The sequence below is a fragment of the Escherichia sp. R1 genome, from assembly GCF_003000935.1.
Taxonomy (GTDB): Bacteria; Pseudomonadota; Gammaproteobacteria; order Enterobacterales; family Enterobacteriaceae; genus Escherichia; species Escherichia coli.
This window is the reverse complement of record NZ_PSRU01000001.1, coordinates 57394-114381: the sequence shown is the minus strand read 5'-3', so window position 1 is coordinate 114381 and position 56988 is coordinate 57394. Positions and strand designations below refer to the sequence as shown.

General features: G+C 49.6%; 58 protein-coding genes and 1 tRNA gene (2 of these 59 cut by a window edge). 27 read left to right on the top strand and 32 right to left on the bottom strand.

Annotated elements, in window-relative coordinates:
• Nucleotides 1-433, bottom strand: partial view of an NAD(P)H:quinone oxidoreductase gene (gene wrbA, locus C4F37_RS00630; RefSeq protein WP_001151437.1) — the 5' portion only. The gene continues 164 nt to the left of window position 1, outside the view; only the first 433 of its 597 coding nucleotides appear in the window; its start codon is at nt 431-433; the stop codon falls past the left edge of the window.
• A gap of 372 nt (nt 434-805) precedes the next feature.
• On the opposite strand from wrbA, the gene C4F37_RS00620 reads away from it, so the two are divergent.
• A complete protein-coding gene (locus C4F37_RS00620; RefSeq protein ID WP_001273658.1) occupies nt 806-979 on the top strand; it encodes a general stress protein in 174 nt (57 codons plus the stop codon).
• A gap of 82 nt (nt 980-1061) precedes the next feature.
• On the opposite strand, the gene rutG is transcribed toward C4F37_RS00620, so the two are convergent.
• Genes rutG through rutA form a run of 7 tightly spaced genes read right to left on the bottom strand, consistent with a single transcriptional unit; the run spans nt 1062 to nt 6505 of the window.
• Nucleotides 1062-2390: a pyrimidine utilization transport protein G gene (rutG, locus tag C4F37_RS00615; RefSeq protein ID WP_001298362.1), complete on the bottom strand. Its 1329-nt coding sequence runs from the start codon at nt 2388-2390 to the stop codon at nt 1062-1064.
• Between the two features lie 20 nt (nt 2391-2410).
• Nucleotides 2411-2905: an NADH-dependent FMN reductase RutF gene (gene rutF / locus C4F37_RS00610; protein ID WP_001028102.1), complete on the bottom strand. Its 495-nt coding sequence runs from the start codon at nt 2903-2905 to the stop codon at nt 2411-2413.
• Between the two features lie 10 nt (nt 2906-2915).
• Nucleotides 2916-3506, bottom strand: coding sequence for a malonic semialdehyde reductase (locus C4F37_RS00605; RefSeq protein ID WP_001001162.1), 591 nt, complete (start codon nt 3504-3506; stop codon nt 2916-2918).
• Nucleotides 3507-3515: 9 nt separating this feature from the next.
• Nucleotides 3516-4316, bottom strand: coding sequence for a pyrimidine utilization protein D (rutD, locus tag C4F37_RS00600; protein ID WP_001337722.1), 801 nt, complete (start codon nt 4314-4316; stop codon nt 3516-3518).
• 7 nt (nt 4317-4323) lie between these two features.
• Nucleotides 4324-4710 carry a 3-aminoacrylate deaminase gene (rutC, locus tag C4F37_RS00595; RefSeq protein ID WP_001126780.1) on the bottom strand — a complete coding sequence of 129 codons (387 nt, stop codon included), beginning with the start codon at nt 4708-4710 and terminating at the stop codon, nt 4324-4326.
• An 11-nt stretch (nt 4711-4721) separates the two neighbouring features.
• Nucleotides 4722-5414 carry a peroxyureidoacrylate/ureidoacrylate amidohydrolase RutB gene (gene rutB, locus C4F37_RS00590; protein WP_024186820.1) on the bottom strand — a complete coding sequence of 231 codons (693 nt, stop codon included), beginning with the start codon at nt 5412-5414 and terminating at the stop codon, nt 4722-4724.
• Nucleotides 5414-6505, bottom strand: a complete 1092-nt coding sequence (gene rutA / locus C4F37_RS00585; protein ID WP_001538538.1) for a pyrimidine utilization protein A — start codon at nt 6503-6505, stop codon at nt 5414-5416. The genes rutB and rutA overlap by 1 nt, the downstream gene beginning before the upstream one ends.
• Nucleotides 6506-6792: 287 nt before the next feature.
• Between rutA and rutR the strand changes: the two genes are divergently transcribed.
• Complete coding sequence (gene rutR / locus C4F37_RS00580; RefSeq protein WP_000191701.1) at nt 6793-7431, top strand: HTH-type transcriptional regulator RutR; 639 nt, start codon at nt 6793-6795, stop codon at nt 7429-7431.
• A 39-nt stretch (nt 7432-7470) separates the two neighbouring features.
• Here the strand turns inward: rutR and putA are convergent, their stop codons facing one another.
• Complete coding sequence (gene putA / locus C4F37_RS00575; RefSeq protein WP_001538539.1) at nt 7471-11433, bottom strand: trifunctional transcriptional regulator/proline dehydrogenase/L-glutamate gamma-semialdehyde dehydrogenase; 3963 nt, start codon at nt 11431-11433, stop codon at nt 7471-7473.
• Between the two features lie 54 nt (nt 11434-11487).
• Between putA and C4F37_RS00570 the strand changes: the two genes are divergently transcribed.
• From C4F37_RS00570 to phoH, 6 genes are all read left to right on the top strand, one after another.
• Nucleotides 11488-11697 carry a hypothetical protein gene (locus C4F37_RS00570; protein WP_000979523.1) on the top strand — a complete coding sequence of 70 codons (210 nt, stop codon included), beginning with the start codon at nt 11488-11490 and terminating at the stop codon, nt 11695-11697.
• 158 nt (nt 11698-11855) lie between these two features.
• The gene (putP, locus tag C4F37_RS00560) at nt 11856-13364 is read left to right on the top strand and encodes a sodium/proline symporter PutP (protein WP_001018494.1); all 1509 of its coding nucleotides are present in this window, start codon (nt 11856-11858) and stop codon (nt 13362-13364) included.
• Between the two features lie 219 nt (nt 13365-13583).
• On the top strand, nt 13584-14414 hold the full coding sequence (efeU, locus tag C4F37_RS00555) for an iron uptake transporter permease EfeU (RefSeq protein ID WP_000497947.1): 831 nt from the start codon (nt 13584-13586) through the stop codon (nt 14412-14414).
• Nucleotides 14415-14471: 57 nt separating this feature from the next.
• The gene (gene efeO / locus C4F37_RS00550) at nt 14472-15599 is read left to right on the top strand and encodes an iron uptake system protein EfeO (protein WP_000154386.1); all 1128 of its coding nucleotides are present in this window, start codon (nt 14472-14474) and stop codon (nt 15597-15599) included.
• A 5-nt stretch (nt 15600-15604) separates the two neighbouring features.
• Nucleotides 15605-16876, top strand: a complete 1272-nt coding sequence (efeB, locus tag C4F37_RS00545; protein WP_001199132.1) for an iron uptake transporter deferrochelatase/peroxidase subunit — start codon at nt 15605-15607, stop codon at nt 16874-16876.
• A gap of 626 nt (nt 16877-17502) precedes the next feature.
• Nucleotides 17503-18291, top strand: a complete 789-nt coding sequence (phoH, locus tag C4F37_RS00535) for a phosphate starvation-inducible protein PhoH (RefSeq protein ID WP_000533536.1) — start codon at nt 17503-17505, stop codon at nt 18289-18291.
• A 49-nt stretch (nt 18292-18340) separates the two neighbouring features.
• Here phoH and pgaD read toward each other — a convergent pair whose 3' ends face one another.
• The 4 genes from pgaD to pgaA are packed head-to-tail and all read right to left on the bottom strand — an operon-like array spanning nt 18341 to nt 24524.
• Nucleotides 18341-18754, bottom strand: coding sequence for a poly-beta-1,6-N-acetyl-D-glucosamine biosynthesis protein PgaD (pgaD, locus tag C4F37_RS00530; RefSeq protein ID WP_001061090.1), 414 nt, complete (start codon nt 18752-18754; stop codon nt 18341-18343).
• Between the two features lies 1 nt (nt 18755).
• Nucleotides 18756-20081, bottom strand: a complete 1326-nt coding sequence (gene pgaC / locus C4F37_RS00525; protein WP_000610438.1) for a poly-beta-1,6-N-acetyl-D-glucosamine synthase — start codon at nt 20079-20081, stop codon at nt 18756-18758.
• A complete protein-coding gene (pgaB, locus tag C4F37_RS00520; RefSeq protein ID WP_000945532.1) occupies nt 20074-22092 on the bottom strand; it encodes a poly-beta-1,6-N-acetyl-D-glucosamine N-deacetylase PgaB in 2019 nt (672 codons plus the stop codon). Before pgaB ends, pgaC begins: the two co-directional genes overlap by 8 nt.
• 8 nt (nt 22093-22100) lie before the next feature.
• Nucleotides 22101-24524 (bottom strand): poly-beta-1,6 N-acetyl-D-glucosamine export porin PgaA, encoded by a 2424-nt coding sequence (gene pgaA, locus C4F37_RS00515; RefSeq protein ID WP_001538541.1) that lies wholly within the window; start codon nt 24522-24524, stop codon nt 22101-22103.
• 586 nt (nt 24525-25110) lie between these two features.
• On the opposite strand from pgaA, the gene C4F37_RS00510 reads away from it, so the two are divergent.
• Entirely contained in the window at nt 25111-26478 is a 1368-nt protein-coding gene (locus tag C4F37_RS00510; protein ID WP_001556883.1) for a GGDEF domain-containing protein, read from the top strand.
• Between the two features lie 104 nt (nt 26479-26582).
• Here the strand turns inward: C4F37_RS00510 and C4F37_RS00505 are convergent.
• Nucleotides 26583-26670: transfer RNA gene (locus C4F37_RS00505), tRNA-Ser, on the bottom strand.
• Between the two features lie 233 nt (nt 26671-26903).
• On the opposite strand from C4F37_RS00505, the gene ghrA reads away from it, so the two are divergent.
• The 4 genes from ghrA (at nt 26904) to C4F37_RS00485 (ending at nt 29805) form a co-directional block, all read left to right on the top strand.
• Nucleotides 26904-27842 carry a glyoxylate/hydroxypyruvate reductase GhrA gene (ghrA, locus tag C4F37_RS00500; protein WP_001357083.1) on the top strand — a complete coding sequence of 313 codons (939 nt, stop codon included), beginning with the start codon at nt 26904-26906 and terminating at the stop codon, nt 27840-27842.
• Between the two features lie 54 nt (nt 27843-27896).
• Nucleotides 27897-28634 carry a zinc-binding phosphatase gene (ycdX, locus tag C4F37_RS00495; protein WP_000283664.1) on the top strand — a complete coding sequence of 246 codons (738 nt, stop codon included), beginning with the start codon at nt 27897-27899 and terminating at the stop codon, nt 28632-28634.
• A 23-nt stretch (nt 28635-28657) separates the two neighbouring features.
• Nucleotides 28658-29212, top strand: a complete 555-nt coding sequence (ycdY, locus tag C4F37_RS00490; RefSeq protein WP_001001921.1) for a molecular chaperone YcdY — start codon at nt 28658-28660, stop codon at nt 29210-29212.
• Between the two features lie 101 nt (nt 29213-29313).
• Nucleotides 29314-29805: a DUF1097 domain-containing protein gene (locus C4F37_RS00485; protein ID WP_001340063.1), complete on the top strand. Its 492-nt coding sequence runs from the start codon at nt 29314-29316 to the stop codon at nt 29803-29805.
• 63 nt (nt 29806-29868) lie between these two features.
• Here C4F37_RS00485 and csgG read toward each other — a convergent pair whose 3' ends face one another.
• Genes csgG through csgD form a run of 4 tightly spaced genes read right to left on the bottom strand, consistent with a single transcriptional unit; the run spans nt 29869 to nt 32214 of the window.
• On the bottom strand, nt 29869-30702 hold the full coding sequence (csgG, locus tag C4F37_RS00480; protein ID WP_001189321.1) for a curli production assembly/transport protein CsgG: 834 nt from the start codon (nt 30700-30702) through the stop codon (nt 29869-29871).
• 26 nt (nt 30703-30728) lie between these two features.
• On the bottom strand, nt 30729-31145 hold the full coding sequence (gene csgF, locus C4F37_RS00475) for a curli production assembly/transport protein CsgF (RefSeq protein WP_001538544.1): 417 nt from the start codon (nt 31143-31145) through the stop codon (nt 30729-30731).
• 24 nt (nt 31146-31169) lie between these two features.
• Entirely contained in the window at nt 31170-31559 is a 390-nt protein-coding gene (gene csgE / locus C4F37_RS00470) for a curli production assembly/transport protein CsgE (RefSeq protein WP_000833288.1), read from the bottom strand.
• Nucleotides 31560-31563: 4 nt separating this feature from the next.
• On the bottom strand, nt 31564-32214 hold the full coding sequence (csgD, locus tag C4F37_RS00465) for a biofilm master transcriptional regulator CsgD (RefSeq protein WP_001538545.1): 651 nt from the start codon (nt 32212-32214) through the stop codon (nt 31564-31566).
• Between the two features lie 752 nt (nt 32215-32966).
• Between csgD and csgB the strand changes: the two genes are divergently transcribed.
• The 6 genes from csgB (at nt 32967) to clsC (ending at nt 36795) form a co-directional block, all read left to right on the top strand.
• Nucleotides 32967-33422, top strand: a complete 456-nt coding sequence (gene csgB / locus C4F37_RS00450) for a curli minor subunit CsgB (protein ID WP_000791650.1) — start codon at nt 32967-32969, stop codon at nt 33420-33422.
• Nucleotides 33423-33462: 40 nt separating this feature from the next.
• Complete coding sequence (gene csgA / locus C4F37_RS00445; protein ID WP_000771429.1) at nt 33463-33921, top strand: curli major subunit CsgA; 459 nt, start codon at nt 33463-33465, stop codon at nt 33919-33921.
• A 58-nt stretch (nt 33922-33979) separates the two neighbouring features.
• Nucleotides 33980-34312, top strand: coding sequence for a curli assembly chaperone CsgC (gene csgC, locus C4F37_RS00440; RefSeq protein WP_001538546.1), 333 nt, complete (start codon nt 33980-33982; stop codon nt 34310-34312).
• Nucleotides 34313-34432: 120 nt separating this feature from the next.
• Nucleotides 34433-34744: a protein YmdA gene (gene ymdA, locus C4F37_RS00435; RefSeq protein WP_001538547.1), complete on the top strand. Its 312-nt coding sequence runs from the start codon at nt 34433-34435 to the stop codon at nt 34742-34744.
• Between the two features lie 94 nt (nt 34745-34838).
• The gene (gene ymdB, locus C4F37_RS00430) at nt 34839-35372 is read left to right on the top strand and encodes an O-acetyl-ADP-ribose deacetylase (protein WP_000857405.1); all 534 of its coding nucleotides are present in this window, start codon (nt 34839-34841) and stop codon (nt 35370-35372) included.
• Nucleotides 35314-36795, top strand: a complete 1482-nt coding sequence (gene clsC, locus C4F37_RS00425) for a cardiolipin synthase ClsC (RefSeq protein WP_001538548.1) — start codon at nt 35314-35316, stop codon at nt 36793-36795. The genes ymdB and clsC overlap by 59 nt, the downstream gene beginning before the upstream one ends.
• A gap of 7 nt (nt 36796-36802) precedes the next feature.
• Here clsC and mdoC read toward each other — a convergent pair whose 3' ends face one another.
• Nucleotides 36803-37960 carry a glucans biosynthesis protein MdoC gene (gene mdoC, locus C4F37_RS00420; protein ID WP_001070362.1) on the bottom strand — a complete coding sequence of 386 codons (1158 nt, stop codon included), beginning with the start codon at nt 37958-37960 and terminating at the stop codon, nt 36803-36805.
• 393 nt (nt 37961-38353) lie between these two features.
• Between mdoC and mdoG the strand changes: the two genes are divergently transcribed.
• From mdoG to C4F37_RS00395, 3 genes are all read left to right on the top strand, one after another.
• A complete protein-coding gene (gene mdoG, locus C4F37_RS00405; protein WP_001300662.1) occupies nt 38354-39889 on the top strand; it encodes a glucans biosynthesis protein MdoG in 1536 nt (511 codons plus the stop codon).
• Nucleotides 39882-42425, top strand: coding sequence for a glucans biosynthesis glucosyltransferase MdoH (gene mdoH, locus C4F37_RS00400; protein ID WP_071590415.1), 2544 nt, complete (start codon nt 39882-39884; stop codon nt 42423-42425). The genes mdoG and mdoH overlap by 8 nt, the downstream gene beginning before the upstream one ends.
• 171 nt (nt 42426-42596) lie before the next feature.
• Entirely contained in the window at nt 42597-42824 is a 228-nt protein-coding gene (locus C4F37_RS00395) for a YceK/YidQ family lipoprotein (RefSeq protein ID WP_001237186.1), read from the top strand.
• Here the strand turns inward: C4F37_RS00395 and C4F37_RS00390 are convergent, their stop codons facing one another.
• The 3 genes from C4F37_RS00390 to lpxL form a co-directional block, all read right to left on the bottom strand.
• Entirely contained in the window at nt 42825-43199 is a 375-nt protein-coding gene (locus tag C4F37_RS00390; protein ID WP_001295957.1) for a MysB family protein, read from the bottom strand.
• Nucleotides 43200-43281: 82 nt separating this feature from the next.
• Nucleotides 43282-44508 carry a multidrug efflux MFS transporter MdtG gene (gene mdtG / locus C4F37_RS00385; protein ID WP_000074171.1) on the bottom strand — a complete coding sequence of 409 codons (1227 nt, stop codon included), beginning with the start codon at nt 44506-44508 and terminating at the stop codon, nt 43282-43284.
• 171 nt (nt 44509-44679) lie between these two features.
• On the bottom strand, nt 44680-45600 hold the full coding sequence (gene lpxL / locus C4F37_RS00380) for a kdo(2)-lipid IV(A) lauroyltransferase (protein WP_001295958.1): 921 nt from the start codon (nt 45598-45600) through the stop codon (nt 44680-44682).
• A gap of 224 nt (nt 45601-45824) precedes the next feature.
• Between lpxL and trhO the strand changes: the two genes are divergently transcribed.
• Complete coding sequence (trhO, locus tag C4F37_RS00375) at nt 45825-46877, top strand: oxygen-dependent tRNA uridine(34) hydroxylase TrhO (protein ID WP_001346454.1); 1053 nt, start codon at nt 45825-45827, stop codon at nt 46875-46877.
• 41 nt (nt 46878-46918) lie between these two features.
• On the opposite strand, the gene C4F37_RS00370 is transcribed toward trhO, so the two are convergent.
• The 10 genes from C4F37_RS00370 to mdtH all read right to left on the bottom strand — a co-directional run bounded on the left by C4F37_RS00370 (nt 46919) and on the right by mdtH (nt 54347).
• Entirely contained in the window at nt 46919-47494 is a 576-nt protein-coding gene (locus C4F37_RS00370) for a YceI family protein (RefSeq protein WP_000749261.1), read from the bottom strand.
• 3 nt (nt 47495-47497) lie between these two features.
• A complete protein-coding gene (locus tag C4F37_RS00365; protein ID WP_001538549.1) occupies nt 47498-48064 on the bottom strand; it encodes a cytochrome b in 567 nt (188 codons plus the stop codon).
• Nucleotides 48065-48324: 260 nt separating this feature from the next.
• Nucleotides 48325-48438 carry a YceO family protein gene (locus tag C4F37_RS00360; RefSeq protein ID WP_001538550.1) on the bottom strand — a complete coding sequence of 38 codons (114 nt, stop codon included), beginning with the start codon at nt 48436-48438 and terminating at the stop codon, nt 48325-48327.
• A 47-nt stretch (nt 48439-48485) separates the two neighbouring features.
• Nucleotides 48486-49604 (bottom strand): N-methyl-L-tryptophan oxidase, encoded by a 1119-nt coding sequence (gene solA / locus C4F37_RS00355; RefSeq protein WP_001538551.1) that lies wholly within the window; start codon nt 49602-49604, stop codon nt 48486-48488.
• A 114-nt stretch (nt 49605-49718) separates the two neighbouring features.
• Nucleotides 49719-49973, bottom strand: coding sequence for a biofilm formation regulator BssS (gene bssS / locus C4F37_RS00350; RefSeq protein ID WP_000414438.1), 255 nt, complete (start codon nt 49971-49973; stop codon nt 49719-49721).
• A 289-nt stretch (nt 49974-50262) separates the two neighbouring features.
• The gene (gene dinI, locus C4F37_RS00340; protein WP_001217754.1) at nt 50263-50508 is read right to left on the bottom strand and encodes a DNA damage-inducible protein I; all 246 of its coding nucleotides are present in this window, start codon (nt 50506-50508) and stop codon (nt 50263-50265) included.
• Between the two features lie 73 nt (nt 50509-50581).
• A complete protein-coding gene (pyrC, locus tag C4F37_RS00335; protein WP_000126543.1) occupies nt 50582-51628 on the bottom strand; it encodes a dihydroorotase in 1047 nt (348 codons plus the stop codon).
• 105 nt (nt 51629-51733) lie between these two features.
• Nucleotides 51734-52294 (bottom strand): lipoprotein, encoded by a 561-nt coding sequence (locus C4F37_RS00330; protein ID WP_001295443.1) that lies wholly within the window; start codon nt 52292-52294, stop codon nt 51734-51736.
• A 133-nt stretch (nt 52295-52427) separates the two neighbouring features.
• Nucleotides 52428-53075 (bottom strand): glutaredoxin 2, encoded by a 648-nt coding sequence (gene grxB / locus C4F37_RS00325; protein WP_000780912.1) that lies wholly within the window; start codon nt 53073-53075, stop codon nt 52428-52430.
• Nucleotides 53076-53138: 63 nt separating this feature from the next.
• Nucleotides 53139-54347 (bottom strand): multidrug efflux MFS transporter MdtH, encoded by a 1209-nt coding sequence (gene mdtH, locus C4F37_RS00320; protein ID WP_001538552.1) that lies wholly within the window; start codon nt 54345-54347, stop codon nt 53139-53141.
• 235 nt (nt 54348-54582) lie between these two features.
• Here mdtH and rimJ point away from each other — a divergent pair, with 235 nt between their 5' ends.
• The 4 genes from rimJ to murJ form a co-directional block, all read left to right on the top strand.
• Nucleotides 54583-55167 (top strand): ribosomal protein S5-alanine N-acetyltransferase, encoded by a 585-nt coding sequence (gene rimJ / locus C4F37_RS00315; protein ID WP_000468196.1) that lies wholly within the window; start codon nt 54583-54585, stop codon nt 55165-55167.
• Between the two features lie 10 nt (nt 55168-55177).
• Nucleotides 55178-55825: a YceH family protein gene (locus C4F37_RS00310; RefSeq protein ID WP_000877136.1), complete on the top strand. Its 648-nt coding sequence runs from the start codon at nt 55178-55180 to the stop codon at nt 55823-55825.
• 1 nt (nt 55826) lies between these two features.
• Nucleotides 55827-56750, top strand: a complete 924-nt coding sequence (locus C4F37_RS00305; RefSeq protein ID WP_001538553.1) for a Gfo/Idh/MocA family protein — start codon at nt 55827-55829, stop codon at nt 56748-56750.
• A 109-nt stretch (nt 56751-56859) separates the two neighbouring features.
• Nucleotides 56860-56988 carry the 5' end (the start) of a murein biosynthesis integral membrane protein MurJ gene (gene murJ / locus C4F37_RS00300; protein WP_001050672.1) on the top strand. It continues 1407 nt past the right edge of the window, so the window shows 129 of its 1536 coding nt (coding positions 1-129); the start codon lies at nt 56860-56862; the stop codon falls past the right edge of the window.

Genomic DNA, 56988 nt, shown 5'->3' with positions numbered 1-56988 from the left:
CTGCGTAGCCAATGGGGACAATCACCATGCCGTGATGCGCAAGGGTCGTCCAGGTGGATGTGATGGTTTGTTCCTGACCGCCGCCAGTACCGGTGGAACTAAAGACGCTCGCCAGTTTTCCGTATAGTGCGCCGGAAGCCCACAGGCCGCCCGTCTGGTCGAGGAAGGTACGCATTTGACCGGACATGTTACCAAAGCGGGTAGGTGTACCAAAAATAATGGCGTCGTAATCGGCCAGTTCTTGCGGGGTTGCAACCGGTGCAGTTTGCGTTTTACCGCCTGCTTTTTCAAATAATTGCGGCGGCATGGTTTCCGGTACACGCTTAACGACAACTTCTGCGCCATCCACTTTGCTTGCACCCTCAGCAACTGCGCGTGCCATCGTTTCAATATGTCCGTACATGGAATAATAAAGCACCAGAACTTTAGCCATTTCTAACCACTCCTCGTGTTATCTCTATTCCGTAGCGATTCGCTACCACTTATTTAAAGATAAGACGTCCTTTTCAGAGTGCAAATTTCACAACCACTTATTTGATTTATAACAACTTTCACAAGCACGTAATTTTGTCGCAAAATGACACATTTTTATCTCATCGCGTTTTTTTAATCATAAGAGCGGCTTATGGATAATTATTGGAGATGATATCTATTCTCGCTAAGAAGCTGTTGCAGGATATTACCAAACGCGGGTCTGCCCGCGTCAGTTCACTAAGCTTAGTCCCACGTAGCGAAAATATGGCAGCCGCCATACGCCGCGTTAATTCTATGCAATATGATGTCTATACCCAGACGGAGGTCAGTAATGGCAAACCATCGAGGCGGTTCCGGCAATTTTGCAGAAGACCGCGAAAGAGCATCAGAAGCAGGTAAAAAAGGTGGACAGCACAGCGGGGGTAATTTCAAAAATGACCCGCAGCGCGCATCAGAAGCAGGTAAAAAAGGTGGCAAGAGCAGTCACGGTAAAAGCGACAACTAGCCGGGCTAATCAATGACGCATGCATTTTTGTCTGTAGCTCGTCAAAACGCCATCACCGCCGGTTACCCCGGCGGTTTTCTGTTTATGGCTCCTGATGAACAACTTCTGGCGGTGGAACGTCAACCAACCTTCTGCTTAACAACGCATTGAGTAAAATCGCGCCAAAGGTGGCTGTACCGATCCCTCCCAACGTAAAACCGCCCAGTGTGAGAGCAAAATCACCCGCACCCAGCACTAAGGTTACTGCGACCATAATCAAATTACCGTTCTGGCTTAAATCCACACTGTTTTGTACCCAGATCCGTGCGCCTGCGACGGCAATCAGCCCGAACACAACAATTGATGCACCACCAATCACCGCAGCCGGAATAGTATGGATCAGCGCGCCAAATTTCGGCGAAAAGCCCAACAGCATGGCGATGACGGCAGCGGCAACAAACACCAGCGTCGAGTAGACTTTTGTCACGGCCATCACACCGATATTCTCGGCGTAGGTGGTTACGCCGCTACCGCCGACAGAGCCAGAAAGCATCGTCGCCAGCCCATCGCCTACGAATGCCCGCCCCATATACGGGTCCATATTGCGTCCGGTCATCCCGGCGACCGCCTTGAGATGACCTAAGTTTTCCGCCACCAGAATCACCGCCACGGGCGCAATCAGCATCATTGCCTGACCATTAAAAGCAGGAGTGGAAAAATGTGGCAGACCGAACCAGGCAGCATGGCTGACGAGAGTAAAATCGACGGCTTTTCCCAGCCCTAAAACGTTGGTCATCACGCCATACAGCAGACAGGCGACAATTAATCCTACGAGAATCAATAATCGCTGGATCATGCCACGGGTAAATACGGCCACCAGCCCAATACATAGCACCGTCATTACCGCCATCCAGCTATCAAAGGCCGAAGCCGATACATTTTTCACTGCGATAGGCGCTAAGTTCAGGCCAATCGCCATCACTACCGCACCCGTCACAACCGGCGGCATTAGTCGTTCAATCCAGCGCGTACCGATTTTCATCACCACCAGGCCAATGACGGTATAAACCAGCCCACAGGCGATAATCCCGCCCAGCGCGATGCTGATATTCGGATTAATTCCCTGACCATTAAAGCCCGTCGCGGCAATCACCACGCCGACAAAAGCCGCGCTGGAACCGAGATAACTGGGCACGCGCCCGCCGGTAATAAAGAAAAACAGTAACGTGCCGATCCCCGACATTAAAATGGAAAGATTGGGATCCAGCCCCATCAGAATTGGCATTAACACCGTCGCGCCAAACATCGCCACCGCGTGTTGAACGCCCATTACTGCCGTTTGAGCAAACGGCAATCGTTCATCCGGCGCGACCACGCCGCTCTCTGTAGAGGTCGATTTTAACTGCCAGTGAGGAAAACCGAACATTGCCATCAGCTGTCTCCTTAAGGAGGTTAACAAGCAGGGCGCATCAGCGCGTGATAACTGCGATCGAACCACACCAGCCCGTAGGGTGTGGCGTGACGATGAATCGCTTCGATGGCGCAAAACAAAATGTCGTGGGTGCCGACGCTCACCACCTGGCTGATACGGCAGTCAAACGAAACCAGTGCCTCTTCCAGTTGCGGGCATCCGGTCACACCAGTCTGCCAGCGGGCGGCGGCAAAGCGGTGTTCCATGGGCGTTTTGCCGCCAAAAAGGTTTGAAAGCGACTCCTGCCCGGCGCTAAGTGTATTTACACACAGCGTTCGATTTTCATTGAATACCGGCCAGACGGACGCCCCACGATTCAGGCACACCAGTAATGTGGGCGGCGTGTCGGTCACGCTGCAGACGGCGCTGGCGGTGAACCCGGCGCGCCCGGCTGGACCGTCCGTAGTGATGATATTGACCGCCGCACCCATACAGGACATCGCATCGCGAAAGGTTTGTTGATCGACAATGTTCATTGTTTGCTCCTTACAACAGCCCGCAGGCTTCTTCAAAGGACAGACGTGGCAGGCGCGCAAAAAGTTTGCTGGAATCGCCATAGCCGATATTAATCAGCAGATTGCTCTTCAGCGTGCTGCCCGCAAAAAAGGCATCGTCAACGTATTGACGGTCAAAGCCCGACATCGGGCCGGTATCCAGCCCCAGCGCACGGCAGGCGACGATCAGATAGGCCGCCTGCATGGAACTGTTGCGAAACGCTGTTTCTTCGGCAAGTTGTGGACTGGAGGTAAACCAACTGCGGGCATCGCCGTGAGGAAACAGCTGTGGTAACCGTTCATAAAATTCACTGTCCCAGGCGACGATAGCGGTGACGGGCGCGGTCAGGGTTTTTTGCAGATTGCCGCTGGAAAGCGCCGGGCGCAGACGTTCTTTTCCTTCTGCAGTGCGGATAAACACGATCCGTGCCGGAGAACAGTTAGCAGATGTCGGCCCCCATTTCATCAGGGCATAAATCTCCCGTAACGTCTCATCGCTGACGGGGGGCTCCCGCCAGCCGTTGTGAGTGCGGGCATCGGTGAACAGGGTGCTAAGCGCACCTGGGCTAACGGCTTCGTTCATAGCAATTCCTTACAGAGCGGCTTCACGGTGATGTAACAGGCTGGCAAGCCCGTTGAGTAACAGAGCATTAAACGTTTCGGGATCGGTCACGTTGCAAGCGTGTCCGCCATAGCGCATCACCATTTTCTGGCTATCGGGCAGGGCGGCATGAAGTTCACTGGAACATGCTGTTGGCACCAGCAGATCATCACTGGCGCAGATGATTTGCACCGGGCAGCGGATACGATCCGCATGGTGACTAAAGTCAGCGCGTTTGAGGGCGTTAAGTCGACGCAGTAAATTATTTTTGCCTTGAAAATGCGCCAGTGCCAGCGCGTCTTCTGCCTCAAGGCGAGGTGCGCGGGCCGCCATCCAGTCGGCGGGATAGAGGAACAACGGCTGCGCTTCCACCCATGCCTGCGCGCCGCCGCTATGTAGTAACTGTTCGCGAACCTGAAAACAGCGGCGCGTATGGGCGTTTATTCGTAGCCAGCCGTTAACGCTGACCAGCACAGTTACCGACGCGGGATAATCCAGCGCCAGCTGCATTCCCACCAGCGCACCGAGCGCATGGCCGACCACCGCGTAACGCTCAATCCCTGCGGCTACCAGCGCCTGATGCAGTTCCGCTGCCATCTGGGCGATACTGTAATCTTCTGCCAGCGTGTCGGGATTATTGCCGGTGCCGCGCTGGTCGTAACAGACTACCTGATACTCCTGATCCAGCACCGCCAGTTGCGGTAACCAGTAACTGCCGCTACCGCCAAGACCCGAAATCAACACCACTACGGGCGCATCAGCATAAGGGGGAGGTGAGAGTGAAAGTTTCATCGCGGCCTCACTTGGCGATATGCGCAATTGTGGCGATTTCCACCAGCGCGTCAGGTTTTACCAGTCCGCACTGAATGCAGAATCGCGCCGGTTTGTCACCCGGGAAAAACTCGGCGTAGATTTCGTTAATCGCGGCGTAATTTTTCCAGTCGGTAATAAAGATGCTGTTGAAGGTCACATCCGCCATCGTGCCACCCGCCGTCTCGATGACCTTGCGGATGGTTTCCAGAACGTGGCGGGTTTGCGCCTTTGGGTCATCGGCAAACAGCACGTTGTTATGTTGATCAAAAGCCAGCGTACCGGAGACATACACCACGCCATCAGCCAGCGTGCCGGGAACGAAGGGGGCCAGCGGTGCGCTGCTGCCAGCAGGAATAATTACGGATTTTGGCATCGTTAAACTCCTTAAGCGATACGAGCAAAGGACGTGGAAGAAAGCGCGTCGCAGAACGTTTCGACGTCGCTGACCCAGCCAAAAAAGGTTTCGATATTGAACAACGCGGCTTTCTGTGCAAATTCCGGCCCCGCCTGGTGTGTTGCGTCTTCCAGCACCACGCCGAAATACTCCAGAAAAAAGCCGTCGCGTAGCGTCGATTCGACGCAGACGTTGGTAGCGATACCGGTGAAAACCAGATGGCGTATTCCACGGCTGCGCAAAATGCTGTCCAGCGGCGTATTGAAGAAACCGCTGTAGCGCGGCTTCGGCAGCACAATATCGCCAGGCTGCGGCATCAGTTCATCCACCAGTTGATAATCCCAGGAGCCTTTCGCCAGCAATTTCCCCTGCAGCTGCGGCTGATTACGCATGGTTTTCAGGGCGTTCGATTTATGAAAATTTGGTGAGCCGGGGCCGCCAGCCTCGACATACTGTTCATCCCAGCCATTTTGAAACCAGATGATCAGCATCCCTGCCGTTCGCGCTGCGGTCACGGCGGTTTGAATGTTGGCAATGACCGGGCGAGTGGTTGAGACATCAAACCCGGCGAGATCTAAGTAGCCGCCTGGCGTGGCATAGGCATTTTGCATATCCACCACGATCAGCGCAGTTTGCTGCGGATCGAAGGTAATGGCTTCCGGTCGTGCGGTTAAGGTCGTCATCATGCCACCTCCTGAGTCAGCGCAGGGAGATGGGCGCGGCACTGCATCAGTGGTTGAATGCGCTCGCCGAAGTTTTCGATTCCCGACAGAAAATCATCGAAGGTCAACAGCACGCCTTCGGCACCAGGCACGCTTGCGACTTCATCTAACATGCGCGCGACACTGGCGTAAGAACCGACTAACGTCCCCATATTGATGTTTACCGCCGAAGTGGGATCGGCCATCTGACGGACGTTGGTGTCTGTACCGGAGCGGGTATCTTTCTGACTTTGTTCGGTTAGCCAGCTTAACGCCTCTTCATCCGCGCCCGCTTTGTAGTGTTCCCATTTGGCGCGAGCGGCATTGTCGGTTTCGTCGGCAATCACCATAAACAACACATAAGAGCCAACGTCGCGTCCGGTTTGCTCTGCGGCCTGTTTCATCCGCGCAGCGGTCGGGGCGAAAGCCGTGGGTGTATTTACGCCTTTGCCGAAACAGAAGTTAAAATCGGCATACCGGGCGGAGAACGCCATGCCAGCGTCGCTTTGCCCGGCGCAGATCACTTTCATGGGGACACTCGGTTGCGGACTGACGCGACAATCATCCATAGTGAAAAAATCGCCTTTAAAATCGCTTTTCCCCGAGCCCCACAGGTCGCGCAGCACCTGAACATATTCGGTGAGATAGTCGTAACGACGGGAGAAATAGTCATCGCCAGGCCAGATCCCCATCTGCTCATACTCGGGCTTCTGCCAGCCAGTCACGAGGTTGACGCCAAAACGCCCGCCAGAGATGGAGTCGATGGTTGCGGCCATACGGGCGACGATTGCCGGAGGTAACGTTAAGGTGGCAGCTGTCGCGTATATCTGAATGCGTGAGGTGACGGCTGCCAGCCCCGCCATCAAGGTGAACGACTCAAGGTTGTGATCCCAGAACTCAGTTTTGCCGCCAAAGCCACGCAGTTTGATCATCGACAGGGCGAAATCGAAATGGTAGTGCTCCGCTTTTTGCACAATGGCTTTATTCAGTTCAAATGTCGGCATGTACTGCGGCGCGTGGGTCGAAATGAGCCAGCCGTTGTTGCCAATAGGTACGAATACGCCAATTTTCATCATCAACCTCTCTTCGTCTCGTAAAGTGAAAGTCAGACGGGGCGCTGCATCCTGCATATCCTTTTCAGCCGCGTAATGGCTTGTTTGCAAAGCGGATGCCAGTTTTTAAAAAGTGAATGTTATTAATGTGTTAATGTTAAGTTGTCTAAAATGCCTAAAAAAAAGTGGACTAAACGGTCAAAACAGTTGCACATAAAACATGCATTCGTGCGCGATGAGAGTGCAGAAGGTCGAGGCCGGGCGGGGGTTTTGCTATCCTGTTGCCAATCAACAAGAGGGGAGAGCGCATGACGCAAGGCGCAGTGAAAACAACGGGTAAGCGTTCGCGCGCAGTAAGCGCGAAGAAAAAAGCGATTCTTAGCGCAGCACTGGACACTTTTTCACAATTCGGTTTTCACGGCACAAGGCTGGAGCAGATCGCGGAGTTGGCGGGTGTTTCAAAAACCAATCTGCTGTATTACTTTCCGTCAAAAGAGGCGCTGTATATAGCCGTACTGCGGCAGATTCTCGATATCTGGCTGGCACCGTTAAAAGCGTTTCGAGAAGATTTCGCCCCGCTGGCGGCGATCAAAGAATACATCCGTCTGAAGCTGGAAGTTTCCCGCGATTATCCGCAGGCTTCGCGCCTGTTCTGTATGGAGATGCTGGCAGGTGCACCGCTGTTAATGGATGAACTGACGGGCGATTTGAAGGCATTAATTGATGAGAAATCGGCGCTCATTGCCGGTTGGGTTAAAAGCGGCAAACTCGCGCCGATTGACCCGCAGCATTTGATTTTTATGATTTGGGCTTCCACTCAACATTACGCCGATTTTGCCCCTCAGGTGGAGGCGGTGACAGGCGCGACGTTGCGCGATGAGGTGTTTTTCAATCAAACGGTTGAAAACGTGCAGCGGATTATTATTGAGGGGATTCGACCACGTTAAAGATGCCGGAGGAGGTTGTAACATCCTCCGGCTACCTGTTTAACCGATCGTCATTAAACTGGCGTTACCGCCAGCAGCAGCGGTATTCACACTCAGCGAACGCTCGATATACAGCCGTTCCAGAAGGATATTGCTTTCGCCACGGGCAAAACCCTGCACCGAAACAATTGCACCATCCCGTGCGGCAACGGCTTCACACAATGCGCGAAGCTGATCCGAATCACCGTGGAAGATCACCGCATCAAATGGTTGAGCGGTTATATTTTCCGCTTTCGCCAGTTGAATACGTTCGCTGACTGCCGATGGCAATGCCTTCACTAACTGACGATGCAGCGCATCATCCGGCCACAGCACCTGGCTACCCACCGCCAGCACGGCGGCGAGCTGAGTCAGCGCATCCTGTTCATCATCCGCAATACACAACACGCGCTCACGCGGCAGCAGCGTCCAGGTGTTGCGTTCACCCGTCGGCCCTGGCAACAATCGTTGTGTTCCTGCCTGCGCCAACTCGCCATATTGCGTACATAACGCCTGCAATTCTGGACGGTTTGCCGCCCATTCCCGCAGTGCATTTAGCGGCTGAGTCAATGCGGCTTTCAACTGCGCATCGACCGGATACTCCGCATCCTGACGCGCGAGCGTCACCGCCAGCGCACTTTCCGGGCGATTCGCCAGCAGACGGTAGAGATAGAGCGGACCGCCTGCTTTCGGCCCGGTACCGGACAACCCTTCGCCGCCGAACGGTTGCACCCCAACCACCGCGCCCACCATATTACGGTTAACGTACAGATTACCGACCTGGGCCGAGCCAGTGACCTGGGCAATGGTTTCATCAATACGCGTATGAACGCCAAGCGTCAGACCATAGCCGGAAGCGTTAATCTGCTCGATCAGCTCTGGGAGCTGGTTACGGTTGTAACGCACCACATGCAGCACCGGACCAAAGACCTCTTTTTGTAATTCGGCAAAGTCATCCAGTTCGATCAGCGTCGGAGCGACAAAGGTGCCGCTTTGCCATTCACGGGCATCTTCGCTGTTTTCCCGCACCGCCTGGAACACCTGGCGGCCTTTACTACGCATGGTCTGAATATGACGCTCGATATTGGCTTTCGCTTCGCTATCAATCACCGGACCGATATCGGTGGTCAGGCGACCCGGATTACCCATCCGGCATTCGGCCATTGCGCCGCGCAGCATTTTCAGCGTGTGGTCGGCAATCTCATCTTGCAGGCACAGCACGCGCAGTGCCGAACAACGCTGACCTGCACTGTCGAACGCCGAGGCCAGCACATCTATTACGACTTGTTCGGTCAGTGCTGAAGAATCGACAATCATCGCGTTCATGCCGCCGGTTTCCGCAATGAGCGGAATTGGGCGACCCTGAGCGTCCAGGCGGCTGGCGATATTGCGTTGCAGTAACGTAGCGACTTCGGTTGAACCGGTAAACATCACCCCGCGCACGCGTTCATCACCCGTCAGTTGCGCGCCCACGGTTTCACCCCGACCTGGCAGCAATTGCACCACGCCTGGCGGTACACCCGCTTCCAGCAAAATGGCGATCCCTTGCGCGGCAATCAGCGGCGTTTGTTCTGCCGGTTTTGCCAGCACGCTGTTACCTGCCGCCAGTGCGGCAGCGATCTGCCCGGTGAAAATAGCCAGCGGGAAGTTCCACGGACTGATACATACCACAGGCCCTAATGGACGGTGGGTTTCGTTAGCGAAATCATCCCGCACCTGTCCGGCATAGTAGTGGAGAAAATCGACCGCTTCGCGCACTTCGGCAATGGCGTTACTGAAGGTTTTTCCGGCTTCACGCACCAGAATACCAATCAGTTGCTGCATCTGGCTTTCCATTAGCACGGCAGCGCGATGCAAAATCGCCGCGCGTTCAGCCGGAGGAGTGGCAAACCAGATTGGCGCGTTATTAACCGCACTTTCCAGCGCCTGTTCTACTTCACGCGGCGTGGCTTCACGCACATAGCCCACAATATCTTTCGGTTCCGCAGGGTTAATAACGGGCGACATCTCACCAGCCGCGACCGATTGTTCCAGCATTGGCAAGGCCTGCCATTTTTGCAGTGCACTATTGAGCAGGGCAGAGGAGAGCGAGGCCAGACGGTGTTCGTTAGCGAGATCCAGCCCTGCCGAGTTGTCGCGCCCGTGACCGTAAAGATCGCGCGGCAGGGGAATTTTCGGATGCGGTAATCCAGTTTGCCCTTCCTGTTGCGCCAGTTTTTCTACAGCAGTGACTGGATCGGCGACCAGTTCATCCAGTGGCAAAGAGGTGTCGGCAATACGGTTAACAAACGAGGTGTTAGCACCGTTTTCCAGCAGGCGGCGCACCAGATATGCCAGCAGCGTTTCATGTGTACCGACCGGAGCATAAATACGACACGGACGGTTAAGTTTGCCGTCGGCAACTTTCCCGGTGACCTGCTCATACAGTGGCTCGCCCATACCATGCAGGCACTGGAACTCGTACTGACCCGGGTAGTAGTTTTGACCCGCCAGTTGATAAATTGCCGCCAGCGTATGGGCGTTGTGCGTCGCGAACTGCGGGTAGATTAGATTTGGCACCGCCAGCAGTTTTTTCGCACAGGCAAGATAAGAAACGTCGGTATACACCTTGCGGGTATAAACCGGATAACCTTCAAGGCCGTCCATCTGTGCACGCTTGATTTCACTATCCCAGTACGCGCCTTTCACCAGGCGAATCATCAGACGGCGACGGCTGCGGGTGGCGAGATCAATCAGGTAATCGATCACCAACGGGCAGCGTTTTTGATAAGCCTGAATAACAAAACCGATGCCGTTCCAGCCTGCCAGTTCAGGCTCGAAACAGAGTTTTTCCAGCAGATCGAGGGAGATCTCCAGACGATCGGCCTCTTCGGCATCGATGTTAATACCAATATCGTACTGACGCGCCAGCAGGGTGAGTGATTTCAGACGCGGGTAAAGCTCTTCCATTACCCGGTCATACTGGGCGCGGCTATAACGCGGATGTAGCGCCGACAGCTTGATTGAAATGCCCGGACCTTCATAGATGCCACGACCGTTAGACGCTTTACCAATGGCGTGAATCGCCTGCTGATAGGAAACCATATACGCTTGTGCATCTGCGGCAGTCAGTGCGGCTTCGCCCAGCATATCGTAAGAGTAACGGAAACCTTTCTCTTCCAGTTTGCGGGCATTGGCTAACGCTTCCGCGATGGTTTCGCCCGTGACGAACTGCTCGCCCATCAGGCGCATCGCCATATCCACACCTTTGCGGATCAGCGGTTCACCGCTCTTACCGATAATGCGGTTCAGCGAGCGGGAGAGGCTGGCTTCGTTATGGGTGGAAACCAGTTTGCCGGTAAACAGCAGCCCCCAGGTAGCGGCATTAACAAACAGGGACGGGCTACGACCAATGTGTGACTGCCAGTTACCGTTACTGATTTTGTCGCGAATTAACGCGTCACGGGTGGCTTTGTCGGGAATACGCAACAACGCTTCCGCCAGACACATCAGCGCCACGCCTTCCTGCGATGACAACGAAAACTCCTGCAATAACCCCTGAACCATACCTGCGCGACCACTGGCGTTTTTTTGATTACGCAGTTTATCGGCCAGTTGATACGCCAGTTTGTGCGCCTGTTCAGCTACTGGCTGCGGCAGGCGAGCTTGTTCCAGCAGCATAGAAACCGCTTCGGTTTCCGGGCGGCGATAGGCGGCGGTGATGGCGGCGCGGGAAACCGACTGGGGCAATATTTGCTCGGCAAAGTCGAGGAAAGGCTGGTGTGGTTCCTCTGCCGGAGTCGGTGCTTCATCGCTCTCATTGGCCGCGCCAGAAAGCAGCGCTGGTAGCTCCGGGAGAGTATCGCTGTTTTCCAGTTGTTCAAGATAAGAAAAAATCGCCTGTTTAATTAACCAGTGTGGTGTGCGATCGATACGTGTCGCGGCAGACTTAATACGCTCACGCGTCGCGTCGTCCAGCTTAACCCCCATGGTGGTGGTTCCCATGCCATTACTCCTGTTGTTCTGAAAGGTGCAACTTAACGTTATCGTGAAATATCCATGATGTTGCAACTTTGTGCAACCGTGTTAAATGTGACCTGCGTAGCAAGCTTAAAAATGAATGAAATGTTAATAAACGAAATCGATATGACAGGGATTAAAAAAATAACTCAGACTTTTTCTCTGCGGCAGTTAACATTTTTGAAAGGTGCAACCGCAAAAAATGTGAGAGAGTGCAACCTGATGAAAAATAGTGTCGCTGAGCACTAAAATTTAATGTAAATGGTGTGTTAAATCGATTGTGAATAACCAGCGCTTCCGGCAGGATACGGTCGCCCTGGTAAAACATAAACTCTGTTACCCCGTTCCGGTGGCAGATATAACGGCAAGTTTCGACATTGCCGATAATAATTTTTTGGAGACTTTAGATGGCTATTAGCACACCGATGTTGGTGACATTTTGTGTCTATATCTTTGGCATGATATTGATTGGGTTTATCGCCTGGCGATCAACGAAAAACTTCGACGACTATATTCTGGGCGGTCGTAGTCTTGGGCCATTCGTGACGGCATTATCGGCGGGTGCGTCGGATATGAGCGGCTGGCTGTTAATGGGGTTGCCAGGCGCTGTTTTTCTTTCCGGGATTTCCGAAAGCTGGATCGCCATTGGTCTGACATTAGGCGCGTGGATCAACTGGAAGCTGGTGGCCGGGCGGTTGCGTGTGCATACCGAATACAACAATAACGCCTTAACATTGCCGGATTATTTCACCGGGCGCTTTGAAGATAAAAGCCGCATTTTGCGCATTATCTCCGCGCTGGTTATTTTGCTGTTCTTCACCATTTATTGCGCTTCGGGCATTGTGGCAGGCGCGCGTCTGTTTGAAAGTACCTTTGGCATGAGCTACGAAACGGCTCTGTGGGCGGGGGCTGCGGCGACGATCCTTTACACCTTTATTGGCGGTTTCCTCGCGGTGAGCTGGACTGACACTGTACAGGCCAGCCTGATGATTTTTGCCCTGATCCTGACGCCGGTTATCGTGATCATTAGCGTCGGTGGGTTTGGCGACTCGCTGGAAGTAATCAAACAAAAGAGCATCGAAAACGTGGATATGCTCAAAGGGTTGAATTTTGTCGCCATTATCTCGCTGATGGGGTGGGGGCTGGGTTACTTCGGGCAGCCGCACATCCTGGCGCGTTTTATGGCGGCAGATTCTCACCACAGCATTGTCCATGCGCGTCGTATCAGTATGACCTGGATGATCCTCTGCCTGGCAGGGGCGGTGGCTGTCGGCTTCTTTGGTATCGCTTACTTTAACGAGCACCCGGCGGTAGCAGGTGCGGTAAACCAGAACGCTGAACGCGTGTTTATTGAACTGGCGCAAATTCTGTTTAACCCGTGGATTGCCGGGATTTTGCTGTCGGCGATTCTGGCGGCGGTAATGTCAACGTTAAGTTGCCAGCTGCTGGTATGTTCCAGTGCGATTACCGAAGATTTATACAAAGCGTTTCTGCGTAAACAGGCCAGCCAGAAAGAGCTGGTGTGGGTAGGGCGAGTGATGGTGCTGGTGGTGGCGCTGGTGGCGATTGCGCTGGCGGCAAACCCGGAAAACCGCGTGCTGGGCTTAGTGAGCTACGCGTGGGCAGGCTTTGGCGCAGCGTTTGGTCCGGTGGTGCTGTTCTCGGTGATGTGGTCACGCATGACGCGCAACGGTGCGCTGGCGGGGATGATCATCGGTGCGCTGACGGTTATCGTCTGGAAACAGTTCGGTTGGCTGGGTCTGTACGAAATTATTCCGGGCTTTATCTTCGGCAGTATCGGGATTGTAGTGTTTAGTTTGCTGGGTAAAGCGCCGTCAGCGGCGATGCAAAAACGCTTTGCCGAGGCCGATGCGCACTATCATTCGGCTCCGCCGTCACGGTTGCAGGAAGGGTAAGGGAAGGCGTTTTACCGGAAATTTCACGTCATAACAGGAAGCAGGCAGAGGGCAATCAGTGATTGCCCTCTGCGTTTTTTCTCAAAATATTTTTACATCTTCTCATCATTATCACTACATTCCACTTGTATTTTTCTTCATCGTAATGATAATCGCTATCACTGCGATTTACTTTTCTTTGCATAGATTGACTCAGAAAAACGTTTAAGGGTGGGTGGCATGTTTGTTCCGTTTCTCATTATGTTGCGCGAAGGACTTGAAGCCGCGCTGATTGTCAGTTTGATTGCCAGCTATCTTAAGCGTACCCAGCGAGGCCGATGGATTGGTGTAATGTGGATTGGCGTGTTGCTTGCCGCTGCGTTGTGCCTGGGCTTGGGTATCTTCATTAACGAAACCACCGGCGAATTTCCGCAAAAAGAACAGGAACTGTTTGAAGGTATCGTGGCGGTGATCGCCGTGGTGATCCTTACCTGGATGGTTTTCTGGATGCGCAAAGTGTCGCGCAACGTCAAAGTACAACTGGAGCAGGCAGTCGATAGCGCATTGCAGCGTGGAAATCATCATGGCTGGGCGCTGGTGATGATGGTCTTTTTTGCCGTTGCAAGGGAGGGGCTGGAGTCGGTCTTTTTCCTGCTGGCGGCGTTTCAACAAGATGTCGGGATCTGGCCGCCGCTGGGTGCAATGCTCGGTCTTGCTACAGCCGTGGTGCTCGGCTTCCTGCTCTACTGGGGCGGTATTCGCCTCAATCTTGGTGCATTTTTTAAATGGACCAGCCTGTTTATTCTCTTCGTCGCCGCAGGGCTGGCAGCTGGTGCTATTCGCGCATTTCATGAAGCCGGATTGTGGAACCACTTTCAGGAAATCGCCTTCGATATGAGCGCGGTGCTCTCAACTCACTCGCTGTTTGGCACACTGATGGAAGGGATTTTTGGCTATCAGGAAGCACCGAGCGTCAGCGAAGTCGCCGTCTGGTTTATTTATCTCATCCCGGCGCTGGTGGCATTTGTTCTGCCACCACGCGCAGGGGCGACTGCGTCCCGCTCCGTGTAGCAAATACGACGCAAACTCTTGCTTAGTTACAACATACTTTAAAGGGATAGTCTCGTCATGACCATTAACTTCCGCCGTAACGCATTGCAGTTGAGCGTGGCTGCGCTGTTCTCTTCTGCTTTTATGGCTAACGCCGCTGATATTCCGCAAGTCAAAGTGACCGTGACGGATAAGCAGTGCGAGCCGATGACCATTACGGTTAACGCCGGGAAAACACAGTTCATTATTCAGAACCACAGCCAGAAGGCGCTGGAGTGGGAGATCCTCAAAGGCGTGATGGTGGTGGAAGAGCGGGAAAATATCGCCCCTGGTTTTAGCCAGAAAATGACGGCGAATTTACAGCCTGGCGAATACGATATGACCTGCGGTCTGCTGACTAACCCGAAAGGGAAGTTGATCGTCAAAGGTGAAGCAACGGCGGATGCGGCGCAAAGTGATGCGCTGTTAAGTCTTGGTGGTGCAATTACTGCATATAAAGCGTATGTCATGGCGGAAACCACGCAACTGGTGACCGACACCAAAGCCTTTACCGACGCTATTAAAGCAGGCGATATCGAAAAAGCGAAAGCACTGTATGCGCCGACGCGCCAGCACTATGAGCGCATCGAACCGATTGCTGAACTGTTCTCCGATCTGGATGGCAGCATTGACGCCCGTGAAGATGATTACGAGCAAAAATCCGCCGATCCGAAATTCACCGGTTTCCACCGTCTGGAAAAAGCATTGTTTGGCGATAACACCACCAAAGGGATGGATAAGTATGCTGACCAGCTTTATACCGATGTGGTCGATTTGCAAAAACGCATCAGTGAACTGGCTTTCCCTCCTTCAAAAGTGGTCGGCGGTGCAGCCGGACTGATTGAGGAAGTGGCAGCCAGCAAAATCAGCGGTGAAGAAGATCGCTACAGCCACACCGATCTGTGGGATTTCCAGGCTAACGTTGAAGGCTCGCAGAAAATTGTCGATCTGCTGCGTCCACAACTACAAAAAGCGAATCCGGAACTGTTGGCAAAAGTCGATGCCAACTTCAAAAAGGTCGATACCATTCTGGCGAAATACCGTACTAAAGACGGTTTTGAAAATTACGACAAACTGACCGATGCTGACCGGAATGCACTGAAAGGACCGATTACTGCGCTGGCGGAAGATCTGGCGCAACTTCGCGGTGTGCTGGGGCTGGACTAAGCGTTATGCAGTATGAAGATGAAAACGGCGTGAATGAACCGTCACGCCGACGTTTACTGAAAGGGATTGGTGCGCTGGCGCTGGCGGGAAGTTGTCCGGTCGCTCATGCACAAAAAACGCAAAGTGCGCCGGGGACGCTTTCACCGGATGCACGCAATGAGAAACAGCCGTTTTATGGTGAGCATCAGGCAGGGATCCTGACACCACAACAGGCTGCAATGATGCTGGTGGCGTTTGATGTGCTTGCCAGCGATAAAGCCGATCTTGAACGGTTGTTTCGCTTGTTGACTCAGCGTTTTGCTTTTCTGACTCAGGGCGGAGCGGCACCAGAAACGCCAAATCCGCGCCTGCCACCACTCGATTCCGGCATTCTTGGCGGCTACATTGCGCCCGATAATCTCACCATCACGTTATCGGTGGGTCACTCATTGTTTGATGAGCGCTTTGGCCTTGCGCCACAGATGCCAAAAAAGTTGCAGAAGATGACGCGTTTCCCTAACGACTCGCTGGATGCGGCGTTATGTCATGGTGATGTGTTGCTACAAATTTGCGCCAACACCCAGGACACGGTGATCCATGCGCTGCGCGATATCATCAAACACACGCCGGATTTGCTCAGCGTGCGCTGGAAGCGGGAAGGGTTTATTTCCGACCACGCAGCGCGTAGTAAAGGCAAAGAGACGCCGATAAATTTGCTGGGCTTTAAAGACGGCACCGCCAATCCCGATAGCCAGAATGCGAAGTTGATGCAAAAAGTGGTGTGGGTGACGGCAGATCAGCAGGAGCCTGCGTGGACAATCGGTGGCAGCTATCAGGCAGTACGCTTGATTCAGTTTCGAGTGGAATTTTGGGACAGAACGCCGCTGAAAGAGCAGCAGACGATATTTGGTCGTGATAAGCAAACCGGTGCGCCGCTGGGCATGCTGCATGAGCATGATGTTCCCGATTACGCTAGCGATCCGGAAGGGAAGGTGATTGCGCTGGACAGCCATATCCGGCTGGCGAATCCCCGCACGGCGGAGAGCGAGTCCAGCCTGATGCTGCGTCGTGGCTACAGTTATTCGTTGGGCGTCACCAATTCCGGGCAACTCGATATGGGGCTACTGTTTGTCTGCTACCAACACGATCTGGAAAAGGGCTTCCTGACAGTACAAAAAAGGTTGAATGGCGAGGCGCTGGAGGAATATGTCAAACCTATCGGTGGCGGCTATTTCTTTGCGCTGCCGGGTGTGAAGGACGCGAACGATTATCTCGGAAGCGCATTATTGCGGGTTTAATGTTTTTAGGCGGATAAGGCGTTTACGCCGCACCAGGCGTTCGTACACTGATGCGACGCTTGCGCGTCTTATCATGCCTACAATCGGTGCGGGTCGGTAGGCCGGATAAGGCGTTCACGCCGCATCCGGCAAGCTTTTACCAGTACTGCGAATCCTGCTGAAAGCACACAGCTTTTTTCATCACTGTCATCACTCTGTCATCTTTCCAGTAGAAACTAATGTCACTGAAATGGTGTTTTATAGTTAAATATAAGTGAATATATTGTTGCAATGAATGCGAAATCTGTTGTACTTATTAAGTAGCAGCGGAAGTTCCCGGCAGTGATAGTCAGTCACTATGGAGATCGCGGATGGTAACGTCCTGTACTGGACATGTTTTAGATAATCAGCGCGCCACCACTCGCGGAGATTTCTCCTCCGGTAGTCATCTCGTCACTTTGTATTTTCAACCTCATCCTTTCTTTTCATGTGTTACCGACGCCGTAAACGGTGCGCGTAGCCGTTTTTCGGCATTTTATCCAAAAGCAAACTATGGCTTACAAGGAAGCCAACCCTCTGATGTTCGTGCGCATAATCGCGCTGCCAACGGCGCGTGTGATGAATACAAACAACTCAAGGTGCTCTCCATGGGAAGACAAAAAGCAGTGATCAAAGCTCGTCGCGAGGCAAAACGTGTGCTGAGACGGGATTCGCGCAGCCATAAGCAGCGTGAAGAAGAATCGGTCACCTCGCTTGTGCAGATGAGCGGCGTAGAAGCCATTGGTATGGCCCGCGACAGTCGCGATACCTCGCCCATCCTCGCGCGAAATGAAGCGCAATTGCACTATCTGAAGGCTATTGAGAGTAAGCAGCTGATATTTGCCACGGGCGAAGCCGGGTGCGGAAAAACCTGGATCAGCGCAGCAAAAGCGGCAGAGGCCCTGATACATAAGGATGTCGACAGGATTATCGTTACCCGTCCAGTTCTGCAAGCCGATGAAGATCTTGGTTTCTTACCTGGTGATATCGCAGAAAAGTTTGCTCCCTATTTTCGCCCGGTCTACGACGTGCTGGTCCGTCGCTTAGGGGCTTCCTTTATGCAGTACTGCCTGCGACCGGAAATAGGGAAGGTGGAAATTGCGCCGTTCGCCTATATGCGTGGACGTACCTTTGAAAATGCAGTCGTCATTCTTGACGAGGCGCAGAATGTGACTGCCGCGCAAATGAAAATGTTTTTAACCCGCCTCGGGGAGAACGTGACGGTTATCGTCAACGGTGATATCACGCAATGCGATTTGCCTCGCGGCGTGCGCTCCGGATTAAGTGACGCGCTGGAACGTTTCGAAGAGGATGAAATGGTCGGGATCGTCCGATTCGGTAAAGAGGATTGCGTACGTTCGGCACTTTGCCAACGTACGCTACATGCATACAGTTAAGTGTATTATCGGTGCAGAGCCCGGGCGAACCGGGCTTTGTTTTGGGTGTTTATACCCGGACTAGCGTTTTTTCTGAAACCACCATTTTTATTTGTCCCTGACTGGTGAAGTGTACGCTCATCCTGTGGCTTTTTTGTAGTTGCTGATAAAGCTCATCAGGTATTGCTAAGCTCTCTGCATATTCTTGCGGCGTATATTGGTATGCTGCATGATGCTGCTGTTTTTTAAAACGCAGCTTATTGTACAATGCCCAGACGATTAACACGACGGCATTCGCCACTGCCAGCAAAAAATAGAACTGAAGTCGGCTTCTGGCCTCGCTTTGCCAGTAATAACCCGTCAGCAGATCAATGGCGAATAAGAATATGAACAAAGCAAATAATGTCCACAAGATGGTTGTGGCAACATAATCAACCAGTAAACGTACTGGCGATTGTCGGGTCGTAATAATTAGATTGTTCATATTAACCTCTCAGAATCCCACGATCGGGACTTACCCAACGAGCGCGTTGTTTTTTAGGCATCAACATGACACGTGTAAATGATACCAATGTCGTTGCCAGGCTTAGCATCCAGAAAATAACCGGAAACCAAATAATCCAGAAAAGCGATGAAGCCAGATTGTGCTCATAGCGATTCTCAATTACCAGACTGACAATAAATTGCAGTAAACATAACGTGCACAATAATATTCCGGCAGTATGTGTCGCTGCGATATGTGTCAATTCAATATTTAACGGTACACCTGCAAGTTGGACTGCGTAAATAATGAAACCGACCAGGCAGGTAAAGGCCCATATTGTCGTCAGGCAGTATTCAAAAAACAGTGGCCACATTCGAAAGTTTTCTTTTCGCCACAACCTTGTCATATTTTTGAGGAATACTTCTGCACCGCCCTGAGCCCAGCGCAGGCGCTGTTTCCACAGCCCTTTTAACGTTTCAGGCATTAATATCCAGCACAGCGCCCGTGGCTCGTAAAAAATCGTCCACTGATTCAACTGCAGCTTCCAGCTAATATCAATATCTTCGGTGATCATATCGTCACTCCAGTAACCCACTTCTGCCAGGGCGCTGCGACGAAATGCGGCAATAACACCGGAAACGGTAAATACGTTTCCATAGATACGCTGGGTCCGCTTGATCAAACCAATAATTGAGGAATACTCGCCAACCTGAATTTTACCCACCAGGGTAGAACGTGTGCGAATACGAGGATTACCGGTTACGGCACCCACACGTGGGTTGTACAACATCGGTTCCACAATATATGCCGCTGCATCGCGGTCTAATAACGCGTCGCCATCAATGCACACCAGATATTCACTTTTCGCCGCGGCAGCTCCGGTTTTAAGCGCAATGGCTTTCCCCTGGTTTTGCGCCAGATGAATGACCCGCAGACGGGGAATTTGTGCAGCCATGTGATCCAGGATGGCACGGGTTTTGTCTGTTGAACCATCATTTACGGCAATAACTTCAATGTTCTCATAACGCTGTGCTAAAGCGGCATGTATAGTTTCCTCAACGTTTTTCTCCTCATTAAAACAGGGAATGATAATGGAGATAGATGGATTATCTTTCAACTGGGGGGCTGGTGCGTTTTCTCCCCACGGCCAGTGGCGTTCACGATAGACCCAGAAATAGACGCCGCCAATAATCCACATAATGGACATAAAAAACGGCCAGAAGAAAACGAACCTCATCATCAGTTCACCAGAGTGAAAGTACGCTACGCATAGAGGTATGCATAACACCAGACATAATATAAAAAACGATACGATGCGATTAATCATTTTTCGGATACCAGGCTGTTGAAAACTCAGGACGAATAACGTCTATTTCAGGTTGGTTATGCAGAAAATTGTCGGGATAATAACCATAATTTTTCACTCCATTCAGTTGTAATAGGCTCATCCAGTGAGCGAGTTGTTGTGAAGAAATAGCCTGATGCTGACCATTTTTCTGCCAGTTTTGTGCCTGTAATTCTAAAATTGATTTGTCTTTAGCCTGCGGGATGCTTTTCATCTGATTGGTCAATTGTGTTAACCATTGATCAGCCGATTTTTCTGTGACGCCTTCCATATAAGGCATAGCCATAATAGCGGTCCAGTCATAGCTTTTTAGGAAATCAGCATAATTCTGTGCAAACCAGGCTTCACTTTCAGGTTGTATTACCGGAAGTGCAAAAATATTTCGTGCAGTTTTAACATGTGGACCACGAATGGCTTTTACGCGCGCACTAAGTTCTAAAGTGAAGTCAGTTAACGCACGACTTTTAAAGCGGGTCCACTGTTTAAATTGCTCCGGGTTTTGTCGAATTTCGCTCAGACTCCCGCTAAAGCCAGCTTGCTGATAAGCCGCGATAGCCGCTGCACTGGCATCTTCATAATCTGAAAGCAAAGCATCATCGTGGAACAATATGCCATCAAAAGCAGCATGTCCGGCAAGATCATCATATAACATGCCAACTTGTGCTCTGACCCTGTCATCGAAAGGAGAGAGACGGCGGTATTGTTCAGGATGAATTTGTGCTTTTTTCTCCCCAGTTGGTAAGTATTTTACTCGCGTTAATGTGGGATCTAAATCCCAGCTTAATACCGGCATCCACGCATAGATGTTTACACCTGAGCGGGTACGCAATTGCCAGGCAACCCGACTAAAAATATCTGCTTTCATTGGTAGCAAACGATTTGGAAACCAGACCTCTTTAACCAGCCCATCACCATCGGGATCAGCAAATGCTTGTAAATACACGGTAGATATTTGCATATCTTTTACCCGCTGAATTAGCACATCAATATTGCGATCCATTTGCTGGCGGTTTTCGTCATAAATGTAATCAAGATCGATATGCATTACCCGTTGTAGTGGTTTTTCCTGTACGGTAATAATTTGCTGGGCAAACTCTTTTAATGAGGGATTATTGGCGATTAATACTCGCGGAATGGAATCTAATTGCGACGCATTTGCCAAACCTGATTCAAGGGTGAAGAACATGTCATAACCGAGTTTTTTTAATTCCGCGATTGCTATGCCATTCGCTTCGCCATAAGGCCAAACAAAAACGTGTGGATTTACCTCAGCCTTTGTACGCAGGTATTCCGTCATTTTTACAGCATCCAGACGAATTCTTTCCCGGTATTCTGCTGCGGTTTCATACCGTGCATGGTCAGTAAAATATGCACGATTTACATATGCAGGTAATAAGCTGCCGGTGGCATTAGCCTGAATACCGTAGTGAGAATCCCATGTATGAGAAGCGACCGCAACGAGCCGGGAACGCGCAACTTCTCGCACTTGTTGCCACGTGGCAAAATATTCTCGACTGACCATCTCATCACCAAATTTCACTTGTTTATCCGCTGGAGTATCGACCCAACTGCCGACGGGAGCCCATACAGCCGGCCACTGGAAGGCCTGAAGAATTGGGAAGACACGGGTATAAAAACTCTGGTAGCCGTCATCAAAAGTCAGCACTACTGCTTTTTCCGGTAGCGGTTTTCCTCCTTGATGTGCTTCACGAATTTGAGCAATACTGACCGGTTGATAACCGTTCTCGCGCAGCCAGGCAAATTGTTCACGCAGTGCTGATGTCCGCACTGACATAAAACGCTGGTCGGCAGCTTCGTCTTCAACGTTATGCCATGAAATCGCCACAAAACCATTATGCGGCCACGGTTGCTCGGCGAGTAAAGATTCGCGATCCTGTGGCGGTATAAATGATGTTCTTGACTGGCTAATGCACGCAGTGAGCATAATTATACTCACCAGCATCAGGATATATTTATTTCCATTACGTAACATATTTATCCTTAAAATCTGAATGTCATATCGAATTCAACGTATAAGTTGTGTTCTCTGTCACCGTCATAAGGTCGTTTTTCCCAGCGTAGCGTTGCGCCAGCATCAATCACGTCATTCCAGCTAATACGTTGCCCGTAGCCGAGTTGGGTGACGACATCCGTGCCATAATGTTTTTGCCAGGAGGCACCAACACCTGCGCTGAAGATTTGCTCCCAGCTATTTTCATAGCTTCGCCATAACAAATGACTTGCCTCAAATGCCGGAACAATATCGAACGTTTTTATAGGGTTGTAGTATGGAGTGTCGTGTTCTGTATTTTGTTCGTAATACAGATTGGGTAGGAAATCGACAATCAAATATGGTGAAGACCAGATGCGTTCCTGACCCTCAAGTGAGACTTCCTGACGCTGGTTACTGTCGGAAAAATCAGTGAAAGCCCAGGAGACACCGTACTTACGCCGCTCATTTTGATACCAGCGAACATAAGCCTGAGCACTGTTGCCTGTAACACCATTTTTCATTGCCCGTAATGGAACGCGGTGAGAGAGGCGTTCCAGTTGCGAACCAATACGCCAGTTATCATTAAAATCATACCAGCCAGACAGGCGCGCGCCGGGTTTATGCTCATGATTGAAAACGCGTTCAGCGTACTCCGCCTCGAGCCAGATATTACGTGACCGCCACTCAACACCCGCCAGCCAGTCGCGAACAATCCCTTTTCCTTCGCTAAATTGTCCATCGGCATAACCGAATCCAGCAAAACCGCGCCAGTTATCCTTCAGCGGTGGTGAATAAACGATGGTGGTTAAGTCGACATCATGTTTACCACTATCCGGGCCTTCGGCATCAATTCCTGTTGAACCAGCTATACGAAGCTCTGCAAGATTATGTACATCAACCGCACGTTTTAAACGTACAACGCCGGGATCTTGCGGTTCACGTTCGACAACATCGTGCGTTAAGACAGCTGTCTGCTGCCATTCTTGTAACGTTAATGCTGTCCATGCTTGTTCAACCTCCAGATTAATATTACGTGGCTCGATCACTTCTGCTTTTTTTAATTCATTTTCTGCTGCACGAGGCCAACCGCGGGCTTGTAACACACTCGCGTAATCAATGCGCAGTCCCTGATTTCCTGGTGCGTTATAAGCAAGCTCTCTGGCTATCATTTCAGCCTGAGGAAGATCATTACTATATTTTGCTACGGTTGAGAGAAACGAATGCCCCTGTAACCAGGTATCATTCGGGATGCTCGTAGGCGTGCCCATTAACCGAAGGAAAGGCGGCGAAGTATTAATGGTATGTTGGGTGACAGTTAGCGCGCCGGGATAATTTTCACTCTCCAGGTGGCTGTAAAAGAGATCCGCAAGTTCTTCATCGGATAAATCCGGGGCAATGGTCTCCTTGTGATAAAAGAGCTCTGTCATTATTGACTGTGCTTTTTTTGGCTGCTGTTCTTTGAGATAAGCCGACGCAACCCAATATTGCGCCCAGGGCGGAATAATTTGCCTCGTATTTTTTAAACGCTGATAGTGAGAAATAACGTCTTTATAACGATCGCGAGTTAATAACGCGCCAAGATGATCAACCTGAATACGCTGGTACTGGGCAGTGCGGTCTGAGTTATCGTGCCACAGAATTTCTAATGCAGCGTATTGGGCGAGGGCGCGATCGGCAATGGCATAACGTTCACTTTCACTGCGCGTAGGCATAAACGACAGTCTGATCAGTTCGGCATGAATATCAGCGCGAATATCTGGCGTTAAATTGGCATCGTCAATCGCGGCAGCTAGTTGATTATTACGTAATGCCTGCACGTATTCTGTGGGATATTGTTGCTTAGATGCATTTTCAGGTAATGACTCTGTCATCGCCCGTAATTCATCCTGATGACGCCCCGTCAGTTTATAGATATAGGCTTCTGCGAGTAAATTGGCTTTGTCCGGCGCTCCAGATTTAAGCTGCTTAAGTTTAACCAGCGCAGTATCATAGTGACCCGCATCTGCCAGGGTTAAAATTTGTCCCCGTTGATAATCCTTATTTTGCGGCTCCAGAGAGAGCGCCTTTTGCCACAGTGTAAGCGAGTTTTGCCATTGTTGCAGGTTACGATAAGCGACGGCGACAGCTGCATAACCACGCGCTGGTAATTGCTGATGACGGTAGCGGCTGTAAACGGTAATAACCTGTTTATCTTGCCCGGCCCATAAGGCAATTTGTAACCAGTCAGCAATTTGGTTATTACTGAGTGTTGATTTTTGTGCAAACCATGACAAAGCTGGCTGAGTATTTCCTTTGCGAGCTTCAATAATCAATGCATCATAGGCGTTATTAACAGCACTCTTCGCCGCGGGACTCGCTGCTAAAAATGCGGCAGTAAGAAGTTTCAAAGCCCATTTGGTTTTCGGGCACCTTTTTCTGCTACTTGAATACATCCTGTATTACTCCATGTATTGCCAAAATCTCTCTCTATATCTAATTACAGGTAACTGAAAAGAAAGATATTTTTGCATCTCATAATCCGTTATTAAACGCGGAAGAGACACGTGAATTGTTGATGATGAGAAGAAGAAATGATGAGCAGATTGTCCATATAAAATCCTTTTCTCGCCCGAAAATCCATTCCAATGATGAGGATCTTCAGGAATACGGCATAAATCCCAATGCCTTTTTCAAAATAAATTAGGATTAAAATAATTAAATCAGTAAATTCCGATGCATGATATCGGATTTTTCGAAAGTCCTGATGAAATGCAGCGTTACTGTACTCACGGATTCAATTGTTATTCCTAATATATCTATGAATTAATGTTTTATAAGGATTTCCTTATAACCATTTATATGTATTTGCAAGCCTGTCTTGTCGCGAAGAATGTATAAAGCACTAAGGTAATAATAATTGCGGTCTGCAACTATCATCATTGGTATTGTTTGTGGTGGATTTTTATATTGACAACAGTACAGTTCTTATATCTATTAATGACAGAAAGGGATCTACAACCTACAGATTGGTGTAGCTTTATGGAAAAAGACTATTTGGGAATTAGTAGTACTGTATTAGTGAGTTTATTGTTTGGGCTTGCGTTGGTTTTGGTGAATAGTTGGTTCAATCAGCCAACCGTTGAGGAAGTTGTTCCACGATCAACCTATCTGATGGTTATGATTGCTTTATTTTTTATCGATACTGTTTCATTTATTTTTATGCAGTTGTATTTCATTTATGACCGTAGGCAATTTTCAAACTGTATACTTAGTTTGGCTTTTTTAAGTTGTTTGATTTACTTTATTAAAACCGTCATTATCATTCAGCAAATTATTGAGGGGCGTTTGACAAGCAGTGTTGTTCAAAATGACATTGCAATTTATTATTTGTTTCGTCAGATGAGTTTGTGCGTATTAATATTTCTGGCATTGGTAAATAAAGTTAGTGAAAACACAAAACAGCGAAATTTGTTTTCCAAAAAAGTGACTTTGTGCATAACTTTGTTTTTTGTTCTTGGGGGGCCGATAGTTGCTCACATATTTTCTAGCCATTATGAGAGCTACGATTTACACATTGCCGAGTTAACCAATGAAAATGGTCAGGTGGTTTGGAAAGCCTCATATGTTACCATAATGATTTTCATGTGGTTAACCTTGCTTTCGGTTAATCTATACTTTAATGGTTTACGCTGTGATATCTGGAACGGTGTGTCGGTGATTGCTTTTTGTGCCGTGCTGTACAATATCTCTCTGTTATTTATGAGCAGGTATAGCGTGTCCATTTGGTATATTAGTCGCACTATTGAAGTAGTCAGTAAGTTAACCGTTTTGGTAATTTTTATGTGCCATATATTCAGTGCGCTACGAGTAACAAAGGACATTGCACATCGCGATCCCTTAACCAATATATTTAACAGAAATTATTTTTTTAATGAACTGACGGTTCAATCAGCATCGGCCAAAAAAACACCTTATTGCGTCATGATTATGGATATTGACCACTTCAAAAAAGTCAACGACACCTGGGGACATCCGGTTGGCGATCAAGTGATAAAGACAGTGGTGAATATCATTGGGAAAAGCATACGACCAGATGACCTTTTAGCGCGCGTTGGCGGCGAAGAGTTTGGCGTCTTGCTGACGGAGATCGATACTGAATGTGCGAAAGCTTTAGCGGAAAGGATTCGGGAAAATGTTGAACGTTTAACTGGCGATAATCCTGAATACGCCATACCACAAAAAGTGACGATTAGTATTGGCGCTGTTGTAACGCAGAAAAATGAGTTAAACCCTAAGGAGATCTATCAACTGGCTGATAACGCACTTTACGAGGCGAAAGAGACCGGGCGTAATAAGGTGGTAGTAAAAGAGGCAGAAATTCTTATCAACCGCAAGGATGATGAATGAGTCTGTCGCCAGTTGTCGAACCCCGATCGGGGCTTCTCATCCCCCCGGTGTGTGCAATATACGAAAAAAAAGCCCGTACTTTCGTACGAGCTCTTCTTTAAATATGGCGGTGAGGGGGGGATTCGAACCCCCGATACGTTGCCGTATACACACTTTCCAGGCGTGCTCCTTCAGCCACTCGGACACCTCACCAAATTGTCGTTCCTGTCTTGCTGGAACGGGCGCTAATTTAGGGAAATCATGACCTGAGGTCAACAAACTTTTTTAAAAAATCGCTCGATTATTCAAACTTCAATCAATATGCAGTTTTAATAAGCGAAATTTGCTTTTTTTGCCACCGACCACGGATTTGTTATGCTGGTGGCTTTTGTAGATCATAACGATAAGTGCGAATAAATTTCGCGCAACGCTTTTCGGGAGTCAGTATGGATATCATCTTTTATCACCCAACGTTCGATACCCAATGGTGGATTGAGGCACTGCGCAAAGCTATTCCTCAGGCAAGAGTCAGAGCATGGAAAAGCGGAGATAATGACTCTGCTGATTATGCTTTAGTCTGGCATCCTCCAGTTGAAATGCTGGCTGGGCGCGATCTTAAAGCGGTGTTTGCACTTGGGGCAGGTGTTGATTCTATTTTGAGCAAGCTACAGGCTCACCCTGAAATGCTGAAGCCTTCTGTTCCACTTTTTCGCCTGGAAGATACCGGTATGGGCGAGCAAATGCAGGAATATGCTGTCAGTCAGGTGCTGCATTGGTTTCGACGTTTTGACGATTACCGCATCCAGCAAAATAGTTCGCATTGGCAACCGCTGCCTGAATATCATCGGGAAGATTTTACCATCGGCATTTTGGGTGCAGGCGTACTGGGCAGTAAAGTTGCACAGAGTCTGCAAACCTGGCGCTTCCCGCTGCGTTGCTGGAGTCGAACCCGTAAATCGTGGCCTGGCGTGCAAAGCTTTGCCGGACGGGAAGAACTCTCTGCATTTCTGAGCCAATGTCGGGTATTGATTAATTTGTTACCGAATACACCTGAAACCGTCGGCATTATTAATCAACAATTACTCGAAAAATTACCGGATGGCGCGTATCTCCTCAACCTGGCGCGTGGTGTTCATGTCGTGGAAGATGACCTGCTCGCGGCGCTGGATAGCGGCAAAGTTAAAGGCGCAATGCTGGATGTTTTTAATCGTGAACCCTTACCGCCGGAAAGTCCGCTCTGGCAACATCCACGCGTGACGATAACACCACATGTCGCCGCGATTACCCGTCCCGCTGAAGCTGTGGATTACATTTCGCGCACCATTGCCCAGCTCGAAAAAGGGGAGAGGGTCTGCGGGCAAGTCGACCGCGCACGCGGCTACTAATAAAGCATCTGGTTTCCTGCTATCCTTGGCGGGAATTGAATACAGGAGAGAGTTATGTATCCCGTCGACCTTCATATGCATACCGTTGCCAGCACGCATGCATATAGCACATTGAGTGATTACATTGCCCAGGCCAAACAAAAGGGCATTAAACTTTTTGCGATCACCGATCATGGCCCGGATATGGAAGATGCGCCGCATCACTGGCACTTCATTAACATGCGTATCTGGCCGCGAGTGGTTGATGGGGTAGGGATCCTGCGCGGCATCGAAGCTAACATTAAAAATGTTGATGGTGAAATTGATTGCAGCGGCAAAATGTTTGATTCGCTGGATCTGATTATTGCCGGTTTTCATGAGCCGGTTTTTGCGCCACATGACAAAGCGACCAATACACAAGCGATGATCGCCACTATCGCCAGCGGCAATGTGCATATAATAAGCCATCCCGGAAACCCGAAATATGAAATAGATGTTAAAGCCGTTGCTGAAGCAGCCGCGAAACATCAGGTGGCGCTGGAAATAAATAATTCCTCTTTTTTACACTCACGTAAGGGAAGTGAAGACAATTGTCGTGCGGTAGCCGCAGCGGTACGTGACGCTGGAGGTTGGGTGGCATTAGGCTCGGATTCTCACACCGCGTTTACCATGGGTGAATTTGAAGAGTGTCTTAAAATCCTCGACGCGGTAGATTTTCCGCCAGAGCGCATTTTGAATGTTTCTCCGCGCCGCTTACTTAACTTCCTTGAATCTCGCGGTATGGCACCGATTGCGGAATTTGCAGACCTTTAATTACTAGTAATGGAAATATATTAATGAACGAGTTTTCTATCCTCTGTCGTGTGCTGGGTTCGCTCTATTACCGCCAACCACAAGATCCTTTACTGGTGCCGCTGTTTACCCTGATTCGTGAGGGGAAACTGGCTGCGAACTGGCCACTGGAGCAGGATGAGTTGCTGACACGTTTGCAGAAAAGCTGTGATATGACGCAAGTCTCTGCCGATTACAATGCGTTGTTTATCGGCGATGAATGTGCTGTGCCGCCATATCGTAGCGCATGGGTTGAGGGCGCAACGGAAGCGGAAGTGCGCGCTTTTCTTTCCGAACGAGGGATGCCACTAGCGGATACGCCAGCCGATCACATCGGCACATTGCTGCTTGCGGCTTCCTGGCTGGAAGATCAGTCAACGGAAGATGAGAGCGAAGCACTGGAAACACTGTTCAGTGAGTATCTGTTACCCTGGTGTGGTGCGTTCCTTGGCAAAGTGGAGGCCCATGCAACTACGCCTTTCTGGCGCACCATGGCACCGCTAACCCGCGATGCTATTAGTGCAATGTGGGACGAGCTGGAAGAAGATTCTGAAGAGTAAATGTGATATGTATCACTCATAACTGCAACGAGTAATTTGTTGTTGCATAAAATGTGTGCTCGATCTCATTCATGGCCGCGTTTTCTGCTATCATGCGCGGCATGAACATACTTCTCTCTATTGCAATCACAACAGGCATTCTCTCCGGTATCTGGGGATGGGTGGCTGTTTCCCTGGGCTTACTAAGCTGGGCGGGCTTCCTGGGCTGTACGGCCTACTTTGCCTGCCCGCAAGGTGGGCTGAAAGGGCTGGCGATCTCCGCTGCAACCCTGCTTAGTGGCGTGGTGTGGGCGATGGTCATTATTTACGGTAGTGCATTGGCACCACATCTGGAAATACTCGGTTATGTAATAACCGGTATTGTCGCGTTTCTGATGTGTATCCAGGCGAAACAGCTGCTGCTTTCATTTGTTCCGGGGACGTTTATAGGCGCATGCGCGACGTTTGCCGGGCAGGGTGACTGGAAACTGGTGTTACCTTCGCTGGCGCTTGGACTGGTATTTGGTTACGCAATGAAAAACAGCGGCCTGTGGTTGGCGGCGCGTAGTGCAAAGACAGCTCACCGTGAGCAGCAAATCAAAAATAAAGCGTGAGGGGCACTCACGCTTTCGCTTAAACCGTAAAATGCCGGATGATAATTCCGGCTTTTTTATCTATCAGGATTCCGGTGGAACCGACATATGGCGGTATTTCACCAGAATGTCATTCTGCCGTTCTGCTTTATTTTGCAAATCCCACAGACCACGGTCGATACCATCATTAATCAGGAAAATGACCCCTGTTTCGATAGCCGACATCAGGCACAGCATAACAGGTTCGTTCGAGGTGTAACCCACTTCCCCTTCCAGCAAGCGCTGGTAGTCAATAAAGCGGAAAACCCCGGCCTGAACTTCATAAGAAAGTATCGTCTTACTGGTGTTCACCGAGGAGAGGATCTCACCGGTACTCACATTGACGACGCGCAGGTTCACGGCAATCTGATCGAGCTGGTATTGCGTGTCGGCACCGATTCCAAAATATCTTGCCCCAACCCCGCCCGATTTGACGTTGCTTTCATAACCGATAATCGAACCTTCAACCATGATATTTGCCGCCGTTAAAGATTGCAGCGGGATTCGGTTATTAATGGCAACTGTGCCGTTTTCTTGTGCCGCACGAATAATCTTGCGCTCGTTAAGCAGATTTTGTAAGCCCTGGCGCTCCAGCGGTATAAACCAGCGAGAATCTTTCAATGCCGTGACCAGCATTGCCGTGGCGCTTTGCGGAACAGCAGTGGAGAAGTTGCTTGCCGGGTAGGGTTTAAATTGCCCGGTTTCGTCCTGAATGTTGTATACCGAAACAAAGATCTTACCCGTCGGCGCTGGCAGATGGGTCAAATCTTTGTAGCTCTGAGCACGAGGCATTAATGTCGGTCTGGCGGCTTCTTTAGGCGGGGCGGTTAAGCATCCGCTCAGTAACATGACGGCAACCAAAAGAAATAAGCGCTGCATGATTATTTTCCTTATGAAGCTGGGGCTTAAAAATCGGTTGAGTTATTTTGTAAACCCGAAACCTGGATGGTCGAGGTTTGTCCGGTTTTACGATCTGTCACGTTCAACTGCAATTGACCATCGCGGTTAGCAATCTCAACAATATAATCGTTGGTCACCATGCGGCCCGGTTTACCGGTATTAATATTCGACAGTAGCCCACCCAAAATTTGTGACTGGATGGCCTGAGTAAAGTTATCTAACGCCGAGGGCGTTTCAATACCAAAGTCATCGTTATAGCTCGGATCTTTATAAGAGTTTTGGGCCTGAGCGCTATTTAACAAAAAAGCGCCATTATTTGGGTTACCACCAAAGTTTGGATTACGGAACTGGAAAGTCATGGTTCCAGCCCAACTTAATGGCGAAATAAGCATGAGTAGAACTACTGCATGTTTGACACGCATTGCAGCCTCCGAACAATTTATTATTTAAAATTCATCATGCGCCAAATCGCCCGTACTTAATAACGCCTGGTTTATCTGGCGACGATTTAGTGCTTCTTCAGTTTGAATCAGTGCAAAGACGACAGTTTTCTCGAAGTCTCTTTTCAACGGAAATAAAAAAGTCTGGAAAATAACGTCCTGATTCACCGTTATTGTGATCCAGCTTCCCCATCGTGCACTGGGCCTTTCATTAATCGTTAAGTTACCCGTATAGTCACTTTCCCATTTATCACTAAAGGCTCGGTAAAAATCATGGCCAATAGATGAAACAGTATGGTCAGTTAACAATCCCGGGACTTCTACCTCAACGGCGTGAAGATTCCCTGCGGCGAACAGAAATTCTGCCGCCACAATCCAGCGTAAATAACGTTTCATGGCTTTATCGCCTGAGGTTATCGTTTGCCCAGGAAACCGCTTGTGTCCGGTTTTTTACGGCTATCTTCTTGAAAAGATTATAAAGATGCGTTTTAACCGTATTTTCGCTGATGAACAACGAACGAGCGATCTCGTTATTAGACGCGCCGATACGCAGCTTATTCAGGATCTCTTTTTCCCGATGAGTAAGGAGGGCTGATTCCGTGCTGTTATAACGATAGTTACCTGAATGCGTAATCAGGTAACTGGCAAGCTTTTGCGTAAAGCAGCATTCGCCGCGCAGGACGCCTTGCAACCCATTGACAACACGTTCTTGATCCTCCATGGCATAAAAAACGCCGTTGATATGAGGCCAGTTTTCAATGTCGCGGTACGGGTAATCTTCAGGCGTATTTAGCAACAATATTTTGATATTGTTGTTTTTCCTGCTCAAAGTATCCTGCCAATAATGGATAAGCTTTTTATCCGCTTCCATCATATCCAGAAGAATAATAGAGCCTGAAGATATATCGTCCAGAGAACGTTGAATATTATGTAATTTTCCTGTAATTGCCAGCGATTGTTTAAGGTGCTGCAAGAGAGCTGTCGCCTGCAAAGAAGGTTTAGTGATCAACAATAATGTATGACCATGAATACTATGGACTTCATTAAACATGATGAAACCCCGCTTTTTTTATTGATCGCACACCTGACAGCTGCCTCTAAAATAGAAGCACCAGAAGTACTGACAGATGTTGCACTGCTGTGTGTAGTAATAAATCAGCCCTAAATGGGTAAAATATAAAACTAATGGATTATATCTGATTTCAATCTAGCCATTACAAATCTTAAATCAAGTGTTAAACATGTAACTAAATGTAACTCGTTATATTAAAATGTTAATCTCAAGGTTTTATTAAGTTTATAAATGATAGAAAAGTTGTACATTTGGTTTTTATTGCACAATTTTAAAAAATCATACAAATAGTGCTAACTTACTAATAATGCATATAAAAAATATTTCGCTGTAGTCCTTTCGTCATGAAAAACGTTCTTGTTTTTTCTCCATACCACCGTGGACAATTTTTTACTGCAAAAAGACGAGGTTTGTCACGGCTTGTGCGCAAGACATATCGCAGCAATCAGCGACGGGCAAGAAGAATGACTGTCTGGTGATTTTTGATAGCGGAAAACGGAGATTTAAAAGAAAACAAAATATTTTTGCGTAGATAACAGCGTATTTACGTGGGTTTTAATACTTTGGTATGAACAAAAAAAGAAAAATACAACGTGCGGGTGAGTTATTAAAAATATTTCCGCAGACATACTTTCCATCGTAACGCAGCGTTAACAAAATACAGGTTGCGTTAACAACCAAGTTGAAATGATTTAATTTCTTAAATGTACGACCAGGTCCAGGGTGACAACATGAAAAACAAATTGTTATTTATGATGTTAACAATACTGGGTGCGCCTGGGATTGCAGCCGCAGCAGGTTATGATTTAGCTAATTCAGAATATAACTTTGCGGTAAATGAATTGAGTAAGTCTTCATTTAATCAGGCAGCCATAATTGGTCAAGCTGGGACTAATAATAGTGCTCAGTTACGGCAGGGAGGCTCAAAACTTTTGGCGGTTGTTGCGCAAGAAGGTAGTAGCAACCGGGCAAAGATTGATCAGACAGGAGATTATAACCTTGCATATATTGATCAGGCGGGCAGTGCCAACGATGCCAGTATTTCGCAAGGTGCTTATGGTAATACTGCGATGATTATCCAGAAAGGTTCTGGTAATAAAGCAAATATTACACAGTATGGTACTCAAAAAACGGCAATTGTAGTGCAGAGACAGTCGCAAATGGCTATTCGCGTGACACAACGTTAATTTCCATTCGACTTTTAAATCAATCCGATGGGGGTTTTACATGAAACTTTTAAAAGTAGCAGCAATTGCAGCAATCGTATTCTCTGGTAGCGCTCTGGCAGGTGTTGTTCCTCAGTACGGCGGCGGCGGTGGCAACCACGGTGGTGGCGGTAATAACAGCGGCCCGAATTCAGAGCTGAATATTTACCAGTACGGTGGCGGTAACTCTGCTCTTGCTCTGCAAGCTGACGCCCGTAACTCTGATCTGACCATTACCCAGCACGGCGGCGGTAATGGCGCAGATGTGGGCCAAGGTTCTGATGACAGCTCAATCGATCTGACTCAGCGTGGTTTCGGCAACAGCGCTACTCTTGATCAGTGGAATGGTAAAGATTCTACTATGACTGTTAAACAGTTCGGTGGCGGTAACGGTGCTGCTGTTGACCAGACTGCATCTAACTCCAGCGTTAACGTCACTCAGGTTGGCTTTGGTAACAACGCGACCGCTCATCAGTACTAATACATCATCAGTATGAAAGAAACAGGGCGCAAGCCCTGTTTTTTTTCGGGAGAAGAATATGAATGCGTTATTACTCCTTGCGGCACTTTCCAGTCAGATAACCTTTAATACGACCCAGCAAGGGGATATGTACACCATTATTCCTGAAGTCACTCTTACTCAATCTTGTCTGTGCAGAGTACAAATATTGTCCCTGCGCGAAGGCAGTTCAGGGCAAAGTCAGACGAAGCAAGAAAAGACCCTTTCATTGCCTGCTAATCAACTCATTGCTTTGACGAAGTTGAGTTTAAATATTCCCCCGGACGATCGGGTGAAAATAGTTGTTACTGTTTCTGATGGACAGTCACTTCATTTATCACAACAATGGCCGCCCTCTTCAGAAAAGTCTTAATTTGTTGAAATATCGAGCATAAGATGAACCTGGAGAGAATGGTCTGCTGCGAATCAGCCAACCTGAAAGTATGGATAACACAACCCTCAAGGATGATTAATCATTGAGGAAATAGAATAAATGTTCAGACCTTTTTTAAACTCTCTTATGCTCGGCAGTTTGTTTTTTCCTTTTATTGCCATTGCAGGAAGCAGCGCGCAAGGGGGCGTGATCCATTTTTATGGCCAAATTGTGGAACCGGCATGTGACGTCAGCACCCAGTCATCAGCCGTAGAAATGAACTGCCCACAGAATGGTTCTGTTCCGCGTAAAACCTATTCCAGCAAAGCGTTAATGAGCGGCAATGTTAAAAACGCGCAAATAGCCTCAGTAAAAGTGCAGTATCTTGATAAACAGAAAAAGCTGGCTGTAATGAACATCGAATATAACTAAGTTTCTGAACAACTCACGTTGCTGAGCAGAAAAATGCGATTTAACCAAAAAGCCTGCTGTACACTTAAGAAACAAGAAGGTGTAAGGAGGCGTTATGAAAACGCGTATTCATGTTGTGCAGGGTGATATTACCAAACTGGCCGTTGATGTGATTGTGAATGCGGCTAATCCGTCATTAATGGGAGGCGGCGGCGTCGATGGGGCCATTCATCGCGCAGCGGGTCCGGCCCTGCTGGATGCCTGTTTAAAAGTCAGGCAGCAGCAGGGCGATTGCCCTACGGGGCATGCCGTTATTACGCTTGCAGGCGATCTTCCCGCGAAAGCCGTAGTGCACACCGTCGGGCCAGTCTGGCGTGGTGGTGAACAAAACGAAGACCAGCTTTTGCAGGATGCCTATCTCAATAGCCTGCGACTGGTGGCAGCAAACAGCTATACGTCAGTGGCTTTTCCTGCAATCAGTACTGGGGTTTATGGTTACCCCCGTGCGGCAGCGGCTGAAATCGCAGTAAAAACCGTTTCAGAATTTATTACCCGTCACGCTTTACCCGAACAGGTATACTTTGTCTGTTATGATGAAGAAAACGCCCACCTCTACGAAAGACTCCTTACCCAACAAGGAGATGAATGATTTGCCTCAGCTGGCGAGCGCGGTGCTGCCACTGTGTTCGCAACATCCCGGTCAGTGTGGACTTTTTCCTCTGGAGAAAAGTCTGGATGCGTTTGCCGCCCGGTATCGTCTGGCTGAAATGGCAGAGCATACACTGGATGTTCAGTATTACATCTGGCAGGACGATATGTCGGGTCGGTTACTGTTTTCCGCCCTGTTAGCCGCAGCAAAGCGTGGCGTTCGCGTACGTTTGTTGCTGGACGACAACAATACGCCCGGACTTGATAACATTTTACGCTTGCTTGACAGCCATCCACGCATTGAAGTCCGGCTTTTTAATCCTTTCTCGTTTCGCTTGCTACGTCCGCTTGGTTATATCACCGACTTTTCCCGTCTCAATCGCCGTATGCACAATAAAAGTTTCACTGTCGATGGCGTGGTGACGCTGGTGGGAGGACGAAATATTGGTGATGCCTATTTTGGTGCAGGGGAAGAGCCACTTTTTTCGGATTTAGATGTCATGGCAATAGGACCCGTGGTAGAGGACGTTGCCGATGATTTCGCCCGCTATTGGTATTGCAAATCGGTTTCACCCTTACAGCAGGTGCTGGATGTCCCGGAAGGTGAAATGGCGGATCGCATCGAGTTACCGGCATCCTGGCATGACGATGCCATGACGCATCGTTATTTACGCAAAATGGAATCCAGTCCGTTTATACATCATCTGGTTGATGGAACGTTGTCGCTTATCTGGGCGAAAACACGTTTATTAAGTGATGATCCGGCGAAAGGGGAGGGCAAGGCAAAACGGCATTCACTGTTACCGCAGCGCCTGTTCGATATCATGGGCTCACCCAGTGAACGCATCGATATTATCTCTTCCTATTTTGTACCGACACGTGCAGGTGTGGCGCAACTCTTACGGATGGTGAGAAAAGGGGTAAAGATTGCGATCCTAACCAATTCTCTTGCCGCTAACGATGTTGCTGTCGTCCATGCAGGATACGCGCGCTGGCGCAAAAAATTGCTCCGCTATGGGGTGGAATTATATGAACTCAAGCCGACGCGTGAACAAAGTAGTACGTTACACGATCGCGGCATAACCGGTAATTCAGGGGCCAGCCTGCATGCTAAAACCTTTAGTATCGATGGTAAAACGGTGTTTATCGGCTCTTTCAATTTCGATCCGCGTTCAACGTTGCTCAATACTGAAATGGGCTTCGTGATAGAGAGCGAAACGCTGGCACAGTTAATTGATAAACGCTTTATTCAGAGCCAGTATGATGCGGCCTGGCAGCTCCGTCTGGACAGGTGGGGACGGATCAACTGGGTTGATCGTCATGCAAAGAAAGAGATTATTCTCAAAAAAGAACCCGCCACCAGTTTCTGGAAGCGGGTTATGGTCAAACTGGCGTCGATATTGCCCGTGGAATGGTTATTGTAAACGCGACTTAACGGGCTGGTGCTTTATCGTTCTCACGCTTAACAACCGGTTTACCAGAGAACAAAAACTTCAATAATGGGATGCGTAAATGAATTTCATACAGAATTATCGCAATCCCTACTACGAATATCAGGCCACAGAGAAAACCAAGCCAGTTGGAGGTGATGTGTGGTGTAATGTATGCGCCGAAAAACAGCGTTAACGGGTGGTGAACCAGATAGATAAACAGCGATGCGTTAACAAAATAAGTCACCCGCGCTGACTGGAAGTTAAGCAAACGGTGGCCAAAGGAGAAGACCACATTCACCATCCACAGACCGAGGACCATAGTGATCACCGACTCGGTTTCATACATCCAGGCATCGCCACTGCCATAGCGCTGGTTGAGTAAATAAGCGACAAACGCCAATGCTGCTGCAAGGGTACAGCCACGAGACGGCGTGGTAAACAAGGCTTTAAGATGAGGGAAAATGAAAGCCAGTGCGCCGAGGATAAAGAACGGCAAATAAAATAACGTTTGCATGACAATAAAATTGAACATGCCGTTACTCAGAATGGGTGGATACACAATAAAAATCGTTCTTCTTATTACCGCATAACCGATGCCGAGGCACAAAAAAATCACCGATAATTTTACCATCGAGAATTTTTTATTCGTTTTATCAGAATTTTCTAAATTATTTCTGATGCGTTTAAATATCCATACGCACAGCGTCGTCATGACCACTAACACCAGTAAAAACCACAGGTGTGATATTAATTCCCAGGCCAACGTATTATATTTGTCATACAATGACAGCCTAGGCCAACTTTCCGCTTTCCCTTTGACGTATTGCAGCATAATAAATTGCGGCAATGTCAGTAAGGGGATGGCTGTTAACATCGGGATCCCTACACGTTCGACACGTACTTTCCACCATTTTTTCAAGGGATAGCGTAAAAAAAGCATGTAGGAAAAGTACCCGGATATAACGAAAAACACCTGCATGCGGAACGAGTGGATGAAGTCATTAAAAAGGGTCAGCCACAATGACGGTTCGGCGCTATTCACATGCCATGTATGGCTCGAATAGATTAAAGAAATATGAAAAGGGATCCCTAACAACATCAGCCAGGCGCGGATGGAGTCGAGGAAATATTCACGTTGCGCGGGTACTGGATTCATATATGGTTAACTAATCTCGGATTTTTCGTCTTATCCCTGTCGGGTTATGCCTTTAGGCTTGTTGCCATAGCGACACCGACCTGACCGCGCCAGGCGCAGGCTTCAAGGTTTTTATGCATAGCATCATCGCTACCACTAACCAGAATGGAAGCGTCTGTAAGACGGTTGATAAATAAATTTGCTGGCAAACCCTACACGAAGTCGATGCTTCTGTCTTTAGGAGAAGCACGGAAAGTGAAAACGGTTGCAATCAGGTGCTTAATCCATGAGCCAGTGTGCTGAACGATACCGGGATTCTGTTGTCGGAATGGCAGGTTATCCATTAAAATAGATCGGATCGATATAAGCACACAAAGGGGGAAGTGCTTACTAATTATGAAACATAAACTACAAATGATGAAAATGCGTTGGTTGAGTGCTGCAGTAATGTTAACCCTGTATACATCTTCAAGCTGGGCTTTCAGTATTGATGATGTCGCAAAGCAAGCTCAATCCTTAGCCGGGAAAGGCTATGAGGCGCCCAAAAGCAACTTGCCCTCCGTTTTCCGCGATATGAAATACGCGGACTATCAGCAGATCCAGTTTAATCATGACAAAGCGTACTGGAACAATCTGAAGACCCCATTCAAACTCGAGTTCTACCATCAGGGTATGTACTTCGATACCCCGGTCAAAATAAATGAAGTGACTGCCACCGCAGTCAAACGAATCAAATACAGCCCGGATTATTTCACTTTCGGCGATGTTCAGCATGACAAAGACACGGTAAAAGACCTTGGTTTTGCCGGTTTCAAAGTGCTTTACCCGATCAACAGCAAAGATAAAAACGATGAAATCGTCAGCATGCTCGGGGCCAGCTATTTCCGCGTGATTGGTGCAGGTCAGGTTTATGGCCTTTCTGCACGCGGCCTGGCAATTGATACCGCCTTGCCATCGGGTGAAGAATTTCCACGCTTCAAAGAGTTCTGGATCGAGCGTCCAAAACCGACTGATAAACGTTTAACCATTTATGCATTGCTTGACTCGCCGCGCGCGACAGGTGCTTACAAATTCGTAGTTATGCCAGGACGTGACACGGTTGTGGATGTGCAGTCGAAAATCTATCTGCGCGATAAAGTCGGCAAACTGGGGGTTGCACCGTTAACCAGTATGTTCCTGTTTGGGCCGAACCAACCGTCGCCTGCAAATAACTATCGTCCGGAGTTGCACGACTCTAACGGTCTGTCTATCCATGCTGGTAATGGCGAATGGATCTGGCGTCCGTTGAATAACCCGAAACATTTAGCGGTCAGCAGCTTCTCGATGGAAAACCCGCAAGGCTTCGGTCTATTGCAGCGTGGTCGTGATTTCTCCCGCTTTGAAGATCTCGATGATCGTTACGATCTTCGTCCAAGCGCATGGGTGACTCCGAAAGGGGAGTGGGGCAAAGGCAGCGTTGAGCTGGTGGAAATTCCAACCAACGATGAAACCAACGATAACATCGTCGCTTACTGGACGCCGGATCAGCTGCCGGAGCCGGGTAAAGAGATGAACTTTAAATACACCATCACCTTCAGCCGTGATGAAGACAAACTGCATGCGCCAGATAACGCATGGGTGCAACAAACGCGTCGTTCAACGGGGGATGTGAAGCAGTCGAACCTGATTCGCCAGCCTGACGGTACTATCGCCTTTGTGGTCGATTTTACCGGCGCTGAGATGAAAAAACTGCCAGAGGATACCCCGGTCACAGCGCAAACCAGCATTGGTGATAATGGTGAGATAGTTGAAAGCACGGTGCGTTATAACCCGGTTACCAAAGGCTGGCGTCTGGTGATGCGTGTGAAAGTGAAAGATGCCAAGAAAACCACTGAAATGCGTGCTGCGCTGGTGAATGCCGATCAGACGTTGAGTGAAACCTGGAGCTACCAGTTACCTGCCAATGAATAAGACAACTGAGTACATTGACGCAATGCCCATCGCCGCAAGCGAGAAAGCGGCATTGCCGAAGACTGATATCCGCGCCGTTCATCAGGCGCTGGATGCCGAACACCGCACCTGGGCGCGGGAGGATGACTCCCCGCAAGGCTCGGTAAAGGCGCGTCTGGAACAAGCCTGGCCAGATTCACTTGCTGATGGACAGTTAATTAAAGACGACGAAGGGCGCGATCAGCTAAAGGCGATGCCAGAAGTAAAACGCTCCTCGATGTTTCCCGACCCGTGGCGTACCAACCCGGTAGGCCGTTTCTGGGATCGCCTGCGTGGACGCGATGTGACGCCGCGCTATCTGGCTCGTTTGACCAAAGAAGAGCAGGAGAGTGAGCAAAAGTGGCGTACCGTCGGTACCATCCGCCGTTACATTCTGTTGATCCTGACGCTCGCGCAAACTGTTGTCGCGACCTGGTATATGAAGACCATTCTTCCTTATCAGGGGTGGGCGCTGATTAATCCTATGGATATGGTTGGTCAGGATGTGTGGGTTTCCTTTATGCAGCTTCTGCCTTATATGCTGCAAACCGGTATCCTGATCCTCTTTGCGGTACTGTTCTGTTGGGTGTCCGCCGGATTCTGGACGGCGTTGATGGGCTTCCTGCAACTGCTTATTGGTCGCGATAAATACAGTATATCTGCGTCAACAGTTGGCGATGAACCATTAAACCCGGAGCATCGCACGGCGTTGATCATGCCTATCTGTAACGAAGACGTGAACCGTGTTTTTGCTGGCTTGCGTGCAACGTGGGAATCAGTAAAAGCCACCGGGAATGCCAAACATTTTGATGTCTACATTCTTAGTGACAGTTATAACCCGGATATCTGCGTCGCAGAGCAAAAAGCCTGGATGGAGCTTATCGCTGAAGTCGGTGGCGAAGGTCAGATTTTCTATCGCCGCCGCCGCCGTCGCGTGAAGCGTAAAAGCGGTAATATCGATGACTTCTGCCGTCGCTGGGGCAGCCAGTACAGCTACATGGTGGTGCTGGATGCTGACTCGGTAATGACCGGTGATTGTTTGTGCGGCCTGGTGCGCCTGATGGAAGCCAACCCGAACGCCGGGATCATTCAGTCGTCGCCGAAAGCGTCCGGCATGGATACGCTGTATGCGCGCTGTCAGCAGTTCGCGACCCGCGTGTATGGGCCACTGTTTACAGCCGGTTTGCACTTCTGGCAACTTGGCGAGTCGCACTACTGGGGGCATAACGCGATTGTCCGCGTGAAACCGTTTATCGAGCACTGTGCACTGGCTCCGCTGCCGGGCGAAGGTTCTTTTGCCGGTTCAATCCTGTCACATGACTTCGTGGAAGCGGCGTTGATGCGCCGTGCAGGTTGGGGGGTCTGGATTGCTTACGATCTCCCGGGTTCTTATGAAGAATTACCGCCTAACTTGCTTGATGAGCTAAAACGTGACCGCCGCTGGTGCCACGGTAACCTGATGAACTTCCGTCTGTTCCTGGTGAAGGGTATGCACCCGGTTCACCGTGCGGTGTTCCTGACGGGCGTGATGTCTTATCTCTCCGCTCCGCTGTGGTTTATGTTCCTCGCGCTCTCTACTGCATTGCAGGTAGTACATGCGTTGACCGAACCGCAATACTTCCTGCAACCACGGCAGTTGTTCCCGGTATGGCCGCAGTGGCGTCCTGAGCTGGCGATTGCACTTTTTGCTTCGACCATGGTGCTGTTGTTCCTGCCGAAGCTATTGAGCATTTTGCTTATCTGGTGCAAAGGAACGAAAGAATACGGCGGCTTCTGGCGCGTTACATTATCGTTGCTGCTGGAAGTGCTGTTTTCCGTGCTGCTGGCTCCGGTTCGCATGTTGTTCCATACGGTCTTCGTCGTCAGCGCGTTCCTTGGCTGGGAAGTAGTGTGGAATTCGCCGCAGCGTGATGATGACTCCACTTCCTGGGGGGAAGCGTTCAAACGCCACGGCTCACAGCTGCTGTTAGGGTTAGTGTGGGCTGTTGGGATGGCGTGGCTGGATCTGCGTTTTCTGTTCTGGCTGGCACCGATTGTCTTCTCGTTGATCCTGTCACCGTTTGTTTCGGTTATTTCCAGCCGTGCCACCGTTGGTCTGCGAACCAAACGCTGGAAACTGTTCCTGATCCCGGAAGAGTATTCACCGCCGCAGGTGCTGGTTGATACCGATCGGTTCCTTGAGATGAATCGTCAACGCTCCCTTGATGATGGTTTTATGCACGCGGTGTTTAACCCGTCATTTAACGCTCTGGCAACCGCAATGGCGACCGCGCGTCACCGCGCCAGCAAGGTGCTGGAAATCGCCCGTGACCGCCACGTTGAACAGGCGCTGAACGAGACGCCAGAGAAGCTGAATCGCGATCGTCGCCTGGTGCTGCTAAGCGATCCGGTGACGATGGCCCGTCTGCATTTCCGCGTCTGGAATTCCCCGGAGAGATATTCTTCATGGGTGAGTTATTACGAAGGGATAAAGCTCAATCCACTGGCATTGCGTAAACCGGATGCGGCTTCGCAATAAAAACGTAGTTGCCTGATGCGCTACGCTTATCAGGCCTACATCGTTCCTGCAATTTATTGATTTTGCAAGATTTTGTAGGTCGGGTAAAGCGTTCACGCCGCATCCGGCAAAAACAACGAGCCAATAAAAATACCGGCGTTATGCCGGTATTTTTTACGGAAGAGGTATCAAATGCGTTTAATTGTGATGAGCATAATGGTGACCTTGCTGAGTGGCTGTGGCAGCATCATTAGTCGCACTATACCGGGGCAGGGGCATGGCAACCAATATTATCCCGGTGTGCAATGGGACGTGCGTGACTCCGCCTGGCGTTACGTCACGATCCTTGATCTGCCATTCTCCCTGGTTTTCGATACTTTACTGCTGCCGATCGACGTACATCATGGCCCGTATGAGTGATTAACGTTCATCCCACTCATCAGCTGCAGTGCGTCCTTCCTCGGTATCCAGCGGTGGCTCAAGCTGAAATTCCCCCTCGTCCCATTCATGTAATGTATTCTCATCTTGCCACTCCTGGCGGATCTCTATCTCATCATAGTCGCCGTCAAAGACACTTTGCGCAGCTTCACCGCTAAGCATGGGTAAACATTCACCTTCTTCCCCTTCGTCGGCAAAAAACTCAACTTGCCACATGATGTCGCCGTCCTGCAAAACGTATTTTTGGGCATTGAACTGTTGCACATTCGCGTTTTCGGCGTCGATGCCGGGGTTGTCTGCAAGAAATTCTTCGCGGGCAGCGTCAATGGCTTCTTCAAGCGTTGCGTACATGGTCATCACGATTCTCCCTTTGAGTTGATGAGGTTTCAGGGAAAAGGATAGCTGATTCTCCGCTTTTGCAAGTATGAAAGGCGAAAAATCAGTTCGATATCTGGGGGATTCGACGACGACGTAGACTGTTCCATGAATAGACTGCGTTGAATAACACTACGCCAGCGGTGACGAGAAATACCGCCCTGAAACCGTAGTTCGCTGAAATCGCTGCTCCCATCAATGGTCCGGTAACGTTGCCAATATCACGAAACGATTGGTTATAGCTGAAGATACGCCCGGCGATCTGGTTGCTCGAGTTGTAAACCAACAGTGTCTGTACGGCGGGGAGTAATGCACCATCGGCGGCACCGAGCAAAAAACGTAAAATCCCAAGTTGTAATGGCGTCTGAACGTAAGACATTGGGATCAACAGCAGTACAGAAAAGATCAGCGCCGTAATCAGGATCTTTTCGGGGCCGATTCGATCGCCAAGTTTGCCGAGTCGTGGTGCACTTAGCAGAGCCGCCACGCCTGGCACCGAGGCGATCATGCCACTGATAAAAGCGACGTTACTGACGTTACCCGCCAGTTCGCGGACATACAGCGTCAGAATGGGGGCAATTGAGCCCGTCGCCACCTGGATGATTAACGTGGTGACAAACAGGCTGAGTACCAGTTTCGGGTTTTTAAGTGATGTCACCACTTCCCGCATATGCAGCATCTCTTTTTTGCTGACCGGCTGGAATTTTTCTCTGATGCAAAACAGGGTGACGAAAAAGCAGAGTATGAGCACACTGGCGGTAATAAAGAATACCGGACGTAAGCCGTAGCTATCGGCGAGCAAACCGCCAGCCATTGGGCCGAGCAACGCGCCGCTAACGCCGCCTGTGGAGAGCGTACCCAGCGCCCAGCCGCTTTTATTACGCGGTACTTGTGTGGCGATAAGAGCATTAGCGTTGGGGACAAATCCGCCAAGTAAACCAAGAAGCGCCCGCAGGATCAAAAACTGCCAGATATTTTGTGCCAGTCCCATCAACACCATCACGATGCCCATGCCGAGAGCAGAGCGTAATAGCATGAGTTTTCGGCCTTTACGGTCGGCGAGTCCACCCCAAAACGGTGAGGCGATGGCCGAAAATAAAAATGTAATGCTGAAGACAATACCGGACCACATATTCAGGGCGGAGTGGCCGGTAACGCCAAGCTGCTCAACGTAGAGGGGTAAGAAGGGCATTACCAGGCTGAAGGCGGCACCGGTAAGAAAACAGCCTAGCCAGGCGACGATCAGGTTTCGTTTCCAGTTTATAGGGGTGTCATTTTCACAGGGTGACATAGCAATCCGCTGTTGGTGCGCCAGGCGCGGTGAACATAAGAAGAAAAGATAAGCACACTAATTATGCGCCCGACTTCCAGGGGGCGCAATCCAGAGAGCTTTTATCGCTAAATCAGGGGGATTTTCTGTGGTAATGCCGGATGCCATTCTGAAGCATCCAGCATGGAAGATTTAATAGCGTGAAGGAACGCCTTCCGGGCGTGTTTTAAAGCGACGGTGTAACCACATATACTGCTCTGGTGCCATCATGATGCATTTTTCGACCACTTTGTTCATCCACGCGGCGGTAGTTTCGGCATCATCCAGCGGCGGAGAACACTCTGGCGGCAGTATAATCAACTGATACCCTTTGCCATCTGGCTTACGGCGTGGAACGAAGGGCACCAGACATGCGCCGGACATCCGTGCCAGCATCCAGGTTCCGGTCGTGGTCGCAGCCTGCTCAACGGCAAACAACGGGACGAAAACGCTTGAGCGCGGGCCGTAATCATGATCCGGTGCGTACCAGACCACTTCGCCTTTTTTCAGGGCTTTAATCATGCCTTTTAAATCTTTGCGGTCGAGCATCGATTTATTTGAGCGCAAACGGCCCCAGGTTTGTAGCCAGTCAATCAGTGGATTATCGTTCGGGCGGTAAACGCCAATCCCCGGTTCCTGCATACCAAACTGCCGCGCACCCAGCTCCAGTGTCAGAAAATGGATGCCAACTAACAGGATGCCGCGTTTTTGCGCCTGCACGTCACGAATGTGTTCCATGCCGATCACTTCCGTCCAGCGGGCGATTCGGCGGTCCGGCCAGAACCACGCCATGCCGGTTTCCATCAGGCCCATGCCAACGGATTCGAAATTCTTCACCACCATTTTACGGCGTTCTTGTTCGCTCATTTCCGGGAAGCACAGTTCCAGGTTGCGATGCACAATTTTTGCGCGTCGTTTCATAAAACGTAACGCCAGTTTTCCTAATCCACAACCGAGGCGGTAGATAACCGGGTAGGGCAATTGCACGACCAACCAAAGTACGCCAATACCCAACCAGGTTAACCAATAACGCGGATGAAGCAGTGCGGTGGAGAACTTGGGTAGATTCGTCATATCAATCCTGTTTTTCAACCTATACGGGCAATTGTATGTATTGTCGCATTTTTTCGTCCGCAACCAAAATTTGTGACTGAAGACTGGGCGAAATTGCCGCGCTTGTAAATAACAAATAATTTTTAATGCTAAAATGTAGCGTAAAATGTGTGGATGTTAATTATCGATAATTGCTATATCATGCCGCGGATTTTTACTTTCCCATCTCGCAGGAACCGTACACCATGCCAGTGTTACACAACCGCATTTCCAACGACGCGTTAAAAGCCAAAATGTTGGCTGAGAGCGAACCGCGAACCACCATTTCGTTTTATAAGTATTTCCACATTGCCGATCCTAAGGTGACCCGTGACGCTTTATATCAACTGTTTACCGCGCTGAATGTTTTTGGGCGAGTGTATCTGGCGCATGAGGGCATTAACGCGCAAATCAGCGTACCTGCGAGCAATGTTGAAACATTTCGCGCGCAGCTCTATGCCTTCGACCCGGCTTTAGAGGGTTTACGCCTGAACATCGCGTTGGATGATGACGGGAAATCCTTCTGGGTACTGCGTATGAAGGTACGCGATCGCATTGTTGCCGACGGTATTGACGATCCTCACTTTGATGCCAGCAATGTTGGTGAGTATCTGCAAGCGGCGGAAGTGAACGCCATGCTTGACGATCCCGATGCATTGTTTATCGACATGCGTAACCACTATGAGTATGAAGTGGGGCACTTTGAAAACGCGCTGGAAATACCGGCAGATACCTTCCGTGAGCAGCTGCCAAAAGCAGTTGAGATGATGCAGGCACATAAAGATAAAAAAATTGTCATGTACTGCACCGGCGGCATTCGTTGTGAAAAGGCCAGTGCCTGGATGAAACATAACGGATTCAACAAAGTCTGGCATATCGAGGGCGGAATTATTGAATACGCCCGTAAGGCGCGCGAGCAGGGCTTGCCGGTGCGTTTTATTGGCAAAAATTTTGTTTTTGACGAGCGGATGGGCGAACGTATATCTGATGAGATTATCGCGCACTGCCACCAGTGCGGTGCGCCGTGCGACAGCCATACCAACTGTAAAAATGATGGCTGCCATCTGCTGTTTATTCAGTGTCCAGTATGTGCGGAAAAATACAAAGGTTGTTGTAGTGAGATTTGCTGCGAAGAAAGCGCGTTACCGCCAGATGAACAGCGACGCCGTCGGGCAGGACGTGAAAATGGCAATAAGATCTTTAATAAGTCTCGTGGACGTCTGAATACAACACTGGGCATTCCTGATCCAACAGAATAAATATCATTGCCGGATGCGTGCCATCCGGCAACATTTCACTCTTACTTCTGCTGTACGCCTTCCACTGAAATAATCAGATCCACTTCCTGAGACGCTGGACCTAAATCTGTCTTGATATTGAAGTCTTTGAGCTTAATTTTGCCTTCGGCCTCAAAGCCTGCACGTTTACCGCCCCACGGGTCGTCACCCTGACCAATTAATTTCGCTTCCAGTGTGACGGGCTTGGTTACACCATTCAGCGTCAGATCGCCGGTAATATCCAGTTCGTCACCGTCTTTCTTCACGCTGGTGGAGGTGAATGTTGCCTGTGGATATTTTGCGGTATTGAGGAAATCCGCACTGCGAAGATGTTTATCGCGTTCGGCGTGATTAGTATCGACGCTGGTGGTGTTAATTGTCACATTCACTTTATCGGCAGCTGGATTTTTTTCATCAAAGGTAAAAGTACCGTCGAAATCTTTAAAGGTGCCATATAACCAGCTATAGCCAAGATGCTGGATGCGGAAGTTAACAAAGGCGTGCTGACCTTCTTTGTCAATTTTGTAATCGGCGGCAACCGCTGAACCGGCAGAGAACATCAAGGAAGCGAAGGTTAAACCAAGCAGGCTTTTTTTCATTTTTTATACTCCATAGTCAGATGACGACTTTCCCAGCATGCGCTTCAGAGTGTCGTATTTATCGATGAAATGATGCTTCAGAGCCATAAATCCGTGCATAACGGACAGTACGACGACGCTCCACGCGAGCCAAAAATGCAGGGCACCGGCAAAGTCAGCCTGTGTGCCAGCGTCGGCGAGGGTCGCGGGGACGTCAAACCAGCCAAAAACGCTGATCGGTTTACCATCGGCAGTTGAGATCAGATAGCCGCTGATGCCGATGGCGAACAGCAATAGGTACAATGCGAGATGTCCAGCTTTTGCGGCAAGACGAGTCATGGGCGAATAACTCGGCAGCGGACCCGGCGGTGGAGATATGACACGCCACAGAACGCGAATAACCAGCCCCATCATTAACAAAATACCGATGCTTTTATGCAGTTCGGGTGCTTTGTGATACCAGCCATCGTAATAACTGAGCGTGACCATCCACAGACCTAAAGCAAACATGCCGTAGACAATAATTGCGCTTAGCCAATGGAAGGCCGCAGATATAACACCATAGCGTTCAGGGGTATTTGTGAATGACATAAGTGCATCCAAAACGAATTTGCGAGAGAAAGAAAATGGCGTGTCGGAGAATGAATTGCAACACAAAAATAACAAATTGAATGATATTTATTTTTATTTCAATAATTTTGAATTAATAATGAAAGAATCTTCATAAGTTTAGTGGGTTCAGCATCAGAGATGTCTGGTGAGTGCTGTAGAAGCAGGAATAATCTCATTCAATTTTTCACGCTAAATGAAAGGGAGATTAAATATTTGTCAGTTTATGTCAGTGCGGAAAACTAAAAATAAAACACATAGTTCAGATCCATAATTGCCAACAATCCCCAGAGAAAAAGATAAAGCATCAGATGCTCGCGAATATTATTAATGAGATAGTTCACCAACCGACGCATTAAATACTCCTGTAAAAACGGCCTCATTCTGGAGGCCGTAATGATGATTATTGGAAGCGGGAAAGCCTGAATGGCGTCAAATCAAAATCGCTTTTTTTGTCTTGCGCAAAATCGGCAGCCATTTCCCCTAAAACTGACGCAAATTTAAAACCGTGCCCACTCAGGCCGGTAATGAGCAGTGTATTATCGTGGGCGGGTAGAGTATCGATAATAAAATCTTCGTCAGGCGAATTATCATAGGTGCAGGCAGCGCCGTACAGGCAGCAACCGATACCCGGCAATACATTGCGCAAGAACGGGAAGGCTTCTGACCCATCACTGGCCACTTCCGCAAACGGAACACGTTCATCCGCTGAATGGATAACCTGGCCTCCGTTATGTTTGCCAATCTTCAACGCGTCGTTTTCTGCCGGAAAACCATAATATTGATCGCCATTGGGCAGTTCACCGGTAAAAGCCGGGAATTTATTCTTCACGCTATAGCGGCCATCGGCCTGATACCAGGCAAATACTTTGCGTACGGGCTGGACAGGCAGCTCCGGGAGTAGGTCTTTTACCCATGTTCCCGCGCAGACAATCGCTTTTTTCGCCTGATACTCACCGTCAGCCGTTTCAATAGTTACGCCATCATCGTCATGACGAATTGCGGTGACCGGGCAGTTGAACAGCTGCGCACAGCCCGCTTCCTTCGCCAGTTGGATCCAGGTTTTAATCGCCAGTTCGCTGCGCAAAAAACCGGAATCAGTTTCAAATAAACCGATGTAGTTGTCCGGGACGCGTATTTCTGGCCAGCGGGCCATAATCCCTTGCGCGTCGAGCTTTTCAACGTTGAGTTGCCACTGTTCGGCGCTGTGGGCGACGTTGGCGAGAAATGCGGAGTCAGCCGGACCGAGGTTAATGACACCAGAGCGTACAAAAATGGGATCATCTTCGTTGTGGCGGGAAAGTTCATCCCACAGCATTTGCGCGCGGAGGACCAGCGGGACATACTTTTCACCTTCACCATAAGCATGGCGAATTAATCGCGTATCGCCGTGGTGGCTGCCGTGTTGATGTGGTGGCATATGGGCGTCGGTCATTAGCACGTTTAAACCGGCGCGGGTTGCATAATACCCGGCGGCAGCGCCTACGGAACCGCTGCCAATAATGATGAGATCGTATTTCATTTTTTTCTCTCTGCTCTCATGGTTTAAGCAGAGTAATTAACTGAATGCAGATATACAACCCAGAAATGGTAAAGGCACCGGTGAGGTGCCTTTTGGGTGGATGGTCATGTCATGTTAATGACGCCGATACTCGTTTACCTGGAAATCACCGGATTCAATTTTGGCGATTCCTGCTTCTAATATCGAAATAAATTGTCTGGCAACATCAGTGGTTAACCAGAGCGTCTGACCAACTTCAGTCCCTTCCTGCTCGGACTTATTTGGGGTCTGGTAGTGCAAACGCAACATCAGCGCATCATAGCTATCAACGGTGCTGATGTCCCACCCTACGAGCGGATGAGTCTGAATGACTTCATTATTTTTTTCCATCATGGCCCCCTAATTCGTGTTACTAGACAACGTTATTCGAGGTTCAATGCGTTTTTATCTGAAGCAACTTCAGTATACCAATAAGTAAGGGTATTCACCGAATTTTTAAAGGGGGGAACAGATAAATTTCTGCTTTTAAGATTTATATGAACAATAAAACAGCATGTCATTCATATTTTTTTAGCATATTGTGCAATTATTTTGAGGAAGTGTAGAAATTTTGTACTCACAATTCGCAAGTAAAATAAAAAAGCCGGGGCGACCCGGCAAAAACAAAAATCACTGCATATTATTCGCTGACAAACCAGTCATCGGCGCTTTCCCACGTTTCCTGGAGAATTTCGCTAATGCGCTGTTTATCTTCTTTTGTCGCGCCAATAACCGATAAATTATTTGCTGCGGCATAACGTACCGATACGTGGCCTTCATTATCAGGAAACGCATACTGAATACGGCGGGAAAGTTCGCCAGCCAGGGCGTCAATAGCCCCAGCTGGCAATGGAGAAGTTTTCGCTATGGTGACTTCAATTCGCATAATAGCCCCCTGTTGAATATACTGGTTATTTATACAGGTAAAATAACCTAATGACAACAGGAAGCTACGATTTTTATTGTTTAACGGACCAGCGTACCGTTTCTCCGGCGAGGAATGGCACCAGCGTGTCATCAGTCAGTGCGATGCTTTCAGCAACCTGTTGCTCTTCACGTACCAGTTCGATGAATGTGTCGTTGACCGGCAAGCCATAGAACTGCGGGCCGTTTACAGAACAGAATGCTTCAAAGTGCTGCAAAGCATTCATCTCTTCAAAGACGGTAGCGTAACTGCCCAGCGCGGTTGGGGCGTTGAAACAGCCCGCGCAGCCGCAGCTGCTCTCTTTGCGATGACGTGCATGTGGCGCAGAATCCGTTCCGAGGAATACACGATTAAAACCGCTGGCGACCAGTTCACGCAATGCCTGTTGGTGGATATTGCGTTTGAGGATGGGTAGACAATACAGGTGCGGACGCACGCCACCAACCAGCATATGGTTGCGGTTAAACATCAGATGCTGCGGAGTGATGGTGGCAGCCAGCCGTTCATTTCCGTCACGGACATAGTCGGCAGCGTCTTTGGTGGTGATATGCTCAAAAACGACTTTCAGCGCGGTCAGGCGCTGGCGCAGCGGTTCCATCACGCTTTCTATAAAGCGCGCTTCACGATCAAAAATGTCGATATCTGCATGTGTTACTTCACCATGCACCAGTAGCGGCATACCGATTTTTTCCATGCGCTCAAGTACCGGCATGATTGCGTCAACTGACGTAACGCCGTGGCTGGAGTTAGTGGTTGCGTTTGCCGGATAAAGTTTTGCAGCGGTGAACACGCCTTCGTTAAATCCGCGCTCCAGCTCATTAGGGTCCAGCGAATCTGTTAAATAACAGGTCATCAGCGGGGTGAAATCGTGCCCGGCAGGTACGGCGTCAAGAATGCGCTGGCGATACGCCACGGCAGCCTCAACGGTGGTCACGGGCGGAGCCAGATTGGGCATTACGATAGCCCGTCCATAAATTTCGCTGGTATACGGCACGACAGTTTTTAACATGTCGCCATCGCGGAGGTGAAGGTGCCAGTCGTCTGGGCGGCGGATCTTTAATACCTGGGATGGTGCAGTCATTAATCTCTATGCTCCGGCTGAAGGGATGTTTTTGCCGGACACAAAGGATAAGCGGAAACGTTTTCCTTTGCACGAAAAATAAAGGGCGCGAATGCGCCCTCGTGATTAATCCGTAAACGGAATGACAATTTCGCCTGGCTTCACTTCAATGCCTTTCGCCAGTTTCTTCGCCATTGCTTCGCCCTGGCTGCCATCTTCGCGCAGGACGTAAGCAGGTTGCTGGTTAAAGTAATTGCGTAATGCCTGGTTCAAATAGGGGAGCAACGTTTGCATCACCGTTTGCATTTTTTCCGGTTGTACCGTCGCATCGACCACTTCCATCTCTTTCAGGAAGATCGCACCTTTTTCTTTATCAAACACGGGCAGCGCTTTCAGCTTCAGTTTCATGGTCGCTTTCTGGCTACCGAACAGGGAGTTCATGTCCAGATTGGCGTCTCCGGTTAGGGTAACCTTATTCGGCTCTTCGCGACCAATTTGGCTGGTCAGGTTTGTCAGAACAATATGGGCGTCAGCCACGCCGGGTAAACCGATATCTTTTGAGAAATTATTATGTTTCGCAAGCGACTGGTTAATTTCTTGTTCGGTGATGGTGTATTGGGTGAGTTGATTACAGCCAACGAGCAGGCCACTGACGATCAATGCAGCGGCAAATAAAAACTTGTTCATGGTAGTCCTCGACATGAAATCTGCGTCAATATCCTGACACAACGCAGCATGTGTCACCAGCGATAAACGCGCCAGCAGAAAAAACTGAAAACGGCGGCAACCCGCGAATACAGGCTGCCGCGGCGGGTCAGGATTAAATCGCCATTGATGATAACAAATTGATTTGTGTCTGTTTCGCCATATTATCGCGGTAATCAGCAACGCGGCTTGGCCAGTTGATTCCGGCTACTAGCGTCAGATTACGCAGGAGCGGAAATAGCTGAATATCATCTTCCGAAAGTTCGCCATTCACGGCGTTCGGTTTGACGATCAGTTTGTCCAGCGCACGTAAATCATCGCTGATATTCTTAATCAGACCGTCAGAGTGGGCCAGCAGGTCGGCAAAATTACCCGCGCTGGCCTCTTTCTTGTCGACGAAATATTTGCGCGCGGCAGGAGTAGAAAACTCATCAAATGCCGATTTGGCAAAACGCGGCAACAGCAGTTTGTTGGCGTAGCCATTGACCTTGCGCAGCCACTCTTCAATGGCAGGGGAACGTTTGCCGGTCAGTAACGGTTTGCCGTCGAGTTTATCGACATAGTGAACGATGTCCATGCTTTCTGGCATATAGCGGCTGTCATCTTTTTGCAGAATGGGAACCTGTTTTTGACCGACCATCCGGGTGGGTGTTTCTGCGTCGTCGTTGAGCAGAACATGTAATTCGACGGGGATATTTTTCAGGCCGAAAATCATGCGGGCTTTGAGGCAGTAAGGGCAGTGATCGTAAATGTATAGCTTCACGTGACTCCTCCATTTGGCTGTCAGTTCTCTTTCAGTATGGAGGAGTCAGGGGGGAGTATCAAATCAGGCGTCGCGTTCAAGCAAACGACGCGCGGCGCGTTTCTGGCTAAACTGCCAACCCAGCGCAAGGAAAGTGAAGATGCCAATAATGCCCAGCATCATCCACGGAAGCTCTGGCTGGTGCGCCGATTTGCCCAGGTCAAACAGCCAGCCGCCACCGATATAACCAATAGCGCCGCCAATCGCCAGACCCAGACGGCTAAACCCCATATAGCTGCCGCGAGCTCTTGCGTCTGCCAGCGAAGCACTTAAGGTTTCACGCGCAGGCTCGGCAATGATCGACCCGATATAAAACAGACAAATCAGGGTGAAAAGTTGTTGCAGGCCGCTGACCATGCCTACTGGCATCATGCTTAATGACATTATCAACAGCCCAGCCATTAACCGGTGTTCCAGACGAAAATGCTTTTCACTCCAGCGGGCGATAGGGTAGAGCAACGTTAACGACAGACACGCTTCAATGGCATACATCCATTTAACGGCAGAGGGCGCGCCCGCCACGTCGTTGACCATAATTGGCAGCATCAGCATCACTTGTACAGCCAGCATGTAGTAACCCGCCAGCGTCAGGACATAGGTGACAAAACACTTGTCACGCATCACGCGGGTCATGCCTTCGCGAACGGGCGTACGTACGGTGGAGAGTTTCCATGCCGGTAACAACCACGCATTGAACGCTGCACACAGCACAAACAAAACTGCCCCTGTGGCGCAGACCAGGCGAAAGTCGTATTGCAACAGCCAGCTCCCCAACAATGCGCCAATGACCGCACCGGCACTGTCCTGCATCATCAACAGCGAGAAAAAACGACCACGCTGTTGTGGACGGATTAGTTTCACCACCAGCGCCGAACGCGGAGGATCAAACAACGTGCCGCCGAGTCCCGAAAGCAGGCATGAAAACCACAGTAGCCACGGTTCGTGGGCGATACCCATTGTGGCGAATCCGGCGGCACGCATCAGCATACCGGTGACAATCATCGGTTTGGCACCAAAGCGGTCGGCAATTGCGCCGCCGAAAATACCCAGACCTTGCTGAATAAACTGGCGTAGACCGAGGGCAATACCGACCATGACGGCGGCCCAGCCCATTTGATCAACGAAGCGGATAGAGATCAGCGGGAAGACAACAAAGAACCCCAGCACGACCAGCATATTATCGATGAGCAGGAAATATTTACCCAGGTTCCTCGCCTGCGACACGCGGGACATTTCCCCTCCCGGGAAATAAAAGATGAGCACTTTCTATTCTGCATTGCCGCTAAGACTTTTCCCATCACTTCGGGGACAATATTTTTTTATCAAAACGTCGCTTTGATAGAGAGTTTTTATCAAATATGTGAATAATGCAGAAAATGGCATTCTGGACTTTTCACAGGGTCTGGTTGCGCAGGTATAGTAATACTTACAGCGTATTAAAGACGTTACGGGAAGGAGTAGGTATAGAATGTTTGGCTATCGCAGTAACGTGCCAAAAGTGCGCTTAACCACAGACCGACTGGTCGTGCGTCTGGTGCATGATCGTGATGCCTGGCGTCTGGCGGATTATTACGCAGAGAATCGCCATTTCCTCAAGCCCTGGGAGCCAGTGCGCGACGAAAGCCACTGTTATCCATCAGGCTGGCAGGCCAGGCTAGGGATGATTAGCGAATTTCATAAACAAGGTTCAGCTTTTTACTTTGGCTTATTCGACCCGGACGAAAAAGAGATTATTGGCGTTGCCAATTTTTCCAATGTTGTTCGCGGCTCTTTTCATGCCTGCTATCTCGGTTATTCGATTGGGCAAAAATGGCAGGGCAAAGGACTCATGTTTGAAGCCCTGACCGCAGCCATTCGTTATATGCAGCGCACCCAACATATTCATCGCATTATGGCTAATTATATGCCGCACAATAAACGCAGCGGTGATTTACTGGCGCGACTGGGTTTTGAAAAAGAAGGCTATGCGAAAGACTATCTGTTGATTGATGGACAATGGCGCGATCACGTACTGACGGCATTAACTACCCCAGACTGGACGCCCGGCCGCTAAGGAGAATCTCATGAAATATCAACTTACTGCCATGGAAGCTCGCGTGATTGGTTGCTTGCTGGAAAAACAGGTGACCACGCCGGAGCAATACCCGCTCTCCGTAAATGGTGTAGTCACGGCCTGTAATCAGAAAACGAACCGTGAACCGGTTATGAATCTGAGTGAATCTGAAGTGCAGGAACAGCTGGATAATCTGGTCAAACGTCATTATCTACGCACGGTGAGCGGTTTTGGTAATCGGGTCACCAAATATGAGCAACGTTTTTGTAATTCAGAATTTGGCGATCTGAAACTGAGCGCCGCAGAAGTGGCGTTAATCACCACGTTGTTATTGCGTGGTGCCCAGACGCCGGGGGAACTGCGCAGCCGCGCCGCGCGAATGTATGAATTCAGCGATATGGCGGAAGTGGAGTCGACGCTGGAACAACTGGCGAGTCGCGAAGATGGTCCTTTTGTGGTGCGTCTGGCCCGCGAACCGGGTAAACGCGAAAGCCGCTACATGCATCTTTTCAGTGGTGAGGTTGAGAATCCGCCGGCGGTAACGGATATGTTGAACGCGGTTGACGGTGATTTACAGGCCCGTGTCGAAGCCCTGGAAATCGAAGTGGCAGAACTGAAACAGCGTCTTGATTCGTTGCTGGCCCATCTGGGAGATTAAAGTGAAAAAATTACGTATCGGCGTAGTGGGGTTAGGCGGCATCGCGCAAAAAGCGTGGTTACCGGTGCTGGCGGCAGCGTCTGACTGGACGTTACAAGGTGCGTGGTCGCCTACGCGCGCCAAAGCCTTGCCAATTTGTGACAGCTGGCGCATTCCTTATGCTGATTCGTTATCCAGCCTTGCCGCCAGTTGCGATGCGGTTTTTGTGCATTCCAGCACCGCCAGCCACTTTGACGTGGTCAGTACGTTACTCAATGCGGGGGTACATGTCTGTGTCGATAAACCGCTGGCAGAAAATCTGCGCGATGCTGAACGGCTGGTGGAACTGGCGGCGCGGAAAAAACTGACGTTGATGGTCGGTTTTAACCGTCGTTTCGCACCACTCTACGGTGAGTTAAAAACGCAACTCGCCACCGCGTCCTCGCTAAGAATGGATAAACATCGTACCAATAGCGTCGGGCCACACGATCTTTATTTCACATTGCTGGATGATTATCTGCATGTGGTGGATACCGCGCTGTGGTTGTCTGGCGGCAATGCAACTCTCGAAAGCGGTACGTTGCTGACCAATGAGTCCGGCGAAATGCTGTTTGCCGAGCACCATTTTTTGGCTGGTCCTTTGCAGATCACCACCTGTATGCATCGCCGGGCCGGAAGTCAGCGTGAAACCGTGCAGGCCGTGACTGATGGTGCGCTCATCGACATTACGGATATGCGCGAATGGCGTGAGGAGCGCGGGCAGGGCGTAGTGCATAAACCGATTCCTGGTTGGCAGAGTACGCTCGAGCAACGTGGATTTGTCGGCTGTGCGCGGCACTTCATTGAATGCGTGCAAAATCAGACAGTTCCGCAAACCGCCGGCGAACAGGCCGTGCTGGCGCAACGTATCGTTGACAAGATCTGGCGCGATGCGATGAGTGAATAAACCCTGTAACATCTGGCGGTAGCAATTCACCATAATCCAGGTAGACTATTCGCCTCTTTCAGCGCCTGCCTTGCAGGCGTTTTGCCCGTGGGTCTGGATTAGAACACCGATGAATTTATTAAAATCGCTGGCCGCCGTCAGCTCGATGACCATGTTTTCGCGTGTGCTTGGCTTCGCACGAGACGCAATTGTCGCCAGAATCTTTGGCGCAGGGATGGCAACCGACGCCTTTTTCGTC

Coding starts and splice junctions, on each gene's coding strand:
- csgD (WP_001538545.1), bottom strand. CDS start 32,214: ATGTTTAATGAAGTCCATAGTATTCATGGTCATACATTATTGTTGATC.
- mdtH (WP_001538552.1), bottom strand. CDS start 54,347: ATGTCCCGCGTGTCGCAGGCGAGGAACCTGGGTAAATATTTCCTGCTC.
- C4F37_RS00390 (WP_001295957.1), bottom strand. CDS start 43,199: ATGACCATGTACGCAACGCTTGAAGAAGCCATTGACGCTGCCCGCGAA.
- rutC (WP_001126780.1), bottom strand. CDS start 4,710: ATGCCAAAATCCGTAATTATTCCTGCTGGCAGCAGCGCACCGCTGGCC.
- mdoC (WP_001070362.1), bottom strand. CDS start 37,960: ATGAATCCAGTACCCGCGCAACGTGAATATTTCCTCGACTCCATCCGC.
- mdoG (WP_001300662.1), top strand. CDS start 38,354: ATGATGAAAATGCGTTGGTTGAGTGCTGCAGTAATGTTAACCCTGTAT.
- C4F37_RS00395 (WP_001237186.1), top strand. CDS start 42,597: ATGCGTTTAATTGTGATGAGCATAATGGTGACCTTGCTGAGTGGCTGT.
- csgB (WP_000791650.1), top strand. CDS start 32,967: ATGAAAAACAAATTGTTATTTATGATGTTAACAATACTGGGTGCGCCT.
- pgaD (WP_001061090.1), bottom strand. CDS start 18,754: ATGAACAATCTAATTATTACGACCCGACAATCGCCAGTACGTTTACTG.
- csgE (WP_000833288.1), bottom strand. CDS start 31,559: ATGAAACGTTATTTACGCTGGATTGTGGCGGCAGAATTTCTGTTCGCC.
- C4F37_RS00605 (WP_001001162.1), bottom strand. CDS start 3,506: ATGAACGAAGCCGTTAGCCCAGGTGCGCTTAGCACCCTGTTCACCGAT.
- dinI (WP_001217754.1), bottom strand. CDS start 50,508: ATGCGAATTGAAGTCACCATAGCGAAAACTTCTCCATTGCCAGCTGGG.
- bssS (WP_000414438.1), bottom strand. CDS start 49,973: ATGGAAAAAAATAATGAAGTCATTCAGACTCATCCGCTCGTAGGGTGG.
- C4F37_RS00365 (WP_001538549.1), bottom strand. CDS start 48,064: ATGTCATTCACAAATACCCCTGAACGCTATGGTGTTATATCTGCGGCC.
- rutR (WP_000191701.1), top strand. CDS start 6,793: ATGACGCAAGGCGCAGTGAAAACAACGGGTAAGCGTTCGCGCGCAGTA.
- csgA (WP_000771429.1), top strand. CDS start 33,463: ATGAAACTTTTAAAAGTAGCAGCAATTGCAGCAATCGTATTCTCTGGT.
- pyrC (WP_000126543.1), bottom strand. CDS start 51,628: ATGACTGCACCATCCCAGGTATTAAAGATCCGCCGCCCAGACGACTGG.
- mdoH (WP_071590415.1), top strand. CDS start 39,882: ATGAATAAGACAACTGAGTACATTGACGCAATGCCCATCGCCGCAAGC.
- phoH (WP_000533536.1), top strand. CDS start 17,503: ATGGGAAGACAAAAAGCAGTGATCAAAGCTCGTCGCGAGGCAAAACGT.
- trhO (WP_001346454.1), top strand. CDS start 45,825: ATGCCAGTGTTACACAACCGCATTTCCAACGACGCGTTAAAAGCCAAA.
- ghrA (WP_001357083.1), top strand. CDS start 26,904: ATGGATATCATCTTTTATCACCCAACGTTCGATACCCAATGGTGGATT.
- rutD (WP_001337722.1), bottom strand. CDS start 4,316: ATGAAACTTTCACTCTCACCTCCCCCTTATGCTGATGCGCCCGTAGTG.
- C4F37_RS00360 (WP_001538550.1), bottom strand. CDS start 48,438: ATGCGTCGGTTGGTGAACTATCTCATTAATAATATTCGCGAGCATCTG.
- clsC (WP_001538548.1), top strand. CDS start 35,314: ATGATGAAGAAAACGCCCACCTCTACGAAAGACTCCTTACCCAACAAG.
- lpxL (WP_001295958.1), bottom strand. CDS start 45,600: ATGACGAATCTACCCAAGTTCTCCACCGCACTGCTTCATCCGCGTTAT.
- rutF (WP_001028102.1), bottom strand. CDS start 2,905: ATGAACATTGTCGATCAACAAACCTTTCGCGATGCGATGTCCTGTATG.
- C4F37_RS00485 (WP_001340063.1), top strand. CDS start 29,314: ATGAACATACTTCTCTCTATTGCAATCACAACAGGCATTCTCTCCGGT.
- C4F37_RS00330 (WP_001295443.1), bottom strand. CDS start 52,294: ATGAACAAGTTTTTATTTGCCGCTGCATTGATCGTCAGTGGCCTGCTC.
- efeB (WP_001199132.1), top strand. CDS start 15,605: ATGCAGTATGAAGATGAAAACGGCGTGAATGAACCGTCACGCCGACGT.
- mdtG (WP_000074171.1), bottom strand. CDS start 44,508: ATGTCACCCTGTGAAAATGACACCCCTATAAACTGGAAACGAAACCTG.
- rutA (WP_001538538.1), bottom strand. CDS start 6,505: ATGAAAATTGGCGTATTCGTACCTATTGGCAACAACGGCTGGCTCATT.
- putA (WP_001538539.1), bottom strand. CDS start 11,433: ATGGGAACCACCACCATGGGGGTTAAGCTGGACGACGCGACGCGTGAG.
- csgC (WP_001538546.1), top strand. CDS start 33,980: ATGAATGCGTTATTACTCCTTGCGGCACTTTCCAGTCAGATAACCTTT.
- csgF (WP_001538544.1), bottom strand. CDS start 31,145: ATGCGTGTCAAACATGCAGTAGTTCTACTCATGCTTATTTCGCCATTA.
- pgaC (WP_000610438.1), bottom strand. CDS start 20,081: ATGATTAATCGCATCGTATCGTTTTTTATATTATGTCTGGTGTTATGC.
- pgaB (WP_000945532.1), bottom strand. CDS start 22,092: ATGTTACGTAATGGAAATAAATATATCCTGATGCTGGTGAGTATAATT.
- C4F37_RS00620 (WP_001273658.1), top strand. CDS start 806: ATGGCAAACCATCGAGGCGGTTCCGGCAATTTTGCAGAAGACCGCGAA.
- ymdB (WP_000857405.1), top strand. CDS start 34,839: ATGAAAACGCGTATTCATGTTGTGCAGGGTGATATTACCAAACTGGCC.
- ycdY (WP_001001921.1), top strand. CDS start 28,658: ATGAACGAGTTTTCTATCCTCTGTCGTGTGCTGGGTTCGCTCTATTAC.
- efeU (WP_000497947.1), top strand. CDS start 13,584: ATGTTTGTTCCGTTTCTCATTATGTTGCGCGAAGGACTTGAAGCCGCG.
- pgaA (WP_001538541.1), bottom strand. CDS start 24,524: ATGTATTCAAGTAGCAGAAAAAGGTGCCCGAAAACCAAATGGGCTTTG.
- C4F37_RS00370 (WP_000749261.1), bottom strand. CDS start 47,494: ATGAAAAAAAGCCTGCTTGGTTTAACCTTCGCTTCCTTGATGTTCTCT.
- rutG (WP_001298362.1), bottom strand. CDS start 2,390: ATGGCAATGTTCGGTTTTCCTCACTGGCAGTTAAAATCGACCTCTACA.
- C4F37_RS00310 (WP_000877136.1), top strand. CDS start 55,178: ATGAAATATCAACTTACTGCCATGGAAGCTCGCGTGATTGGTTGCTTG.
- putP (WP_001018494.1), top strand. CDS start 11,856: ATGGCTATTAGCACACCGATGTTGGTGACATTTTGTGTCTATATCTTT.
- ymdA (WP_001538547.1), top strand. CDS start 34,433: ATGTTCAGACCTTTTTTAAACTCTCTTATGCTCGGCAGTTTGTTTTTT.
- solA (WP_001538551.1), bottom strand. CDS start 49,604: ATGAAATACGATCTCATCATTATTGGCAGCGGTTCCGTAGGCGCTGCC.
- ycdX (WP_000283664.1), top strand. CDS start 27,897: ATGTATCCCGTCGACCTTCATATGCATACCGTTGCCAGCACGCATGCA.
- rimJ (WP_000468196.1), top strand. CDS start 54,583: ATGTTTGGCTATCGCAGTAACGTGCCAAAAGTGCGCTTAACCACAGAC.
- C4F37_RS00510 (WP_001556883.1), top strand. CDS start 25,111: ATGGAAAAAGACTATTTGGGAATTAGTAGTACTGTATTAGTGAGTTTA.
- csgG (WP_001189321.1), bottom strand. CDS start 30,702: ATGCAGCGCTTATTTCTTTTGGTTGCCGTCATGTTACTGAGCGGATGC.
- efeO (WP_000154386.1), top strand. CDS start 14,472: ATGACCATTAACTTCCGCCGTAACGCATTGCAGTTGAGCGTGGCTGCG.
- rutB (WP_024186820.1), bottom strand. CDS start 5,414: ATGACGACCTTAACCGCACGACCGGAAGCCATTACCTTCGATCCGCAG.
- C4F37_RS00570 (WP_000979523.1), top strand. CDS start 11,488: ATGATGTTGCAACTTTGTGCAACCGTGTTAAATGTGACCTGCGTAGCA.